This window comes from Haloactinopolyspora sp. (assembly GCF_027324685.1).
GTDB lineage: Bacteria > Actinomycetota > Actinomycetes > Jiangellales > Jiangellaceae > Haloactinopolyspora.
Genome location: NZ_DAHVSH010000054.1, coordinates 1 through 44,224 on the forward strand (window position 1 = coordinate 1; position 44,224 = coordinate 44,224).

At 70.4% G+C, this 44,224-nt stretch carries 41 protein-coding genes, 1 tRNA gene and 1 pseudogene; 29 read left to right on the forward strand and 14 right to left on the reverse strand.

What is annotated here, in order from left to right:
• The 10 genes and pseudogenes from M6444_RS06760 to M6444_RS06805 all read left to right on the forward strand — a co-directional run.
• Window positions 1–287, forward strand: a pseudogene (locus M6444_RS06760) (hypothetical protein); the annotation flags it as partial.
• 41 nt (window positions 288–328) lie between these two features.
• Window positions 329–1,045, forward strand: coding sequence for a lysophospholipid acyltransferase family protein (locus M6444_RS06765; RefSeq protein ID WP_298324614.1), 717 nt, complete (start codon window positions 329–331; stop codon window positions 1,043–1,045).
• Window positions 1,046–1,084: 39 nt separating this feature from the next.
• The gene (locus M6444_RS06770) at window positions 1,085–1,597 is read left to right on the forward strand and encodes an HNH endonuclease (protein ID WP_363326267.1); all 513 of its coding nucleotides are present in this window, start codon (window positions 1,085–1,087) and stop codon (window positions 1,595–1,597) included.
• Between the two features lie 31 nt (window positions 1,598–1,628).
• Window positions 1,629–2,111, forward strand: a complete 483-nt coding sequence (locus M6444_RS06775) for a general stress protein (protein ID WP_298324620.1) — start codon at window positions 1,629–1,631, stop codon at window positions 2,109–2,111.
• Window positions 2,108–3,169: a DUF2332 domain-containing protein gene (locus tag M6444_RS06780; RefSeq protein WP_298324623.1), complete on the forward strand. Its 1,062-nt coding sequence runs from the start codon at window positions 2,108–2,110 to the stop codon at window positions 3,167–3,169. Before M6444_RS06775 ends, M6444_RS06780 begins: the two co-directional genes overlap by 4 nt.
• Window positions 3,166–3,747 (forward strand): histidine phosphatase family protein, encoded by a 582-nt coding sequence (locus tag M6444_RS06785; protein WP_298324627.1) that lies wholly within the window; start codon window positions 3,166–3,168, stop codon window positions 3,745–3,747. The genes M6444_RS06780 and M6444_RS06785 overlap by 4 nt, the downstream gene beginning before the upstream one ends.
• Entirely contained in the window at window positions 3,748–4,590 is an 843-nt protein-coding gene (locus M6444_RS06790; RefSeq protein WP_298324630.1) for a PHP domain-containing protein, read from the forward strand. It abuts the gene before it with no gap.
• Entirely contained in the window at window positions 4,587–5,369 is a 783-nt protein-coding gene (locus M6444_RS06795) for a putative protein N(5)-glutamine methyltransferase (protein WP_298324632.1), read from the forward strand. The genes M6444_RS06790 and M6444_RS06795 overlap by 4 nt, the downstream gene beginning before the upstream one ends.
• A gap of 5 nt (window positions 5,370–5,374) precedes the next feature.
• Window positions 5,375–6,208: a PD-(D/E)XK nuclease family protein gene (locus M6444_RS06800; protein WP_298324635.1), complete on the forward strand. Its 834-nt coding sequence runs from the start codon at window positions 5,375–5,377 to the stop codon at window positions 6,206–6,208.
• Window positions 6,209–6,347: 139 nt separating this feature from the next.
• Window positions 6,348–7,022 carry a L,D-transpeptidase gene (locus M6444_RS06805; RefSeq protein WP_298324638.1) on the forward strand — a complete coding sequence of 225 codons (675 nt, stop codon included), beginning with the start codon at window positions 6,348–6,350 and terminating at the stop codon, window positions 7,020–7,022.
• Between the two features lie 210 nt (window positions 7,023–7,232).
• On the opposite strand, the gene M6444_RS06810 is transcribed toward M6444_RS06805, so the two are convergent.
• Window positions 7,233–8,726 carry a DEAD/DEAH box helicase gene (locus M6444_RS06810; protein WP_363326268.1) on the reverse strand — a complete coding sequence of 498 codons (1,494 nt, stop codon included), beginning with the start codon at window positions 8,724–8,726 and terminating at the stop codon, window positions 7,233–7,235.
• A gap of 130 nt (window positions 8,727–8,856) precedes the next feature.
• Between M6444_RS06810 and M6444_RS06815 the strand changes: the two genes are divergently transcribed.
• The gene (locus tag M6444_RS06815) at window positions 8,857–9,546 is read left to right on the forward strand and encodes a ferritin-like fold-containing protein (RefSeq protein WP_298324644.1); all 690 of its coding nucleotides are present in this window, start codon (window positions 8,857–8,859) and stop codon (window positions 9,544–9,546) included.
• An 18-nt stretch (window positions 9,547–9,564) separates the two neighbouring features.
• On the opposite strand, the gene M6444_RS06820 is transcribed toward M6444_RS06815, so the two are convergent.
• The 3 genes from M6444_RS06820 to M6444_RS06830 all read right to left on the reverse strand — a co-directional run bounded on the left by M6444_RS06820 (window position 9,565) and on the right by M6444_RS06830 (window position 10,761).
• Window positions 9,565–9,792 (reverse strand): DUF3107 domain-containing protein, encoded by a 228-nt coding sequence (locus tag M6444_RS06820; RefSeq protein ID WP_298324647.1) that lies wholly within the window; start codon window positions 9,790–9,792, stop codon window positions 9,565–9,567.
• 93 nt (window positions 9,793–9,885) lie between these two features.
• Entirely contained in the window at window positions 9,886–10,509 is a 624-nt protein-coding gene (locus M6444_RS06825) for a TetR/AcrR family transcriptional regulator (protein ID WP_298324649.1), read from the reverse strand.
• A gap of 51 nt (window positions 10,510–10,560) precedes the next feature.
• A complete protein-coding gene (locus M6444_RS06830; RefSeq protein ID WP_298324652.1) occupies window positions 10,561–10,761 on the reverse strand; it encodes a hypothetical protein in 201 nt (66 codons plus the stop codon).
• A gap of 80 nt (window positions 10,762–10,841) precedes the next feature.
• On the opposite strand from M6444_RS06830, the gene M6444_RS06835 reads away from it, so the two are divergent.
• Both M6444_RS06835 and moeZ read left to right on the forward strand, forming a co-directional pair.
• Window positions 10,842–11,810, forward strand: a complete 969-nt coding sequence (locus M6444_RS06835; RefSeq protein ID WP_298324655.1) for an alpha/beta hydrolase — start codon at window positions 10,842–10,844, stop codon at window positions 11,808–11,810.
• A gap of 63 nt (window positions 11,811–11,873) precedes the next feature.
• Window positions 11,874–13,046, forward strand: coding sequence for an adenylyltransferase/sulfurtransferase MoeZ (moeZ, locus tag M6444_RS06840; protein ID WP_298324657.1), 1,173 nt, complete (start codon window positions 11,874–11,876; stop codon window positions 13,044–13,046).
• Window positions 13,047–13,053: 7 nt separating this feature from the next.
• Here the strand turns inward: moeZ and M6444_RS06845 are convergent, their stop codons facing one another.
• Window positions 13,054–15,456 (reverse strand): lysylphosphatidylglycerol synthase transmembrane domain-containing protein, encoded by a 2,403-nt coding sequence (locus M6444_RS06845; protein ID WP_298324659.1) that lies wholly within the window; start codon window positions 15,454–15,456, stop codon window positions 13,054–13,056.
• 57 nt (window positions 15,457–15,513) lie between these two features.
• Window positions 15,514–17,901 (reverse strand): flippase-like domain-containing protein, encoded by a 2,388-nt coding sequence (locus tag M6444_RS06850; protein ID WP_298324662.1) that lies wholly within the window; start codon window positions 17,899–17,901, stop codon window positions 15,514–15,516.
• A 44-nt stretch (window positions 17,902–17,945) separates the two neighbouring features.
• Here M6444_RS06850 and M6444_RS06855 point away from each other — a divergent pair, with 44 nt between their 5' ends.
• The 4 genes from M6444_RS06855 to M6444_RS06870 all read left to right on the forward strand — a co-directional run bounded on the left by M6444_RS06855 (window position 17,946) and on the right by M6444_RS06870 (window position 25,825).
• Entirely contained in the window at window positions 17,946–18,254 is a 309-nt protein-coding gene (locus M6444_RS06855; RefSeq protein WP_298324664.1) for an MGMT family protein, read from the forward strand.
• 121 nt (window positions 18,255–18,375) lie between these two features.
• On the forward strand, window positions 18,376–21,516 hold the full coding sequence (locus M6444_RS06860) for an ATP-dependent DNA helicase (protein WP_298324666.1): 3,141 nt from the start codon (window positions 18,376–18,378) through the stop codon (window positions 21,514–21,516).
• The gene (locus tag M6444_RS06865) at window positions 21,513–24,698 is read left to right on the forward strand and encodes an ATP-dependent DNA helicase (protein WP_298324667.1); all 3,186 of its coding nucleotides are present in this window, start codon (window positions 21,513–21,515) and stop codon (window positions 24,696–24,698) included. Before M6444_RS06860 ends, M6444_RS06865 begins: the two co-directional genes overlap by 4 nt.
• Before the next feature lie 137 nt (window positions 24,699–24,835).
• Window positions 24,836–25,825, forward strand: coding sequence for an NUDIX hydrolase (locus M6444_RS06870; RefSeq protein WP_298324668.1), 990 nt, complete (start codon window positions 24,836–24,838; stop codon window positions 25,823–25,825).
• Window positions 25,826–25,988: 163 nt separating this feature from the next.
• On the opposite strand, the gene deoD is transcribed toward M6444_RS06870, so the two are convergent.
• Window positions 25,989–26,693, reverse strand: coding sequence for a purine-nucleoside phosphorylase (gene deoD / locus M6444_RS06875; protein WP_298324669.1), 705 nt, complete (start codon window positions 26,691–26,693; stop codon window positions 25,989–25,991).
• Window positions 26,694–26,764: 71 nt separating this feature from the next.
• On the opposite strand from deoD, the gene nudC reads away from it, so the two are divergent.
• Entirely contained in the window at window positions 26,765–27,634 is an 870-nt protein-coding gene (nudC, locus tag M6444_RS06880) for an NAD(+) diphosphatase (RefSeq protein WP_363326269.1), read from the forward strand.
• Between the two features lie 2 nt (window positions 27,635–27,636).
• Here the strand turns inward: nudC and M6444_RS06885 are convergent, their stop codons facing one another.
• Window positions 27,637–27,891: a mycoredoxin gene (locus tag M6444_RS06885; RefSeq protein ID WP_298324673.1), complete on the reverse strand. Its 255-nt coding sequence runs from the start codon at window positions 27,889–27,891 to the stop codon at window positions 27,637–27,639.
• A 147-nt stretch (window positions 27,892–28,038) separates the two neighbouring features.
• Here M6444_RS06885 and M6444_RS06890 point away from each other — a divergent pair, with 147 nt between their 5' ends.
• From M6444_RS06890 to M6444_RS06905, 4 genes are all read left to right on the forward strand, one after another.
• Window positions 28,039–30,129, forward strand: coding sequence for an ATP-dependent DNA helicase UvrD2 (locus M6444_RS06890; RefSeq protein WP_298324676.1), 2,091 nt, complete (start codon window positions 28,039–28,041; stop codon window positions 30,127–30,129).
• 122 nt (window positions 30,130–30,251) lie between these two features.
• Complete coding sequence (locus tag M6444_RS06895) at window positions 30,252–30,458, forward strand: hypothetical protein (protein WP_298324678.1); 207 nt, start codon at window positions 30,252–30,254, stop codon at window positions 30,456–30,458.
• 99 nt (window positions 30,459–30,557) lie between these two features.
• The gene (locus tag M6444_RS06900; protein WP_298324681.1) at window positions 30,558–30,833 is read left to right on the forward strand and encodes a WhiB family transcriptional regulator; all 276 of its coding nucleotides are present in this window, start codon (window positions 30,558–30,560) and stop codon (window positions 30,831–30,833) included.
• A gap of 127 nt (window positions 30,834–30,960) precedes the next feature.
• The gene (locus M6444_RS06905; RefSeq protein WP_298324684.1) at window positions 30,961–31,146 is read left to right on the forward strand and encodes a hypothetical protein; all 186 of its coding nucleotides are present in this window, start codon (window positions 30,961–30,963) and stop codon (window positions 31,144–31,146) included.
• Between the two features lie 99 nt (window positions 31,147–31,245).
• Here the strand turns inward: M6444_RS06905 and M6444_RS06910 are convergent, their stop codons facing one another.
• From M6444_RS06910 to M6444_RS06920, 3 genes are all read right to left on the reverse strand, one after another.
• Entirely contained in the window at window positions 31,246–32,559 is a 1,314-nt protein-coding gene (locus M6444_RS06910) for an AarF/ABC1/UbiB kinase family protein (protein ID WP_298324687.1), read from the reverse strand.
• A 28-nt stretch (window positions 32,560–32,587) separates the two neighbouring features.
• Window positions 32,588–33,607, reverse strand: coding sequence for a hypothetical protein (locus M6444_RS06915; protein WP_298324689.1), 1,020 nt, complete (start codon window positions 33,605–33,607; stop codon window positions 32,588–32,590).
• Between the two features lie 81 nt (window positions 33,608–33,688).
• A complete protein-coding gene (locus M6444_RS06920) occupies window positions 33,689–33,850 on the reverse strand; it encodes a DUF5679 domain-containing protein (RefSeq protein ID WP_298324692.1) in 162 nt (53 codons plus the stop codon).
• 573 nt (window positions 33,851–34,423) lie between these two features.
• Between M6444_RS06920 and M6444_RS06925 the strand changes: the two genes are divergently transcribed.
• The gene (locus M6444_RS06925) at window positions 34,424–34,960 is read left to right on the forward strand and encodes a M48 family metallopeptidase (protein ID WP_298324695.1); all 537 of its coding nucleotides are present in this window, start codon (window positions 34,424–34,426) and stop codon (window positions 34,958–34,960) included.
• A gap of 9 nt (window positions 34,961–34,969) precedes the next feature.
• Here M6444_RS06925 and M6444_RS06930 read toward each other — a convergent pair whose 3' ends face one another.
• Both M6444_RS06930 and M6444_RS06935 read right to left on the reverse strand, forming a co-directional pair.
• Window positions 34,970–35,527, reverse strand: coding sequence for an NUDIX domain-containing protein (locus tag M6444_RS06930; protein WP_298324698.1), 558 nt, complete (start codon window positions 35,525–35,527; stop codon window positions 34,970–34,972).
• Window positions 35,524–36,897 carry a zinc-dependent metalloprotease gene (locus M6444_RS06935; protein ID WP_298324701.1) on the reverse strand — a complete coding sequence of 458 codons (1,374 nt, stop codon included), beginning with the start codon at window positions 36,895–36,897 and terminating at the stop codon, window positions 35,524–35,526. Before M6444_RS06935 ends, M6444_RS06930 begins: the two co-directional genes overlap by 4 nt.
• Before the next feature lie 75 nt (window positions 36,898–36,972).
• On the opposite strand from M6444_RS06935, the gene M6444_RS06940 reads away from it, so the two are divergent.
• The 3 genes from M6444_RS06940 (at window position 36,973) to M6444_RS06950 (ending at window position 39,632) form a co-directional block, all read left to right on the forward strand.
• Entirely contained in the window at window positions 36,973–38,082 is a 1,110-nt protein-coding gene (locus tag M6444_RS06940) for an NAD-dependent epimerase/dehydratase family protein (protein WP_298324704.1), read from the forward strand.
• A complete protein-coding gene (locus tag M6444_RS06945; protein ID WP_298324706.1) occupies window positions 38,083–38,505 on the forward strand; it encodes a molybdenum cofactor biosynthesis protein MoaE in 423 nt (140 codons plus the stop codon).
• Window positions 38,506–38,582: 77 nt separating this feature from the next.
• The gene (locus M6444_RS06950; protein WP_298324707.1) at window positions 38,583–39,632 is read left to right on the forward strand and encodes a S16 family serine protease; all 1,050 of its coding nucleotides are present in this window, start codon (window positions 38,583–38,585) and stop codon (window positions 39,630–39,632) included.
• Window positions 39,633–39,679: 47 nt separating this feature from the next.
• On the opposite strand, the gene M6444_RS06955 is transcribed toward M6444_RS06950, so the two are convergent.
• Window positions 39,680–40,228: a PPA1309 family protein gene (locus M6444_RS06955; protein ID WP_298324708.1), complete on the reverse strand. Its 549-nt coding sequence runs from the start codon at window positions 40,226–40,228 to the stop codon at window positions 39,680–39,682.
• Between the two features lie 153 nt (window positions 40,229–40,381).
• On the opposite strand from M6444_RS06955, the gene M6444_RS06960 reads away from it, so the two are divergent.
• From M6444_RS06960 to M6444_RS06970, 3 genes are all read left to right on the forward strand, one after another.
• Window positions 40,382–43,312 (forward strand): UPF0182 family protein, encoded by a 2,931-nt coding sequence (locus M6444_RS06960; RefSeq protein WP_298324711.1) that lies wholly within the window; start codon window positions 40,382–40,384, stop codon window positions 43,310–43,312.
• Between the two features lie 263 nt (window positions 43,313–43,575).
• On the forward strand, window positions 43,576–43,713 hold the full coding sequence (locus M6444_RS06965; protein WP_298324714.1) for a hypothetical protein: 138 nt from the start codon (window positions 43,576–43,578) through the stop codon (window positions 43,711–43,713).
• A gap of 86 nt (window positions 43,714–43,799) precedes the next feature.
• A tRNA-Met gene (locus M6444_RS06970) sits at window positions 43,800–43,876 on the forward strand.
• Window positions 43,877–44,224 lie beyond the last annotated feature (348 nt).

Below are 44,224 nucleotides of genomic sequence, written 5' to 3' on the forward strand. Positions count from 1 at the left end.
CCGACGGCGCCACGTTCGCCCAGGCGGTCCTCGGCGCCGGCGCACCATCGGAGATGACCGGCGTCGCCGAAGTGGACGGACGCCTGGCCGTCGGCCTGCTGTTCCCGGAGACCGGCGCGACGCTGTGGGTGGCCGCTATCGGCGAACCCCTGCCGCTGCGCTTCGAAGAGAAGGGCGCCTCGGCCGGGAAAGGGATCCTGACCTTCACCGACTTCGGCGAGCCGGTCGAGATTCAGCCGCCGACCGACGACGAGTTGCTCGACGTCGAAGACCTTCCGGCGGAGTAGCTGCGCTGCCTGGACGCCGGTGTGCGTCATAATCATCCATTGTGGAACTAGTGGGTTCGGTTGCCGTGGGGCTCACCAGCCTGTTCGGCCGGGTTCGCGCGGACGGGTTGCACCACCTACCGGCACAAGGCCCGGCCATCGTGGCCGTCAATCACACGACCATCGCCGACGTTCCACCGGTCCTGGCCACGCTGCACCGCGCCGGACTGCGGCCCAGCATTCCCTGCGGCCGGGCGTCGTGTGACGTTGACCACGCACACATCCGGTTCATGGCGTCCTCGATGGTGTTCGAGAACCCGCTCATCGGACCGCTGGCCCGACAGGCGGGCATGATCGAGGTGGGCGGGCGCCAGGCCGGTGCCGCGGCGCTTCGCGCGGCACGCGAAGCGCTCGGCCGTGGTGAAGTCGTGGGCATCTACCCCGAAGGCGACGTGTCAGCCACCGAGGACGGCTCACCGCGCCGGTTCCACTTCGGCGTGGGGCGGTTGGCCAGCGAGACCGGTGTCCCGGTGGTGCCCGTGGCACATCACGACGCCCGTCGTATCGGCTCCGGCTCCACGGCACGCACCCTGGGCGGCGCGCTGACGTCCATCGTGCGTCGTCCGACCGTCCGGCTGCGGGTCGGGCCCCCGATTCTCGCCGGGGAGTACGCGGGGTTGCCGCTGCGTGACGTCGTCGAGTTGATCCACGATCGGGTGGTGGACGTGTGGCGCACCGTAGCCGGGAATTCGGTGTGCTGCTCCGATGAACGACACTAGAGTCGGCACAGGCCGTGCGAAGCGGGCACGAAAGGAGGCGTGCGAGTGAACACGCTGGTCCTCAATGCCTCCTACGAGCCGCTCTCCGTGGTGTCGGTCAAGCGGGCCGTGGTCCTCGTGCTCACCGAGAAGGCGGTCATGGAGCACGCCGACTCCGCGAAACTCATCCGGTCGGCCACCCGCGAGCTGCCCACGCCGCTGGTGGTGCGGTTGCTGCGCTTCGTGCGAGTCCCGTACCGGCGCAAGGTGCCATGGTCGCGCAGCGGTGTGCTCGAACGGGACGGGCGCCGGTGCGCGTACTGCGGCGAGCGCGCCGCCTCCATCGATCACCTCGTGCCGACCTCGCGCGGGGGCGCCGCGCGTAGTTGGCTGAACACCGTGGCCGCCTGCGTGTCGTGTAACCAGCGCAAGGCCGACCGGACGCCGTCCGAGGCCGGCATGCGCCTGCTCATCGAACCCTTCGAGCCGAAGACGCACCGTGCTCTGGTGCTGGCGCTCGGCGTTTCCACCGCGCAGACTCTGCCCGATTGGCTCACGGCAGCAGTCAGCTGAAGTACGCTCAAGGTGACGTGGGAGGTGTGCCATGGTCAGTCCGGTTCCCGGCCTGCCAACCGGCCTCGTTGTCGGGACGTACGACGACTACCCGGCTGCGCAACGAGCCGTGGACTATCTGGCTGACGAGAAGTTTCCCGTCGAGCACTTGGCCATCGTGGGTAGCGACCTGCGCCAGGTCGAGCGGGTGACAGGTCGGCTGACCTGGGGTAAGGCAGCACTGGGCGGGCTTGCGTCGGGGGCCTGGCTGGGGTTGTTCGTCGGATTGTTGCTGGGACTGTTCACCAACGAGGGCTGGCTGCAGATCATCGTGTTCAGCGTGGTCTGGGGCGCGATCTTCATGGCGATCTTCGCCCTCGTCGGGTACTGGCTGACCGGTGGGCAGCGCGATTTCACTTCCAAGAGCGTGACCGTCGCCAGCCGGTACGAGATCTACTGCCAGCACCAGCATGCCGAGGCCGCCCGCAACCTGTTGGCGCACTTGTCCTTGCGCTCCGACCGCACGACGCCGTGACGTCAACGCCGACGGTCGACCTGGCCGACCGGTTTCGACGCCACGCCGAGATGTCCGACCGGATGGGGGCGCCGCTGTACGCCGCGCTCACCCGCGCGATGGCTGACGATTGGGCGGCCGGTGGGGTGGTGCGCACCATCTGTGCGGGATGGGACGAAGCCACCGAATCCGACCTCGTGTCGCTGCGTTTCCTCGGCAGCCTGCACCGGCTGGTCCTCACCGGCCGGGCGCCTTCGCTCGTCGCGTACTACCGCAACCTCGGCGGCACGCGCGCCCCGGACGACGTCTGGCCGGTCGCCCGCAGCGTCATCGAGGCCTTCGCCGACGACATCCGCGCCGATCTGGCCGTGGTCCCACAGACCAACGAGGTGGGGCGCTCGGTGGCGCTGCTCGTCGCGCTGTTCCGGGCCGCGGCGCAGACCGGGCTGACCCGGATCCGGTTGTTGGAGGTCGGCGCCAGTGCGGGTCTCAACCTGCTGATCGACCGGTACCGGTTCGAGGGCCCCGGGTGGTCGTGGGGACCAGCGGAGTCACCGGTGTGTTTCGACGTCGACGCCACCGTGGAAGCCCGCCCTATCGAGATCGTCGCCCGGCGCGGATGTGACCTGGAACCCGTCGACCCGACCACCCCGGCCGGTCGGCTGCGACTGAAATCGTTCGTCTGGCCCGACAACGTCGAGCGGTACCGCCGCCTGGAGGGCGCGCTCGACGTCGCCGCCCGATGGCCGGTACGCGTGGACCGGTCCGAGGTGAGCCCGTGGTTGCGCGAGCGACTGGCCGAATCGGTCGACGACGACGTGCTGACGGTCGTGTGGCACTCGGTCGTGTGGCAGTACCTCGACCCCGTGGCGCGTCGCGAATCCGAGAGCGTCATCGCCGCGGCGGCCGAACGCATGCCGCTCGCCCACGCCAGCATGGAGCCGGCCGACCTCAGCCGCGCCGCGGACATCGTCTTGACCCTCACGACCTACGACGCCGGCCAGGCGAGCACGACCGAGCTGGGCCGGCCGCATCCGCACGGCCTGCCGTTGCGGTTGAGCTCCGGTGCGGCGTCGTGACCGGCCCCGAGCTGTGGCTCGTGCGCCATGGCGAGACCGAGTGGAGCCGCGACGGGCGGCACACCGGTCGTACCGATGTGCCGCTGACCCCGGCCGGTGAGGACGCTGCGCGATCTCTGCGCCCCCGGCTGGCGGCGGTGGCCTTCGATCTCGTGTTGTGCAGTCCGCTGCAGCGCGCGACGGCGACGGCCACCCTGGCCGAGGTGCCCACGCCGGAGCTCGACGACGACGCCCGGGAATGGGACTACGGCGACTACGAGGGCATCACGACCGCTCGAATCCACGAGACCGACCCGCAATGGTCGCTGTGGACCGACGGCACGCCAGGCGGTGAACAACCCGATGACGTGGGTGCGCGGGCCGATCGCCTCGTGGCCCGGGTGCGCTCGACTGCGTCCACGCGCGCGTTGATCGTGGGCCACGGCCACATCCTGCGGGTGGTGGCCGCACGCTGGATCGGGTTGGCCGTCGCCGGCGCCGCCCGGCTACGCCTGGACACCGCCACGGTGTCCGTCCTCGGCTGGGAGCGCGCCACCGCAGTGATCACGCGCTGGAACACGCCGGGCTACGATCGCTGAGTGCGCATCGACCTGCACACCCACAGCAACGTCTCCGACGGCACCGACACCCCGGCCGAGCTGGTGCATGCCGCCGAGCGAGCCGGCCTGGACGTCGTCGCGTTGACCGACCACGACACCACGCTCGGCTGGGCCGAGGCGCTCGAGGCCGGCGCCACCTGCGGTGTGGAGGTGGTGCCGGGGCTGGAGATCTCCACCGAGCTGCGCGGCCGGGGAGTGCACCTGCTGGCCTACCTCGTCGACGCCGCCCACCCGGGACTGCAGGCCGAGCTCGGCCGGATCCGCTCGGACCGGTGGACCCGGTTGGAACGCATCGCCGCCGCGCTCACGGCCGCCGGCTATCCGCTCGACGTCGACGACATCCTGGCCCATGCGCAGGGTGCCTCGTCGGTGGGCCGTCCGCACGTCGCGGACGCCATGATCGCCCTCGGGTACGTCGCCGACCGCGAAGAGGCCTTCGCCTCGTATCTGTCCGAGGGCCGCGCGGGCTTCGCGAGCAAGTACGCCCCGCCCACCACCACCGCCATCGATCTGGTGCACGCGGCCGGCGGGGTGTGTGTGCTGGCCCACCCCTGGGGGCGTGGTTCCCGGCGGGTGCTGCGTCCGTCCGCCATCGCCGACCTACGCGCCGCGGGGCTGGACGGTATCGAGGTCGATCACCAGAACCACGACCGGATCGCCCGGCGCGACCTGCGCGCCCTCGCCGTCGAGCTGGACCTCGTCGTGACCGGCGCGAGCGACTACCACGGCACCGGCAAGGTCGGCCACGACCTCGGCGTCAACACCACCGACCCGGAGCAGTGGGACCGGCTGCGCAGCCTGGCCGCCGGGGTGCCGCGATGACGACGGAGCTGGCTGCCCGCCTGCGGACGGCGGGCTGCGTGTTCGCCGAGCAGGAGGCGAGCTTGCTCCAGGCTGCCGCACCCACGCCGGATGCGCTGGAGTCCATGGTGCGCCGGCGCGTCGACGGCGTCCCGCTCGAGCATGTTCTCGGCTGGGCGGAGTTCGCCGGCCTGCACATCGACGTCGACCCCGGCGTCTTCGTGCCGCGCCGGCGCAGTGAGCTCCTGGTCCACGAGGCCACGAGACTGGCTCGTGCCGGTCCCGGCCGCGCCGCGGTGGTCGTCGACCTGTGCTGCGGATCCGGTGCGCTCGGCGTCGCTGTGGCCGCGGCGCTCGGTGAGATCGACCTGCACGCCGCTGACGTCGACCCGGTGGCGGTCCGGTGCGCTCGACGCAACGTGGCCGCCTACTCAGGCCAGGTCTACGAAGGTGACCTCTTCGCTGCGTTGCCGGCGACGTTGCTCGGGCGCGTCGACCTCCTGCTGGCCAATGTGCCGTACGTGCCCAGTGCCGAGATCGCGCTGATGCCGCCGGAGGCGCGCGTGCACGAAGCCCTGGTGGCCCTGGACGGCGGCGCCGACGGTCTCGACGTCCTGCGCCGGGCGGCCGCGGAGGCCGGCCGGTGGCTGGCCACCGGCGGACACCTACTGGTCGAGACCAGTCGCCAGCAGGCGTCGCACGCCGCCGACCTGATGGCTCGGGGCGGGCTGGCGACGCGGGTGACGAGCGACGACGATGGCACCACCGTGGTCGTCGGCACGAGGCGGAGGCGAGGGTGACCCCTGTGAGTGCGCCCATTCTCGACGGCATGCCGCGACGGCTCTACAGCGCCACCCCGACCCGATTGACCACCTGGCTGGACTGCCCGCGCCGGTACCGGTTCGCTTACCTCGACCGGCCCGCGCCGCCGAAGCGCCCGCCCTGGGCGCACAACACGGTGGGCGGCGCGATCCACAACGTGCTCGCGGCCTGGTGGCGCCTCGACCGGGACGCCCGCACGGTGGCGGTGGTGCCTTCTCTCGTCGACGAATACTGGGGGGACGAAGGCTTCCGCGACGAAGCGCAGTCGCAGCAATGGCGCGAGCGCGCTGCGGCGATGGTGCAGCGCTACGTCGCCGAACTCGATCCCGACGACGAACCGCGCGGGATCGAACGCACGGTCGGCACCGTGCACGGCCACACGGCGTTGACCGGCCGGGTCGACAGGATCGACGAGCGTGACGGTGAGCTGGTCATCGTCGATTACAAGACCGGCCGCCACGTACTCACCACCGACGATGCCAGATCGTCGCTGGCCCTGGCGGTCTATGCTGCCGCGGCGGCCCGCACGCTGCGGGTGTCGTGCCACCGCGTCGAGTTGCATCACCTGCCCACGGGCGAGGTGGTGACGTGGCGCCACGACGAGCGGACCCTGGCCCGCCACCTCGACCGAGCCGACGACGTGGCGGCGGAGTGCCGCAGCGCCGACGCCGCGTTCCGCGACGGCGACACCGGCGACACGACCTTCCCGCCCCGGCCGTCGCCGTTGTGCGGATGGTGCGACTACATCCAGCACTGCCCGGACGGCCGCGCGAACGCCGGTGTACGGTCGTCCTGGGCAGGCCTGGCGGATTCGTGATGCCCGCAGTAGGGTGATCATGGTCAACGGGCACGGTCGATCCGTTCAAGGAGTGCGAATGCCAGGACGCTACGGCGTCTCTTCGCGGTCGCACGTCACGCGTACCGGCAGGTCGCGCGCGGCGCGAGGCATCCGCATCATGGCTACGACCTGCATCGCCGTCACCGCGGGAGCGTTCGGACTGGCCGATACCGCCAACGCGCCCGAAGACTCCAATTTCATCGGCGCTCCGGCGCCCAAGCCCAGCCGCGACGCCGGCGACGACGTCTCCCGCTCCGCCGATCGCGAACCGCCCCCGGCGCCCAAGGCGCTGCGCAGCCCCGGCCCTGGATTCGGCCCGCCGCAGCCGCAACGCACCGCCACGCCCAAGCCCAACCCGAACGTCAAACCGGCGGCCACCGCTGAGCTGCCGGCCAAGAGCGGGTCCGGGCACCGGGTCGTGTTCGACATCACCGCTCAACAGGTGTGGCTGGTCAACAGCAAGAACGCGGTGGTGCGCACCTACCTCGTGTCCGGCAGCCGGTTCGACCAGCTACCCACCGGAACGTTCGAGGTGTTCTCGAAATCGCGCGATGCCGTCAGCTGGCACGGCACGGAGACCATGGAGTACATGGTCCGCTTCTATCGGGGCGAGAACTCCAACATCGGCTTCCACGACATCCCCGTCGCCACGGCCACCGGCGAGGAAGTGCAGACGCTGTCCCAGTTGGGCACACCGCTTTCCGACGGCTGCATCCGCCAGGACCTCGAAGACGCCGTGGCGCTGTGGGAGCACACCCCGGTCGGAACGCCGATCGTGGTCGTGCGTACCTGATTTTCTCAACCGCCGGAATCGCCGAAACGATGGTGCGATGCCGCAGCGCTGTCTACCATGGCGTGCACGGGACGCTGGCGGGCTGGTGAATTCGTCGGACTTCCCGGTTCCGGTGCCGCAGCGCGGTTGGGTGGCTGTGACCGCGTCGGCCCGGAACAACCTCCCGGTGATCGTCGGCCGTCTCCACCCCGAGGAACACCTCGCTGATGATTACCGGGAGGTCTCACTCCGCGGCTGATCCTGCTGTGCACCGTCGCCATCCACCGGTTTGCCACCGCGTGTGCGCTGCCGCGGGCGCCGTTGCCTACGCGGGCGGCGAGCCTCGCCGTCGTGGCGATCAGTACGCCGCCGGTTACCGGACGAACCGCGAGATCGCTGCCCCTTGGACTTGCCCGTTTCGCCGAGGTCCTCGAGCCGTTCGGCGTCGAGGCCGGCGCGAGTGCGCTCCGCGCGCGGCAAGGTCCCCTTCGCCCCGGCGGGGATACCGAGGTCGGTCAAGAAGTGCTCGCTGCTGGAGTAGGTCTCGACCGGATCCGGGAACGGCAGCTGGAGCGCGTCGTTGATCATCTTCCACCGGGCGAGGTCGTCCCAGTCGACGAGCGTGATCGCCACGCCGCTGGCGCCGGCCCGGCCGGTGCGCCCGATGCGGTGCAGGTACGTCTTCTCGTCATCGGGGCAGGTGAGGTTGACGACGTGCGTGACGCCCTCGACGTCGATGCCCCGGGCAGCGACGTCGGTGGCCACCAGAACGTCGATCTTGCCGCTGCGGAAGGCACGCAGCGCCTGCTCACGAGCTCCCTGCCCCAGGTCGCCATGGACGGCGGCAGCAGCGAAGCCACGGTCGCGCAGGTCGTCGGCCAGGCGCTGCGCAGCGCGCTTGGTCTGGCTGAAGATCATGGCCAGCCCGCGGCCCTCGGCTTGCAGCAGCCGGGCGAGCATCTCCTCTTTGTCGAGCTGGTGCGCCCGGTAGACGAACTGCGCCGTCGCGGGAACGGTGGCGGTCTCGTCCGGCGACTCGGCCCGGATGTTCAAGGGATGGCGCATGTACCGGCGGGCCAGGCTGACCACCGCTGCCGGCATGGTCGCCGAGAAGAGCATGGTCTGGCGCAGCTCCGGGGTCTGGCTGATGATCTTCTCGACGTCGGGGAGGAACCCGAGGTCGAGCATCTCGTCGGCCTCGTCGAGGACGAGCACCTTGATGTGCCCGAGGTCGAGATCACCGCGGTTGGCCAGGTCGAGCAGGCGGCCGGGGGTGCCGACCACGACGTCGACTCCTGACGCGAGCGCGTCGAGCTGCGGTTCGTAGGCGCGCCCGCCGTAGACGGTCAGCACGCGGACGTGGCGCACGGTGGAAGCCTTCTGCAGGTCGCCGCTGACCTGAACGGCCAGCTCACGCGTCGGCGTGACCACCAGCGCTTGAGGTTTTCCCGGTTCGGTGGCCTCGGCGTAGTCGCGGTCGTGCGGAGCGACGATGCGCTGCAGCAGCGGAATGCCGAACGCGAGCGTCTTGCCGGTGCCCGTGCGCGCCTGCCCGATGAGATCGTTGCCGGTGAGCGCGACGGGTAGGGCCATCTCCTGGATCGGGAAGGCCTCGGTGATGCCGACGCGTTCGAGTGCGTCGGCGATGGGGGGAAGAACTCCCAGGTCGGTAAAGGTCGTCAGGGCGTCTCGCCTCATTCGTTGCGGGTTGACCCGAGGCGTCATACGACGACATACCTGCGCTACGGCACTGGACGTCCGGACGTCCCCAGGGGCGCCCGTTCGCCCGGACGCCATTTCTACCAGGGGCCAGTGTACGTCACGTCTCGTGCTGTGACGGTCTATCGTGGCCGACGTGACGCCACCGGAGTCGACTTCCATCACTGACGACCCGTCCTACCGGGCCGGAGTCATCGAACTGCTCGGGGTACTCGCCGTCGGCGAGCTGATCGCCTTCGACCGGTTGGCCGCCGATTCCAGGATGGCCCCCACCCTCAGCGACAAGGCCGCCCTGGCGGGCATGGCCGTCACCGAGTTCCACCATTTCGAACGGATCCGGGATCGCCTCGACGAACTCGGCGTGTCCGCGGACGAGGCCATGGCGCCGTTCTACCCGGCCTATGAGCGGTTCCACGCCAACACCGCGCCCTCGGACTGGCTGGAGGGGTTGGTCAAGGCGTACGTGGGCGACGGCATCGCGGCCGACTTCTACCGCGCCGTCGCCGAGACCGTCGACCCGGTGACGCGCGAACTGGTGCGCGAGGTGCTCGCCGACGCCGGGCACAGCGAGTTCGTCGTGCAACGGGTGCGCGACGCAGTGGACGCCGACCCGCGAGTGGCCGGGCGGCTGGTGCTGTGGGCCCGCCGCCTGGTCGGCGAGGCCCTCGCCCAGGCCCAGCGAGTGGCCGTCGACCATGACGCGCTCGCCGGGCTCGTGGTCGGCTCCGATGGCAGCGGGTTCGACCTGGCCCAGCTCAGCGAGTTGTTCACCCAGCTGACCATGAACCACGCCGAGCGTCTGGCCCGGCTGGGGCTGTCGTCCTGACCGTCGCGGCGGCGACCCTCAGGCGGTACCGAAGCCCACGCGACGCTCGACCGGCTCGCCGATCTCGACGTACGTGAGGTGCTCGGTCCGCACGAGAATCTGGCGCCCCCGCTCGTCGGTGAGGTTCAGCACGCCCTGGCGCTCGGAGAGTGCCTGACGCACGATGGCGTCGATCTCTTCCGGCGACTTGCTGGTCTCGAGGGACAGCTCGCGCGGGGCGTTGTGCACGCCGATCTTGACCTCCACGGTCACCTCTTCCTGTCGAATCTCGTCGATGTCAGGCTAGCCGAGCAGACGCAGCAGTCGATGCTCTGTGCGCCCCGAGCGTAATCGGGACCGTCAGCCGTCGACCTTGGGGAAGCCCCGGATACCCCGCCAACCCAGTGTCGCCACCAGCTCGGCCGCCGTGCTGCGTGGGATCGACCCGCCGGAGGAGAGCCAATACCGCGCCGTGACGTGCGCGATGCCGACCAGCCCCACGGCGAGCAGCGTGGACTCCTCGGGCGGCAGCCCGGTGTCCTCGGCGATGATCTGGCTGATCTCTTGTGAACACAGCTCGTTGAGCCGATCGAGGCGCAGCTTGACCGCCGGCTCGTTGGGCAGGTCGGACTCGAACAGCAATCGGTAGGCGCCGGAGTCGTTGTCGACGAACTCGAAGTAGGCGCTGACCGTGGCCTGGACGCGCAGCTTGTTGTCGTCGGTGGAGGCCAGTGCCCGGTGGAGATGATCGAGCAGATCGTCCTTCGTCTCGTCCAGCAGCGCGAGGTAGAGCTCCAGCTTGCTCGGGAAGTGCTGATAGAGCACCGGTTTGCTGACGCCGGCCCGCACCGCGATCTCGTCCATCGCGGCGGCATGAAAGCCCTGAGCCACGAAGATCTCACGCGCGGCCCGCAGCAGTTGGGCACGGCGTTGATCACGGGGCAGGCGTACTCCGCGGGCGGGTACGTCGGGCGCGGAAGCCACAGTTCTCCTCACGGTTGCGTGACCGGATCGTATCGCTGCCGCCCGGCGGCTTCAGCGGTAGTCGTCGTCGTCGAACTCGACGATCAGCTGTTGATCCTGCGCATCCGCGGGGTCGACGTCGTCGGGCAGGTCCGCTTCGATCTCGTCGCCGCCGGCGTCGTCGGTGAGGCCCCGCTGCTGCTCGTGGCGGTCGGCCTCCGGAGCCTCGGTGTACTCGTCGTCCAATTCCGGCTTTGCGTCACGTCGGGCCACCGTGCACCTCCTGCTTGTCGACGACACGACCGTACCCGGTGCCGGGAGCGTGAATCGGTACCTGTGCCAGCATCAAGGCTGTGACATTCATCCAGGCAGGCGTCGAGTCGTTGTCCGGCGAGTACCGGCACCTCGCGACCGGGCGCACGGTGTGGGTCCGGCACAGCCGGCCGTCGCGGCCGGTCGGCGAGCGGATCGTGTACGTGCACGGGCTGGGCGGCGCGTCGTCGAACTGGACCGCGCTGATGCGTGAACTTCGCGACGACGCCGAGCAGTTCGCGCTCGACCTGCCCGGCTTCGGCGACTCGCCACCGGGGACCCGGCACACGGTCCCCGGGTACGTCGACGACGTCATCGCGCTGCTGGAGCAGTTCGACGAGCCCGTGCACGTGGTCGCCAACTCCCTGGGCGGGATGATCAGCGTCTACGTGGCCGCTCGGCGCCCGGACCTGGTGCGCACGCTGGCCCTGGTGTCACCGGCGATGCCCCAGTACCGCCTGCCGTGGGCGGCGCAGGCCACGGCGTTCATGGCGCTGCCGTGGCTGGGGGAGCGGATCATCGAGCGGGCGCACGGGGTGCCGTCGGAGCGCCAGATCGCGCAGTTGGCCGCGGTGTTGTTCGCCGATCCGGCAGCCGTGCCGCGTGACGAGCTGGACTTCGCCGTGCAGGAGCGGGCCCGGTGGACGCGGCAGCCGTACTCCGGCGACGTCCTCCTGGGGGCACTGCGCTCGCTCGTGGCGCAGTACACGATGCCGCCGCGCAGGTCCGCCTGGGGCGCGGCGACCCGGATGCTGTGCCCGACGATGGTGATGATGGGCGGTCGCGACACTCTGGTCGGCTCGTGGGCGCGGACCCGGTGGCGGCGCGCGCGGCCCCGGACCCGTCTGGTGTCCATGCCGAACTCCGGGCACGTCGCGATGATGGAGCACCCGGCCGCGGTGGCCGAGTTGATCCGGCAGTTCCACCGGGATGCTCGTCCACCCGGCTCGCGCCGTGGCCCAATTGGCGAGACGACGTGTCCAGGAAGCGAACACTCGATTCGGGAATGACCAACGGCGTGGCACGGTTGGGCCAAGTGAGAAACGACGCCACGCACTCACACGGAGCTGATCGTGTCCCTGCCGCCCTTGGTGGAGCCCGCTAGCGAACTCACCGTCGACGAAGTTCGCCGCTATTCGAGGCATCTGATCATTCCTGATGTCGGAATGGACGGTCAGAAACGTCTCAAGAACGCGAAGGTCCTGATCATCGGCGCGGGTGGTCTCGGTTCCCCGGCGCTGCTCTATCTCGCCGCGGCCGGGGTGGGAACCCTGGGGATCGTCGAGTTCGACGAGGTCGACGAGTCCAACCTGCAGCGTCAGGTCATCCACGGCCAGTCCGACATCGGCCGGTCCAAGGCGCAGTCGGCGCGTGACTCCGTCAAGGAGGTCAACCCGTACGTCGATGTCGTCCTGCACGAAGGGCAGCTCACCAACGAGAACGCGTTGGAGATCTTCGCCGACTACGACCTCATCCTCGACGGCACCGACAACTTCGCCACCCGCTACCTGGTGAACGACGCCGCCGTGCTGCTGGGCAAGCCGTACGTGTGGGGGTCGATCTACCGGTTCGAGGGCCAGGTCAGCGTTTTCTGGGAAAAGCACGGCCCGCAATACCGCGACCTGTACCCCGAGCCGCCGCCACCAGGCATGGTGCCCTCGTGCGCCGAGGGCGGCGTGCTGGGCGTGCTGTGCGCGTCCATCGGCTCGATCATGGTCAACGAGGCGATCAAGCTGATCACCGGAATCGGCGACCCGCTGGTCGGCCGGCTGCTGGTCTACGACGCCCTCGAGCCGAGCTACACGACGCTGAAGATCCGCAAGGACCCGACGGCTGAGCCCGTCACCGAGCTCATCGACTACGAGGCCTTCTGCGGCACCATCAGCGACGAAGCAGCCGAGGCCGCCGCCGACTCCACCATCTCGGTGAAGAAGCTGCGCGATTGGCTGACCGAGCGTGACCAGGGCGAGCGTGACTTCGTCCTCGTCGACGTCCGGGAGCCGAACGAGTACGAGATCAACAAGATCCCGGGCTCGGTGCTGATCCCGAAGGGCGAGTTCCTGAACGGCTCGGCGCTGGAGAAGCTGCCGCAGGACAAGCAGGTCGTGCTGCACTGCAAGTCCGGGCAGCGCTCGGCCGAGGCGCTGGCCGTGGTCAAGGGCGCCGGCATGGCCGATGCCGTGCACGTCGGAGGCGGCGTGGCCGCATGGGTCAGCCAGATCGACCCGGAGCAGCCCGCCTACTGAGCCGAGCTCACAGCAGGTCGCGCTTCTGCAGCTGGGTCCACATGACCCAGCCTGGCAGGATGGGCAGCCAGAACGACACGATCCGGAACACCAACACCGCGGTGACCGCCGTGGTCGCCCCCACCCCCAGCGTGCTCACGCCCGCGGTGAGGGCGGCCTCGACGGCACCGAGTCCGCCCGGCGTCGGAACCGCCATCCCCAACGTGTTGCCGACCAGCTGCACCACGGCCAGCGCGGCCAGGTTCGCGGTCCCGCCAACGGCCTTCAGACAGGTGTAGAAGCACAAGATCAAGCTGGCGGACTGCAGCACGATCCCGCCGAGCGCGACGGCCAGCTTGCGCGGATTGCTCAACACGTCGAGCAGGCGCGGCAGGCCGCGCTCGGCGAAGTCTCGCCACAGCGCGCGAAGCCGCGCCCGGATCGGCGGGATCACCGCCAGGATGGCGGCGACCAGCAGGATGGCGACGACGATGATCAGCGTGTCGATCGACGGGTCGATGTCCGGCGCCGCCGACGAGCCGGACACGACACCCAGCACGCCGATGACCGGGAACGTGATGGCGACGTTGCCGACCTGGTTGGCCGCCACACTGGCCGCGGCCAGTGGCCCGGCGACCCCGGCCTTGGTGAGCAGCCGGATGTTGATGGTGACGTTGCCCACCGTCGACGGCGTCACGAGCTTCAGGAAGCCCAGCGCGATCTGTGCGCCGACGGCACGCCAGAACGGCACCCGTTCGGGAACGAACCCGAGCAGGGCCAGCGCGGCGCCGATGAAGCTGGTGAACATCAACACCACCGACACGAACAGCCAGCGCCAGTCGGTCTGCGCCCACAGCTGGGTGAACGACACGTCGGAGAGCTGAGTCCCCACCAGATAGACCGCGAACACCGCACCGACGCCGGTGAGCAGGGACAGCGGGCGTAGCCGTTGCAGGCGCACGGGCTGGGGCGACTCGCGCCCGGTGCTGCTGACCAGCCCGGCGCGCAACTGACTCAGCACGTCCCGGTGACCCTTGAGGTCACGGCGGGTGGAGCGGGCCAGCGCCATCGGCTGCAGCAGCGGAATGGCCGCGCTGACGACCGAGCGGCCCAGCACCCGGATGGCGGTACGGATGGTGCGCTCCGGGCCGACGACCAGCGACGCGCCGACCAACGCCTGGGCGAGGTCGGCACGGATCGCCAGGTCGGGGGCGGCGATCTCGCCCCCGGACGGGTCGAGCAGCCACACCTTGCCGGCGTCGGAGATCAGGATCGTGCGCCCGGACAGGCGTCGGTGGGCCACCTCGTTGCGGCGCAACCGGCCGAGCTGGCGCCACAGGTCCTCCAGCATCGCGTCGGTGACCTCGTCCGCGGTCAGGTTGGCCAGGACGCGCCCGGGCACGTGCTCGTAGACGATGGCGGCGGCGTCGGAACCGATGCGCAGGACGTTGAGCAGCTTCGGGGTGCGAGCCCCGGCGCGAGAGACCGCGAGCGACTGCAGCGTGATCTGGTTGAGCGCGTTGCGCATCGTGACCATCTGGCGCGGCAGCACCTCTTCGCGTGTGCGGACCTGGTCGGCGGCGCGGGCCAGGAAGCCGGCGCCGTCCTCGTCGCGGTCGAGGACCAGGATGCCCAGGCAGCCGTGGGAGGTCTCGGCGATGTAGCGGCGGTACTTGTCGACCGGATCCGCGCGCAGCGTGGCGACGTCGTAGCCGTTCGCCTTGAGCACCGCGGCGACTTTGCGCCCGTTCGGGGCGACCGAGGGCTGGCCGCTGACCAGGCGCACCAGCAGGCCGACCGCCCGCCCGACGCCGAGTGAGACCAGCATTCCGCCGACGGTCACGTCACCTTGGAACAGCCACACCGCGAAGCTGCCCGCGATGGCCAGCGCCGCGACCTGCCGGATACGTTTGAGCGCCAGGCGCGAGACCACGGTGACGATGGCGACCAGCAGGGCGGGCATCGCCGGGATCGGGGTGCCGTCCACGCCGCCGGCCGTGGGCACGAACGTGTCGTGCAAGCGCTCCGGCGCCGGGCCCAGCAGCCACGTCGACACCAGCGCGGCGACCACCGCGGCGAGAACACCGGCGATCAGCAGTTCGACCGTCGTCCGCATCCGCCCGCGGATCATCAGCATGAACACCAGCACCGGCGGGAGGGCGAGGCTCGCCAGCTCCGAGGCGAACGAGACCGTCTGGACCGGTCCGCTGGGGAAGCGTTGATTGAATTCCGCCAGGTCGGCGGTCAGGCCGGTCAGGGTTCGCTCGGCGACGACGGCCAGAGCGGCCAGGGCGATGATGCCGGCCAGGACGAACAGCAACTGCAGGCCGTCCACGGGGCGGCGGGTACGGCGCGGTAGCGGCGGCTCCTCGACCACGATCTTGGTGGCCGAGCTGCCCCGCGCCCGCGTGTGCTCCGTCGCCTCGGTCATCGAGGTTCGATCGTCGCACGTCACTTGGCGGACCGACGGACAGGTCCGCCAAGACGTCTAGAGCATGTCGCGCTTGCGCATCTGTGTCCACAAGATCCAGCCCGGCAGGATGGGCAGCCAGAACGAGATGATCCGGAAAACCAGGACACCGGTGACCGCTACGGTCGACGGCACGCCGAGCGTGCTCACGCCCGCGGTCAGCGCCGCTTCGACGGCGCCGAGGCCGCCCGGCGTGGGCACGGCCATGCCGAGGGTGTTACCGACCAGCTGAACGACGGCCAGCCCGGCGAAGTTGACCGTCTCGCCGACGGCCAGCAAGGCGGCGTAGAAGCACGCGATGAGCCCGAGCGACTGCAGCAGGATGCCGCCGACGGCGGTGGCGAGCTTGCGGGGGTCGCCGAGGACGTCCAGCAGCCGCGGCAGACCCCGCTCGGCGAAGTCGCTCCACACCGTACGCAGCCGGGCCCGGATGGGCGGGATCAGCGCGAGCAGGGCGGCGCTGAGCAGGAGCCCGACGATCACCACCAACGTCGTCGTCGAGGGCAGCCCGGCGACCGCGGAGGTACCCGAGGCCACCGCGAGCACGACGAGCAGCGGGAATGTCACCGCGACCTGGGCGACCTGGTTCGCCGCGACGCTCGCCGAGGCCAGCGGTGCCGCGATCCCGGCCTTGGTGAGCATCCGGATGTTCATGGCCACGCTGCCCACCGTCGTCGGCGCGACCAGGCGCAAGAAGCTCAGCGCCACCTGGGTGCCGAGGACACGCTTGAAGGGGACCCGCTCCGGGACGAAGCCGATGATGCCCAGGGCCATGCCGACGTAGTTCGCGATCATGGCCGCCACCGCCAACAGCAGCCAACGCCAGTCGGTCTGCGCCAGCAGCTGCGTGAACGACACGTCGGAGAGCTGAGTTCCGACGAGGTAGACCGCGACGACCGAACCCACGCCGGTGACCAGCGACAACGGCCGGAACCGTTGCAGGCGTACCGGCTCGGCGGGGGCGCCGACGCTGTCGACCAGGCGGCGGCGCAGATCGACGAGCGTCTCGCGGTGCCCCTTCACGTGCCGGCGGGTGGCCGGCGCCAGTGCCACCGGCTGCAGCAGCGGGACCGCCGAGCGCACGACGTCGGGTCCGAGCACGCGGAGGGCGGAGTCGACCGTGCGCTGCGCGCCGACGGCGATGCCGACGGTGGTCAGTGCCTGGGCGAGATCGGCGCGCAGGGCGATGTCGTTGGCGGCGACCTCCCCGCCGGAGGGCGCGAGCAGCCACACCCCGCCGTCGCTGTCGACCCGGATGGTCCGCCCGGACAGCCCGCGGTGTGCCACGTGGTTACGCCGCAGTGCGCCGAGTTGGCGCCACAGGTCCTCGAGGGTGTGCTCGCTGATCTCGTCGGCGGACATCTCCGCCAGCGGCCGGGCCTCCACGTGGTCGAAGACGATGATCGCGGAGTCGCCGTCGACGCGCAGCACGTTGCGCAGTGGCGGCGTGCGGGCCCCGGCGCGGGCGACCGCGAGTGACTGCAGTGCGATGCGATCCAGCGTCTCGCGCATCGTGACCGTCTGCCGCGGCAGCACGTCGGCGCGCGTGCGCAGCCGGTCCATCAGCCGGCCGAGCGTGCCTGCGCCCTCGTCGTCGCGGTCCACGATCAGCACGCTCAGCCGCCCGTGCGGGGTCTCGGCGGTGAGCAGCCGGTACTCACCGGACGGATCGGCGTACAGCGCCTCGACGTGGTAGCCGTTCTCCGCCAGCGTCGCGACGATCTGCTGCCCACTCGGAGCCACCGAGGGCTGTCCGCCGAACAACCGGACCGCCAGGCCGGCCGACGCCCCGATGGCCAAGGCGATGAGCAGGCCGCCGACCGTGGCCTCACCGCGGAGCAACCCGACGGCGAAGCTGCCCGCGATGGCGAAGATCGCGACTTGCCGCGAGCGCTTCAGATCCCGCCGGGACACGATCGTGACCAGCGCGACGAGCATGGCCGGGTACGGCGGGACCGGCGTGCCGTCCACGCCGTCGATCACCGGCACGAGCGGGTCGTGCAGCCGCGCCGGGGCACTGGTGCGCAACCACGTGGACACCAGCGAGGCCGCGGCCGCCGCGATGAGCCCGGCGATCAGCAGCTCGACCGTGGTGCGAACCCGTCCGCGGATCATCAGGACCACGACCAGGATCGGCGGCATCGCGACGCCGGCCAGGTCGGCGGTGAACGACACGATTTCGAGCGGGCCCTCAGGCACGCGATTGTTCAGGTCCGCGAGGTCGGCGGTGATGGCGGTCATCGTCCGCTCGGCGATGATCGACATCGCGACCAGCGCCGTCATACCGGCGATGAAGATCAGCAGCCACAGGCCGTCGAGCGGACGGCGGATGCGCGAAGGCAGCGGCGGCTCGTCGACCACGCTCTGCACGGCCGACCTGCCTGGCGGTTCCGTGGGCTCGGTCATTGCAGGTCTGATCGTCCCATGACGCGGTGCGAGATCATGCGAGGGTGGACGATGAGTACGCAGAAGCCGTCCTCGCGCTGGTCGAGCAGATCCCGCCAGGGCGGGCGATGTCGTACGGGGCGATCGCCGACGCGGTCGGGGCCCGACTGGGCCGCGGCGGACCGCGCCAGGTCGGGGCCGTGATGTCGACCCTGGGCGGTGCGGTGCCGTGGTGGCGTGTCGTGACCGTCACGGGCCGGGTGCCGCCGGGACACGAGCGCCGGGCCTATCGTGAGCTGATCGCCGAGGGGACGCCGATGACGGCCGACGGCTCGCGCGTGGATCTGCGGCGGGCCGGGTGGTACCCCCAGTGAGCGCGGTGGTGTCGGAGTCGCAGTTGTGTCGGTGACGCGTGGTGGGATGGAGAAACTTCGCCCAAGCGACAGTCGGCAGGAGGGAGCGGCACCGTTGAGGCGACCTGTCGAGCGTGCAGCGGTGCGCCTGGTTCGCACCGCCCGGCCGGAACCGTCGCCGGTTCATCTCGACGCCGCGCAACAACGAGCCGTCGACCACCGCGGCGGGCCGGCGCTGCTGCTGGCCGGGCCGGGCACGGGCAAGACCACCACGGTGGTCGAGGCGGTGGCGCGGCGGGTGGAGCAGGACGGCCTGGATCCGGAGCAGGCCCTGGTCCTGACGTTCAGCCGGCACGCCGCGGCCGAGCTGCGCGACCGGATCGCCCGACGGCTCGGGCGTACGGTGCGCGAGCCGTTGGCCCGCACGTTCCACTCCTACGCCTTCGGTCTGCTGCGCCGCGAGGCGGTCCAGAACGGCGAGCCCACCCCGCGGCTGCTGGGCGGGGCCGAACAGGACGTCTTGATCCGTGAGTTGCTGCGTGGCGACGTGGAGCAGCTGGGCGCGGACTACTGGCCGCAGCGGTTGCACGCCGCGCTGCTGACCCGCGGGTTCGCCGGCGAGCTGCGCGATCTGCTGATGCGCGCGGCCGAGCGCGGCGTGGGCCCCGACGAGCTGGCTGAGCTCGGGCGGCGCCACGGCCGTGACGACTGGGCCGCGGTGGCCGCCTTCGCCCGGCAGTACGGCGGCGTCACCGCGTTGCGGCATCCGCCGTCCTACGACCAAGCCGAGCTCGTCCGCGCCGCGGCCGCGCTGCTGCGCGACGATCCGCAGCTGTTGGCGCGTGAGCGGCAGGCACGCCAGTTCGTGGTGGTCGACGAGTACCAGGATTCCGATCCGGCGCAGGAGGAGCTGCTCCGGCTGCTCTGCGGCGGCGGGCGCGACCTGCTCGTCGTCGGCGATCCCGATCAGTCGATCTACGGCTTCCGCGGTGCCGAGCCCGACGCCCTCCGGCATTTCCCCGAGCGTTTCCCGGCCGCCGACGGGTCGCCGGCCGAGGTGCTGGCGCTGGAGGTGTCCCGGCGGAGCGGCCCGGCTCTGCTCGAGGCATCGCGCCGGGTGGCCATGCGATTGGGCGGACCGTACCGGCATCGCCGGCTGCGCGCCGCCGATCCCGGCGCCGCCGGCGAAGCATCGGTTCACGTGCTGCCCAGCACCAGTCAAGAGGCCACGTTCGTGGCGTCCCGGCTACGCGCGGCGCACCTGCTCGACGACGTTCCCTGGCAATCCATGGCGGTGCTGGTCCGGGCAGCGTCGGCGGTCCCGGTGCTGCGTCGTGCCCTGGCCGGGGCCGGCGTACCGGTCGATGTCCGGCTCGAGGACGTGCCGCTGGTGGCCCAGCCGGCGGTGCGCTCGATGCTGACCGTCCTCGAGCTCGCGTGCTCAATGCGCGAGCTCGATGTCGACACCGCGCTGGAGCTGATCACCGGGCCGCTGTGCCGAGCCGACGCGCTGGCCGTGCGCCGGCTGCGCCAGGAGTTACGGGCCGGTGAGCTGGCCGCAGGGGGAGGACGTGCCTCCGGCGAGCTGCTGGTGGAGGCCATCACCGACCCGAGCGTGTTGCTGCCTCTCGACGACGCCGCTGTGGAGCCGGCGGCGCGGCTGGCGGGGCTGGTCGCGGCCGGGCGGGCGGCCGCCGAGGCCGACGGCGCGACGGCCGAGGACGTCCTGTGGGCGGTGTGGACCGAGTCGGGACTGGAACAGCGCTGGTCGCAGCAGGCGCTGTCGGGTGGTCGCTCCGCGGCGGCCGCCGATGCCGATCTCGACGCCGTCGTCGCCCTGTTCGACGCTGCCGCGCGTTACGTCGACCGGATGCCCGGGGCCGGTCCGGCCGGCTTCGTCGAACATCTGCGCCACCAGGAGCTGCCCGCCGACACCTATCGGCCCGGCACGCCGCGCAGCGCGTCGGTGACCATCCTCACCGCGCACGCGGCCAAGGGCCTGGAGTGGGACGTGGTGGCCGTGGCCGGCGTGCAAGAGGGCGTGTGGCCCGACCTGCGCGAGCGGGGCAGCCTCTTGGGCACCGAGGTGCTGGTCGACACTGTCGCCGACCGGCACGACTCCCCGGTCACCAGGGCCAGCGCCCGGCTGGCCGAGGAGCGCCGGTTGTTCTACGTCGCGGTCACCCGTGCCCGCCGGCGCCTGTACGTCACCGCCGTGTCGAACGAGGACGCCCAGCCGTCCCGGTTCCTCGACGACATCGATCCGCTGCCCACCGACGCCGAGCCCGAACGGAGCGTGCAGTCCGCCGGCCGGGGGCTGAATCTGCCGGCGGTCGTCGCCGAGCTGCGGGGGGTGGTGTGCGACCCGGCACAGCCGGACGAGCGGCGCAGGGGAGCAGCGCACCAACTGGCCCGCCTCGCCGCAGCCGGGGTGGGCCAAGCCGACCCCGACCACTGGTACGGCCTACGTCCGCTGTCCACGGCCGAACCACTGGGCGAGCCCGGCGCGCCGGTGCGGGTCTCGCCGTCCAAGGTCGAGGAGTTCAACCGGTGCGAGCTGCGCTGGCTGCTCAAAGCGTGCGGAGCCACCGATGCCGACCTCGGCCGGGCGGGGGTGGGCTCGCTGGTGCACGATCTGGCCGAGCGAGCGGCCACGGAGGGCTGGAACGACGACAAGCTGCTGACCGAACTCGACCATGCTTGGCCGAGCATGGACGTCGGCGAAGGATGGGTCGCCGCGCGCGAGTACGAGCGGGTGCACGAGATGGTCGAGCGGCTCGGGCGCTGGCTGCGCGCCAATCCGCGCACCCTCGTCGGCGCCGAGGTCGAGTTCGACGTCCCCGTCGGGACGGCGCGCCTGGTGGGCCGAGTCGATCGCCTCGACGTCGACGACGCAGGGCGGCTCGTCGTCGTCGACTACAAGACCGGTACGCACGCGCCGACGGCGGCGGAACTGAGCGAGCATCCGCAGCTGGCCGCCTACCAGCTGGCTATCGAACAGGGCGGATTCGACTCCGTCGCCCCCGGCGAGCGCCGCTCCGGTGGTGCGAGCCTGGTCCAGCTCGGCAAGGCCGCCGGCAGCCGGAAGGGCGAGGCGCGCGAGCAGGCCCAGCCGCCGCTGGCCGACTCCGCCGATCCGTCCTGGGCGCACGACCTGCTTCAGCGCACGGCCGAGGGGATGCGTCGGCCGGCATTCCGCGCGCGCAAGGGCAGTTGGTGCGCCGTGTGCCCGGCGCGGCCGTCCTGTCCGGTGCATCCCGAAGGCGACCAGGTGGTTCCGTGATCACCCCACAGGAGCTGGCCCGGCGCCTCGGCCGGCCCGACCCCACCGCCGAGCAGGCCGCGGCCATCGCGGCGCCGCTCGAGCCCGGGGTCGTGGTCGCCGGGGCGGGCTCGGGCAAGACGGACACGATGGCGTCGCGGGTCGTCTGGCTCGTCGCGGGCGGGCAGGTGCGCCCGGAGCAGGTGCTGGGCCTGACCTTCACCCGCAAGGCCGCCCGCGAGCTGGCTGCGCGGATCCGGCGCCGGCTGCTGCAGCTGGCCGCGCGCGGTGTCATCGACGCCGACGGCGACCTGCTCGACGGTGAGCCCACCGTGCTGACCTATGACGCCTACGCCGGGCGGATCGTCGCCGAGCACGCGCTGCGGCTGGGGCGCGAGCCCGGCGCCAAGTTGATCACCGAGGCGGTGGCCTGGCAGTACGCCCAGCGGGTGGTGTCGACGTACGACGGCGACATGGACGCGGTCGCCTACGCCCCCTCCACCGTCATCGGCAAGGTCTTGGCCCTGCACGGTGAGTTGGCCGGGCACCTGGTCACTCCGGATGCCGTGCGCGAGTTCACTGCCGAGCTGCGCCGGCAGGTCCACGCCCGGCCCAAGGCGGACAAGCAGCGCACCAAGGAGCTCCTGTACGCCGATGTCGCCAAGGCGCTGGCCGTCCAGGACTCCCGGGTGGCGCTGCTGCCGCTGGTCGAGGAGTTCCGGCGGCGCAAGCGGGCCGACGAGGTCGTCGACTTCGCCGACCGCGCCGAGCTCGCCGCCACGCTGGCCGAACGGTTCCCAGAAGTGGGCGAAGCCGAGCGGGCCGCGCACCGCGTGGTGCTGCTCGACGAGTATCAAGACACCAGCCATGCCCAGCTGGTCCTGCTGCGCTCGCTGTTCGGCGACGGGCACCCGGTGACCGCCGTCGGCGACCCGGCGCAGTCGATCTACGGCTGGCGCGGGGCCAGCGCCGGAACGTTGACGTCGTTTCGGCGGGAGTTCCGTACTTCCGACGGTTCGCCTGCCCGGTTCGACTCGCTGACCACCAGCTTCCGCAACGGCGCCGCCATTCTCCAGGTCGCCAACCGGCTGTCCGCACCGCTGCGGGCCGAGGGCATGGACGTGCCCGAGCTGTCCGCGTTCCCCGGGCTCGCCCCGGGGGAGGTGAGCGTGTCGCTGCACCGCACCGCCGACGACGAGGCCGCCGACGTGGCGCGGCGTGCGCGGGCGTTCTGGGACCGCTCGGCCGAGGGACGCACGGTCGCTGTCCTGGTGCGCACCCGCAGCCAGATTCCCCGCCTCGAGGCCGCGCTGCGGGCCCAAGACCTGCCCGTCGAGGTCGTCGGTGTCGGCGGCCTGCTCGCCACCGCCGAGGTGGGCGACATCGTCGCGACGCTGCGGGTCATCAACGACCCGTCTCGCGGTGACGCCTTGATGCGCCTACTCACTGGCGCCCGCTGGCGCATCGGCCCGCGCGACCTCGACGCCCTGGCCACGTGGGCGCGCCGGCTCGGTCACGGCGGGCGCAGCGCACCCGAGGCCGGTGTCGCGGTGGCTGACGAGGTCGACGAGCTCGGCATCGTCGACGCGCTCGACGCACTGCCCGGCCCGGAGTGGTTCTCACCCGAGGGGTACCGCCGGTTGCGGGCGCTGGCAGGCGAGCTCCGCGCATTGCGCGGCCGGGCGGGCCAGTCGTTGACCGAGCTCGTCCACGACGTCGAGAGAACGCTGGGCCTCGACGTCGAGCTCGCGGCCCGGTACGGCCCGGCCGGGCGGACGAACCTCGACCGGTTCCTCGACGTGACCGCGGAGTTCGAGGCCGACGGGGCCGGCGGGCGATTGTCGGCGTTCCTGGCCTACCTGGATGCGGCCGAGACCGCCGAACGCGGCCTGGCGCCCGGCGAGGTCGAGGTGAGCGGCGACCGGGTCCAGGTGCTGACCGTGCACGGTGCCAAGGGCCTGGAATGGGACGCGGTCTTCGTCACCGGGTTGGTCGACAAGGTGTTCCCGGCCGGCGGTGAGCGCGACCGAGCCTGGCTGGGCGACCCGGGCGAGTTGCCCTACGCCCTGCGCGGCGACGCCGCGTCGCTGCCCCGTCTGGACATCGAGTCCACGACCGACCAGCAGGACGTGCGCGACACCGTCGCGCAGTTCTACGTCGATGCCGCCGACGCCGGCCGGCTGGAGGAACGCCGCTTGGCCTACGTCGCCGTCACTCGAGCACGCATGGTCCTCGGGTGCAGCGGGTTCCGGTGGGACGACGCGACCCGCCCGCGCATGCCGTCGATGTTCCTCGACGAGATCCGCGAGGTGTGCGAACAGGGCGCCGGCGAGGTCGCGGTGTGGGCGGCCGAGCCCGATCAGGACGAGACCAATCCGCTGGCGGAGAACGAGGTCCCGGTGCAGTGGCCCTACGACCCGCTGGGCGCGCGGCGTGGCCAGCTGGAGTCCGGGGCCGCGCTGGTCCGCGCGGCCCAGGAGGAGCTCGACGGAGCGCTGTTCGTCCCGGATGCCCCAGCGACCGAGTGGGACGCCGAGATCGAGCGACTCCTGGCCGAGCGAGAGCACGCGTCGCGGCGCCGGCCGGTCGACGTCGAGCTTCCCGAACACCTGTCGGTCTCGCACCTGGTGCTGATGCGTGAGAACCCCGAGGCGCTGGCGCGGATGCTGCGCCGTCCCGTACCGCGGCCGCCGGCGCCGTCCGCGCGTCGCGGGACCTTGTTCCACGCGTGGTTGGAGTCTCGCTGGGGCGCGCCGCGGCTGGTCGACGTCGACGAACTGCCCGGCTCGGCCGATGCGGGCGCCGCTGCGGACCGCGAGCTCGCCGCGCTGCAAGAGGCCTTCCTGGCCTCGGCCTGGGCCCAGCGCACCCCGCTCGAAGTCGAGGCGCCGTTCGAGCTGCTGGTGGCCGGGGTACTGCTGCGCGGGCGCGTCGACGCCGTGTTCGGCACCGACGACGGTGGGATCGACGTCGTCGACTGGAAGACCGGCAGCCCGCCGCGCGACGACGCCGAGGAATCCGTGCGCATCGTCCAGCTCGCCGCGTACCGGCTCGCGTTCGCCAAGCTGCGCAACCTGCCGCTCGAGCGGGTGGGCGCCGCCTTCCACTACGTGCCGGCCGATTACACCTTGCGGCGGGCTGACCTGCTCGGGGAAGACGAGCTGCGCGAATTGATCACCTCGCTACCGGCGCCCGAAAATTGACGACGACCGGGGCGGCAGCACAGGAAAACGCGAATTTTACCCGCTTGCCGGGCGCGTTGTCTCGGAGTCTGGTCCGTTGTCTCGGCCTCAAAGACGCCTCTTGATCGAAATCCGGCCGGACGAGAGACTCATGTCTCGTGACCGCCGAGCTGAAGCCGCTGCGCCGTATCGCCGCGTACGCCGTCTGCGCTGACGATGCAGGACACGTCCTGCTCATCCGCGAGTCGGTGCGCTCGGGCACGCCGGGGGTGTGGACCTTGCCCGGCGGCAGCGTGCTGCACGGCGAGCACCCGCGCGACGCTGTGGTCCGCGAAGCCGCCGCGGAGTCCGGTTTGCTGTTGCGAGCCGGCACGCCGATCGACGTCCTCGCCGACACCCGCGCTCGTCCGCACCGCGAGGTGACGCTGCACACCGACCGGATCATCTTCCGCGCCGAGGTCGTCAGCGGCGAGCCCGAGCCGCTGTCGCCGATGGTCGACGAGGTGCGCTGGGTCACCACCGACGAAGCCGCCACGCTGCAGCTGCGCCCGTTTGCCTCGCAGATCCTCAAGCTCCCGCTGTCCACGGTCGACCTGCCGCCGGAAGAGATGCCGGAACTGCCCGGCTTCCACATCCAACAGGCACCGGACGGCCGGCACACCGTCCAGCGCTTCGCCGCGTACGGACTGGTGCGCGATCCGCGTGGGCGCGTGCTGCTCACCCAGGTGGCCGAGGGCTATCCCGACGCCGGCTGCTGGCACCTGCCGGGCGGGGGCACCGACTTCGGCGAACAGCCCGCCCAGGCGTTGCTCCGCGAGCTCGTCGAAGAGACCGGACAGCACGGGCGGATCCGGTCTTTGCTCGGTGTGGCCAGCCATCGTGAGCCCGAGCAAGTCGGTCCCGAGGGCTTCGCCATCGACTGGCACGGTGTACGCCCGTACTACGACGTCATCGTCGACGAGCCGGGCGAGATCGTCCTGGCCGACGTCGGTGGGTCCACGGTCGGCGCGCGCTGGTTCGACTCCGCCGAGGTCACCGAGTTGGCCGTCACCGCGGTCACCCGCGAGGCGTTGCATGCGGTGTCCGGTGCTCCAACACCGCCAGGACCGGACGATGGTCGCTGGTCCCCACGGCTTCGAGCACACTGAAATCCACTACGCTCCACGCGCGGCCGTCCACCAGCACGTGATCGATCGGGCGCCCGCCCACGCCGGGCGGACGTCCCGGCCAGGCCCAGCAGCTGCGGCCACACGACGGGGGCCGCCAGGACCGCGGTGCCTGCGGCGATGCCGGCCAGCTTGACCGTCCGGCTCACCCGGTGACGGCGTCGAGTGCCAGTTCGACCATGTCGCCGAAGGTCCGTTCCCGCTCATCCGACGACGTCTCGTCGCCGGTGATGAGGTGATCGCTCACCGTGCACACCGCCAGCGCCCGGGCGCCGAACTTCGCCGCGAGCGTGTACAGCGCGGCGGCCTCCATCTCCACGGCGAGCACGCCGAAGTCACGCAGCCGGTCTCGCAGCTCGGGCCGATCATGGTAGAAGGAGTCGGTACTGAACAGCTGGCCGACATGGTGGCGGGTCCCGGCCGCCTCGGCCCGCTCGACCACCGCCCGGACGAGCTGGAAGTCCGCCGTGGGAGCGTAGTGGAACCCCTCGAATCGCAGGACGTTCTCCGCGGAGTCCGTCGCCGCGCTCAACCCGATGACGACGTCGCGGATGCCGACGTGCGGCTGCATCGATCCGCACGACCCCACGCGCACCAGGGTTCGAGCGCCGTATTCGGCGAGCAGCTCGTGCACGTAGATCGACAACGACGGCTGTCCCATCCCGGTGCCTTGCACCGAGACGGGGACGCCGCGGTAGCGGCCGGTGAAGCCGAGCATGTTGCGTACGCGCGAGTAGCACGTGGCGTCGTCGAGGTAGGTACGGGCGATCCACTCCGCCCGTAGTGGGTCGCCGGGCAGCAGGACGGTCTCGGCGATCTCGCCGGATGCGGCGGCTATGTGGGTGCTCACGGAGGTCGACCGTATCGAAGCCCGGGCGGGCGCAACGGCTAGTGTCAGGCATCGTGTACGACGCGTACGTGATGCCCGGGCCGTTGGCCCTGTCTCGCTCGACCGTGGACCACGCGACGCACCGGCGGACCGACGCTGCGTGGCTCGAGGCGACCTGGCGGGACGAGACCACCCGTGTCCTGGTAGTAGGCGCTGGGACGGTGCCCGTCGACGGTCATGAGCTGCGGTTCGTCTCGCCGTCCGAGGCGCCGGACGGTCACCGCTACCTGCTCGGGGTCGAAGACGGCATCGCCTACTTCGCCGTGGGCGTCGATTCCGCACCGGCCGGCGGCGCGACGTTACGTGAGGTCGGAGCCGTGCTGGGAGACCGGGACGCGGGCCTGGCCGTGCACGCCGTCGCCCTGGCGAACTGGCACGCGGCGCACCGGCATTGCGCGCGCTGCGGGCAGCCGACTGAAGTGTCCGCGGCCGGGCACGTCCGGCGCTGCCCGGCCGACGGTTCCGAGCACTACCCGCGCACCGATCCGGCCGTGATCGTCCTCGTGACCGACGAGCACGACCGTTGCCTGCTCGGCCGCGCGACGGCGTGGCCGGAGAAGAGGTTCTCCACGCTGGCCGGTTTCGTCGAGCCGGGGGAGACGCCTGAGCACGCGGTGGCCCGGGAGGTGTACGAAGAGGCCGGGGTCGTCGTGACGTCGGCCCGGTACGCCGGCGCCCAGCCGTGGCCGTTCCCGTCGAGCCTCATGCTCGGCTACTACGGCACGGCGACCGGTACCGAACCGCGCCCCGACGGCGCCGAGATCGCCGAGGCTCGCTGGTTCAAGCGCGACGAGCTGCGTTCGGCCGCGCTGGCGGGGGACATCCTCCTGCCGGGCGGCATCTCCATCGCGCGGCGCCTGGTGGAAGGCTGGTACGGCGGAGCGCTGCCCACGCAAGGATGAGCTCAGCTCACGGCACCCAGATCGGCGAGCTTCTCTTTCACCTCGGCCACGCTGGGATTCGTCAACGCGCTGCCGTCGCTGAAGATCAGGGTGGGTACGACTGCGTTGCCGCCGTTCACGCTCATCACGAGGTCGGCCGAGGCGGGGTCGGCCTCGATGTCGACCACGTCGAAGTCGATTCCCTCCCGGTTCAACGCACTTTTCAGCCGGTGGCAGTAGCCGCACCACGCCGTGCTGTACATCGCGAACGAAGACATCGACTCTCCTGACAGCGCCTCGCGCCACGTCTGATCACGAACCTTACGATGATGGAACACCGGTTGATCGACTGGTTGTTCCTGCGGCCCCATCCTGACCCGAAGCCGCTTGCGGCCATGTCGGACCGGGCTGTCAGGATGGTGCGCATGAGCGCCCCCGATGTCCTCGCCGGCCTCGATCCGGAGCAGCGGGACGTCGCGACCGCGCTGAGCGGGCCGGTTTGTGTCATCGCGGGTGCCGGCACGGGCAAGACGCGCGCCATCACCCACCGCATCGCGCACGGCGTGCTGGTGGGGGCGTTCGAGCCGCGTCGCACCATGGCGGTGACCTTCACCACTCGAGCCGCCGGCGAGATGCGCGGACGCCTGCGTGCCCTCGGCGTCGACGGCGTGCAGGCGCGCACGTTCCACTCCGCCGCGTTGCGACAGGCCCGTTACTTCTGGCCCCAGGTGGCCGGCGCCGAGTTGCCGGAGATCACCCAGAGCAAGCTGCCGCTGGTCGGCTCGGCGGCCTCGCGCTGCCGCGTCCCGACCGAGCGCACCGTGCTGCGCGATCTGGCCTCGGAGATCGAATGGGCGAAGGTCAGCAACGTGGCCGCTGAAGATTACGCGGCCGCGGCGGCTCAGCTACACCGGGAGGTCCCGGGGGTCGACCCGGAGTCCGTCGCGCGGGTGTACGCGGCCTACGAAGATCTCAAGACCGACCGCAACGTCATGGACATGGAGGACATCCTGCTCGCCGCGGTCGGGCTGATGGCCGGGCATCCTGGAGTCGCCGACGCCGTGCGGTCCCAGTACCACCATTTCGTCGTCGACGAATACCAGGACGTCTCACCGCTCCAGCAACGTCTGCTCGAGCTGTGGCTGGGCGATCGCGACGACATCTGCGTCGTGGGCGACCCGGCCCAGACCATCTACTCCTTCGCCGGGGCGCGGCCGAACTACCTCACCGGCTTCTCCGAACGGTACCCATCCGCCACGGTCGTCCGGCTCTTTCGCGACTACCGCTCCACGCCGCAGGTCGTCGAGGTCGCCAATGCCGTCCTGCGCGCCGGACCGGATTCCGCGCAAGGTGTCGTGCTCGAGGCCCAGCGACCCGCGGGCGTCCCGGCGACGTTCGAGGAACACCCGGACGAGCTGGCCGAGGCTAGTTGGGTGGCGCGCAAGATCAACGACCTCCTCGCCCGCGGTACACCGCTGCGCGAGATCGCGGTGTTGTTCCGCGTCAACGCCCAGTCCGAGGTGTACGAGCAAGCCCTGGCCGAAGCCGGCCTGGCCTACGTGGTCCGGGGAGCTGAACGGTTCTTCGACCGCGCCGAGGTCCGCCAGGCTGCCATGATGCTGCGCGCCGCTGCCCGATCCACCGATTCCGCGCCGGACGCGCCTGATGCCGCGGCCGCGACGGCCGCCGTGCTCGCCTCGGCTGGCTGGTCCGCGTCGCCGCCGAGCGGTGGCGGTGCCGCGCGGGAGCGGTGGGAATCCCTGGCCGCCGTGGTCGCGCTGGCCGAAGAGGTGGTGGCGGCCAACCCCGCGGCCGGGCTCGACGACGTGGTGACCGAACTCACGCATCGCGCGAGCGTTCAACACGCCCCGACCGCCGACGGCGTCACTCTCGCGTCGTTGCACTCGGCCAAGGGTCTGGAGTGGGACGCGGTCTTCGTGGTCGGTTGTCACGAGGGGACGTTGCCGCTGTCGTACGCCGAGACGCCGGCGCAGATCGAGGAGGAGCGACGGCTGCTCTACGTCGGCGTCACCCGGGCGCGCGAGTACCTCAGCGTGTCGTGGTCGTTGTCGCGCCAGCCCGGCGGCCGGGGCAACCGCCGCCCGAGTCGCTTCCTCGACGCCGTGCGGCCCGAAACCGCGAGCCGTGCCGGCCGGCGGTCCAGTTCGGCCGGGACCGCCGGGCGCGGCCGCAAGAGTCGGTCGCCGGCTCGATGCCGGGTGTGTGGCACGGCGCTGTCCGAGGCGGCTGAGCGGAAGCTGGGACGCTGCACCGACTGTCCGTCGTCGGTCGACGAGGCGTTGTTCGAGAAGCTGCGTACGTGGCGGCTCGAACGAGCGCAGGAACAGAAGGTGCCGGCCTACGTCGTTTTCACCGACGCCACGTTGACGGTGATCGCCGAGACACGTCCTGCTGATGAAGCCGAGCTCGCGGCGCTACCCGGCGTCGGCCGGACCAAACTCGACCGATATGGTGACGACGTGCTGAAACTGTGCCGTGCATCGGCGGGGAAATAACCAAAAAAATATGTTGCCCCTTACACAGCGCCAGGTTTAGCATGACTGGGCACGTCGGATTTCCGCGTGCCGCAGAGCTGGAAAGTCCGGTTCGAGTACGAGACCGAGAGGAGGGTCGTCAGATGATCAAGCAGCTGATCGAGCGTAGCGGGATCGACTATGTCGGCGCCCTCCGTGGCGTCTCCTCGGACATGGTGATGCTGGTCGCGCCCGTTAACACTCCGTCGACGGGAGAAGTGCGTCCGAAGGCAGCCGATGCACCGACGACCCACTTCGTCGACGACCTCACTGGCGGCGTGTGCGTCCGCTCCTGGAGTCCACCGGTCTAGGCATGATGAGACCGGCGCCTTCCAGGCCGCGGACCCCCACCCCGGGATCCGCGGCCTTTTTGTTTGCCCATCGACAAGGAAGGGAGGTGACGGAAACTCATGATGCTGACCAGCGTTCTCGATCGCGCCGGAGCCGCTGAGGAATCCATTCCCTGCCGGAAGGACCCAGAGCTCTGGTTCGCCGAGTCGCCGGCCGACGTGGAACTCGCCAAACAACTGTGCCGAGTCTGCCCGGTGCGCGAGCAGTGCCTGGCTGGGGCCACGGAACGAGCAGAGCCCTGGGGTGTGTGGGGCGGCGAACTGTTCGTCTCCGGCGTCATCGTGGCGCGCAAGCGGCCACGCGGCAGGCCCCGGAAGAACGAGATCGCAGCATAAGGACCTCCCCGAGCCGTGCGCTCGACGACCGTGACCTCTGGAGAAAGGAACCGACGTGTATCACGCCGATCCGGCTACCACCAAAGCCTTGCGAACCACCACGGCACCGATCATCAGGAGCATCGACATGCATCTCATCAATGAAGCGCTCGCTCGTGCGCATTGTATGGAGCAGCGCTACGTAGCCGAGCGAGACCGCCACGCGTATCGCCTCGTGGCCAGGCGCCGGATGGAGCGCAAGGCCGCGCGGGCCGCGCGCCGCGCGCGCCGGCTGGCGACAGCGGTCGTCGCCATGAACGACCGCCCGCTGTAGATCGACGTTCGACCTACGACGTCGGTTCCTCAGGTCGCGGACGTGCCGCGGGCCGTCACCACGACGGCTCGCGGCACGTCCGCGTTGGTCGTGACGACGTCAGGGATGGGCGAACCCGGGCAACCACCGCTCGAGTTCGGCGCGGAACGGTGCCTGACAATCCAACTGCGACAACACGCCGATCCCGCCGATCCACACCCGGTGGATCAACATGTAAGCAGGCGGCAGGTTGAGTTTGAGCCCGATGGAGTAGCCCGGGCGACGCGGGTCGTTGATCCGGGCGAACTGCTCGCGCATCCATGGCCGGGAAAAGTGGAACTGCTCGGCTCGAGCCGGTTCGAGGAACGGGGCGAGGTACTCGTAGAGCGCCTCGGGATCGATCTCGATGTGCGGCTGGATGAATCCTTCCGCCCGCAGGCCGTCGACCATCGCGTCCACGTCACCGTCGAGCGCCCGGCGCATGAGCTGCCCGATCGAGGCCGGCAGCCCTTCGGGTAGCCGCGCCACCGCGCCGTAGTCGAGGACGCCGAGCCGGCCGTCGTCGGTGATGCGGTAGTTGCCGGGATGCGGGTCGGCGTGCAGTAGCCCGGCACGTTCCGGCCCGGAGAACAGGAACCGGACGTAGAGCCGCCCGGCATGATTGCGTTCGGCCTGGGTGCCGTCGGCGATGACCTGCGACAGCGGGCGTCCGTCCAGCCATTCGGAGATCAGCACGTGCTCATGGCCGTCGATGAGGTCGGGCACGGCGAACTCGGGGTCGTCCCGGTAAGCCAGGGCGAAGCCGCTTTGCGCGTCAGCCTCCATGCGGTAGTCGAGCTCTTCGACCATCCGGTCGTGCAGCTCCTCGACCAGAGCGCGAGCATCCATGCCAGGCGCCAGGGCGCCGATCGAGCGGCCCAGCCGCGCCACCTGCCGGAGGTCGGAGCGCAGCGCGTCACCGGCCCCGGGGTACTGGATCTTGACCGCCACCTGGCGGCCGTCGTGCCAGACCGCCTTGTGCACCTGGCCGATCGAGGCGGCGGCAGCGGGTTGGTCGTCGAATTCACGGAAGCCGTCTCGCCAGTCCGGCCCGAGATCGTCGGCGAGAACCCGGTGTACGGTGCCCGGCGCCATCGGCGGGGCGGCTTCCTGCAGTTTGGTCAAGGTGGCGCGGTATGGCGCGACGATCTCTTCGGGCATCCCGGCTTCGATCACCGACAGCGTCTGGCCGAACTTCATCGCCCCGCCTTTGAGCTCACCCAGCACCCGGAACACGTGCTCGGCCGTGCGCTGCTGGACGTCGAGACCGACGGACTCAGCCGACTGACCGCTGAGACGCCGGCCGAGTCCGAGCGTGGCTCGCCCGGCCGCACTCAACGGCAGGGTGGCGAGCTTGAAAGCTCGGTTGACGGAGTTACGGGGCGGATCGCTCACACCCCCATTGTGACGCGTGAGGCAAGTCCTATGCCCAGGCGCAACCACAGCCCGGGTGGCGGGCCCAACTTCGCCGCCGAGGCAGGCCCAACGGCAGGCTCACCTCGATGGTGCCGTCGACGGTAGCGGGGGTGAACCCGTCGAGGTGCGCGAGGACCTGGGCCGTGGCCAGTCCGGCGACGACGGCGGCCAAGGCGGTGTCGCAAGCCGGCTCGACCGGCGGCCGCCGCACGGTCTGGTCGAGCACCAGCGGCCAATGTCCGTCCATGTCGGTGCGGTGCAGGTCATGGCAGCGCAGACACGACGAGCGGCCCGGAACGACGAGCGGGCCCACCACCCCGGTGACTTCGACGACCTCGGCCAGCAGGTGCGCGGTCCCGTGCCGCATCAACTCCGCAGCATCCTCGCGCCCCGCGCCTGGTGCCGGCGCGAGGACGGCGAAGTCCGTGCCGCCGGTGGGCCCGGACACGCCGTGTCTAGGGTCGGCCGGCGAGTCGGTGCGGAGAACATCGCCGAGGGCGCGCCCACGCGCCCGGCCGACCGCACGCTCAGCATGTCCGCCCGGCGTCACGTCGGCCTCGATCGTGGCCGCCGGATCATGGACCACGACGTCACCGATGCCGGCGGCGGCCAGCAGACGCGCGATCGACGCGCCGACCCGCCCGGCACCGTGAACGTCGACCCGGTAGCGCCGACGGGCGGCGAGCGCAGCATCCCCGCCATCGGGCTCAGCGTTCTGCAACCCGAGACTCGACCGATCGGGCACGACACGCGGGTGTACCTGGATGCGCGCTGCAGCATCGACGGCTGCGCCGGCCGAGAACAGGAGGTCCAGCAGCTGGTCGGCCGCGCCCCTGTCGCCGCCGAGTTCGGCGGCGAGCTCGCGCAACGCCGCGAGATCGTAGCGACCGTCCATGGCGTTGAGGATCGCGATCTCGACCGGGCCCAGGTCGCCGATCAGAAGGGCCGAGCCGGGCGTGACACCGATCTGGAGCGTGGACTCGTCGCGCCAGGTACGGCTGAGCGCGGGATGCAGGATGGGACGCACGTGGGCATCGTGCCGCGAATCTCGTTCGGACGCGGCAGCTCGTCCACAGGTTGTCCACAAGCACCCGCCGTGGACGTGAGCTCAGGTGGCCTTTCCGAGGATCCGGTTGAGGTTCGTGGAGCACGTCGGACAGGTGGCTTTGGCCATCCGCGTGCCCTTGTCGTTGACGACGACCTGGCCGGTGGCCTGCCGCTTGGCTTTGCATTTCACGCAGTAGAACTCGCCGGAATAACTCTCAGTCATCGAGACCCCTTCCCCCTCCAGCGGAGTGATCTGCGCACACAGTACGCCCATGACTGATTTCTGCGTGGGTGATCGCCGCAGAACGGCGGAAAGTCAGCTGGCCTGAACGACGTTCGGCGGGGCCTCAGTTCCGCGGACTCGCGCGCATTTCCCCCGTAAGCGCGCCGACATCCTCGTTTTCCGAAGCCCCGCCGGACGGGTGGAGCGAGCTGCACTCTGATGAGTCGGCTCCCTCTACATGCCAGTCAACGTACGGCAAACACCGGGCGGCGGCAAGCAAAACAGGAGTATTTTGTTCCACGGCTGTGGATAACGCTGTGGACGACCTGTGCAGCGCCCGCCGCTGGTTGTGGACCGGCGGTGCATGCGATGTTGACGACGCTCCGTTGTTCCCGACGATACCCGCCGTGAACTGCGGTGATGCGCCTTGCTGCGGAAGGGTCCCCGAAGCAGGAACAGTTGAGTCGATGATGGGCGGTTTCGTCTTCGGCCGGTGTGCCGGCGCCGGACGAACCCGCGTTATCCACAGCGCTTCCACGCATATTCGGTGCAAGGGGAGTTACGGTGCTTCTCATGGAGGCACCCGACGTGGAGGTCCGGCGTTCCATGCGCCGCCGCCGTACAGTCACGGCCTTCCGCGAGAACGGTCGTGTCGTGGTGTGCGTGCCGTCCAAGCTCAGCAAGGCCGAGGAACGGCGTTGGGTGTCCGTGATGCTCGAACGCCTCGCTGCGCAAGAGAAGCGGCGTCGGCCCAGTGACGAAGCGCTGTTGGCCCGAGCGCAGGAACTCGCCCGGAAGTACCTCGACGGGCGGGTGAGCCCGACCAGTGTGCGGTGGAGTTCGGCGCAACGGGCCCGGTGGGGGTCGTGTACCCCGAGCGACGCGTCCATCCGGTTGTCCGACCGGCTGCAGGGCCTGCCGACGTGGGTGATCGATTACGTGCTGGTGCACGAGCTCGCGCATCTGCTGATCAGCGACCACAGCAGCGAGTTCTGGGCACTGGTTGGCCGGTTTCCGCGCGCCGAGCGCGCCCGGGGTTTCCTCGACGGGCTCAGCTACGCGGCCGGCAACGGTGCCACGGATGACGAGCCGGAGCACCGGGAGGCTTGACGGCGCCGATCAGGGCGCTGCTGCCAACCGAGCCCTGGCCGCGGCGACGAAGTCGGCAATGTCGGCGCCGATCGGCTCGGGCAGGTCGTCGTGGTCGAACCAGCGTCCGTCGAGCGACTCGTGATCGATGACGGGTATGGCGCCGCTGGGTGCCACGGCGACGAACTGTACGTCCAAGTGGTGGTCGACGACGCCGGGCCGGCAGGGCGCGGCGTGGCGATCGAGGCGCACCGGCAGACCGTGCGCGGCGAGCGTCAGCTCGGCGATCCCGGTCTCTTCGCGCGCCTCACGCAGCGCAGCCTCCGCGGCGGAGGCATCCACGGCTTCGAGATGTCCGCCCGGCTGCAGCCAGCGGCGAACCTTACCGTGCAGGACCAGCAGGACGCGGCGAGCCCCGGGATCCACCACGAGCGCGCTGGCGGTCAGATGCGCCGGGGCGCACTCGCGCGTCACGCCGTCCGGGTACTCGTCCAGGAAAGCGACGAAGTCCGCGCGTAGCCGCTCCTGTTCCGGATTCGGCGCGGTCCACGACGCCAACAGGTCACGAGCGCGTCGATGCAGAGTCACCCGGTCGAGCCGGGGGAGTCGTCGTCGGACGGGGCGTCTTCGGATGCCGGAGCATCACCGAGGTCGTCGAGTGCCGACACGTCGAGCTGCTCGTCGCGGGTGAGGTACGCGTCGGGATCGGCGAGGTCGTCGGCCGACGGCATGAGGTCGGGATGGGCCCAGACGGCGTCGCGTCCCTCGGGGCCGCGCGCCTCGCGCACGGCCGCCCAGAACGCGGCTGCTTCGCGCAAGCGCCGGGGCCGCAGGTCGAGCCCCACCAAGGTGGCGAAGGTCTGTTCGGCCGGCCCGCCGGTGGCGCGGCGGCGGCGAACCGATTCGCGTAGGGCCACCGCGGACGGCATCCGGTCCTTGGTGGCCTCGGTGACTGCGTCGTCGACCCACCCCTCGACCAGTGCGAGCGCCAGCTCGAGGCGCTCGAGTGCGGCCTGCTGTGCCGGGGTGGTGGGCACGTCGAACAGTCCGCCTTCCAGCGCCTCCTGCAAGGATTCCGGCCGTTGCGGGTCGATGTCGCGCATCGTGGACTCGATGGCTTCGGTGTCGACGCTGACGTGGCGCGCGTACTCCTCGATGAGCGAGATGATGTGCGCGCGCAGCCACGGCGCGTGCCCGTACAAGCGCAGGTAGGCGGCCTCGCGCAGCGCGAGGTAGAGCATGACGTCCCGTTCGTCGATGCCGAGCCCCTCGCCGAAGGCGCGGACGTTGGCGGGCAGCAGCGCCGGATGGCCGTCGGCGAGCGGGACGCCGATGTCGGTGGAACCGCAGACCTCACCGGCCAGCGTCCCGATGCTCTGCCCGACCTGAGCCCCCCACATGGACACGCCTACCTGCTGCAGCATCCCCACCAACGGGCCGGCCGCTTGCGCCATCTCCGGCGGCAGCGACGAGCTCATGGCCTCCGACACCCGTGCGGCGACCGGCTCGACGAGGTCGCGCCAGGCCGCCTGGGTGCCGTCGACCCACTCGGCGCGGCTCCAGGTGCGTGGTGCGCCGCCGGTGGCGGGGAAGCTGGTGGCGTCGTCGAGCCAGGTGTCGGCCAGCCGGAAAGCGGCTTCGACGTCGCGCCGCTCTGCACCGCTGACCGAGCGGTCGCCCTGAGCCGCGACCACCTGGCGGGCGGACTGATTCGCCAGGTCCCAGTTGACCGGGCCACCGGACCACGACAGCATCTGGCCGAGCTGCTGGAACAGCGCGCCCAGATCAGGCCCGCCGGGCCCACCAGGCCCGCCTTGGCCGCCGAGCATGCCGAACAGTCCGCTCAGCGGGTCTTGCGGTCCGGACGATCCGGCACCGCCCGGTGCCGGATCGGGACGGTTCTCGTCCGGCTCGTCGGGATCGTCGGCGGATCGGAAACCGAAGGGCACGTCACTCATCGATTGGCCTCAGGCAGGATGGGAAGCGTGTTGGGGCGCCTCATGCGTCCCACGGTAACCGCAGGAGGAGACTTCGTGGGCAAGCAGCCGCGACGGGTTCGCGCTCGGCGCAACGACGGTGCCGGCCTCGTGGTCGCCGTCACGGGTGCTGCGAACGGCGTCGGGCGCCTGCTGACCTCTGCACTTGCGACCGACGACCACGTGTCGCAGGTGGTGGCCGTCGACGATGCCCGGGGCGACGTCGACGGCGTCACCTGGCGCGTGATCGATCTCACCGACCCCGCTCTCGTCAGCCGGCTGACCGGGGTCGACGTCGTCGTGCACACCGCCGTGAGCATCGACATCTCCGCCGACCCCGCGGCCCGGGCACATCGCAACGTCCGGGGCGTACAGACTGTGCTGACGGCGTCGGCCGCCGCGGGCGTGCGGCGGGTGATCGTGGTCACCAGCGCGATGGTGTACGGCGCGCTACCGGACCATCCGATTCCCCTCGACGAGGACGCGCCGCTGCGAGCCGAACCAGACGGATCGGTGCTCAGCGACCTGCTCGAGATCGAGAGCCTGTGTGCTCGCGCACCGCGATCGCATCCCGGGACCTCCGTCACTGTGGTGCGACCGGCCGCGGTCGTCGGCGCGGGCGTCGACACCGTCCTGACTCGGCACTTCGAAGCGCCGCGACTGCTGGTGGTGAAGGGCACCGAACCCGCCTGGCAGTTCTGCCACGTCGACGATCTCGCCGCGGCACTCCAGTTCGTGGTGACCCACGACGACGTCGGCGGGCCACTGACCGTCGGCTCCGACGGCTACCTCGGTCAGGGCGAGGTCGAGCAGCTCAGCGGCAAGGGCCGGATCGACCTGCCGGCCTCGTTCGTGTTCGGCACCGCCCAGCGGCTGCACCGGCTGGGGGTCACCCCCGCCGCGGCCAGCGAGCTGCAGTACGTCACGCACCCCTGGGTGGTCAGTGCGAAACGGCTACGTGCCGCCGGATGGCGGCCGGCCTACGACAACGCTGCGGTGCTGCGGGCCTTGATGGACGAGATCAGCGGACGGCATGCGCTGGCGTCGCGTCGTATCGGGCGCCGCGAGACAGCGACGGCAGCGACCATCGGCGCCGCGGGCGCCACGGTGGCGATCCTCGGGACCGCCGTCGTGGTGCGCAAGGCCAGGCGAAGGAAGCGGGGATAGATGGACGTCATCAGACTCCTGGACATACGTGACGAGGCGTTGTCGGTGGACGAGGTGCTCGCCGCCGTCGCCGACCCGGCTGCCGGCGGCACCTGCCTGTTCCTGGGCTCGGTCCGCGACAGCGATGCCGGCAAGACCGTGCGCACGCTGGACTACGAGGCCCATCCGAGCGTGCGCGAGGCGCTGCGTACGGTGGCCGAGAAGGTCGCCGCTGAGGTGCCGGTGCGGGCGCTGGCGGCGGTGCATCGCGTCGGGCATCTCGAGATCGGGGACCTGGCCGTCGTCGTCGCGGCCGCGGCCGAGCACCGCCAGGAAGCGTTCGAGGCATGCCGCCGGCTCATCGACGACCTCAAGCGCGAGGTCCCCATCTGGAAGCATCAAGCCTTCACCGACGGCACCACCGAGTGGGTCGGGTCACCGTGACCCCAGAGGGCCGTCGAGCCCGGAAGTACGCTGTACGTTGTTCCGTGCCCAGCTCGACGTGAGGATCGCCGACACCGATGACCCGCCGCTCCGCGACCCTGGCCGTCGCCGGCGTCCTGATCGTCGCGTTGGTGGCGGTCGCCTCGCTGGTGAACCTGCCCTATGTGATCTACTCTCCCGGCCCGGTCGAAGACACGCTGGGTGAGTGGGACGGCCATCCCGTCGTTCAGGTCGAAGGAGCCGAGACCTACGAGACCGAAGGCCGACTCGACCTGACGACGGTCGGGGTGACCTCGGCCGATGCCGAGCTCGACCTGCTCACGGCGTTGCGGGCGTGGGTCGACCCGGACCGTGCCGTCGTCCCGCGTGAACTCGTGTACCCCGAGGGAACGACCGCGGAGCAATCACAACAACAGAACGCGGCCATGCTGGCAGACTCTCAGCAGAACGCCAAGGTCGCCGCGTTGCGCAAGTTGGGCTACGAGATCGAGGGCACGGTGGTCGTCGACGCTGTGCTCGCCGATACGCCGGCCGATGGAACCCTGGAGCCGGGCGACGTCGTGGTGTCGGTGGACGGGACTGACGTGCACACGCCTCAGGACGTCGTCGACGCCGTCACCGCTCACGAAGCCGGCGAGACCGTCGACTTCGTCCTCCAGCGCGACGGGCAGGAACTGAAGGAGTCCGTCCAGACCATGGCCGCCGAGGACGACGGGCGCGCTCTCGTCGGCTTCACCCCGGTGATGGGCTACGACCTGCCGATCGAGATCGAGATCGGCATCGACGACCGTATCGGCGGGCCCAGCGCGGGCATGATCTTCGCCGTCGCGATCTACGACACCTTGACGCCGGGCGCGCTGCTCGAAGGCAACCACGTCGCCGGCACCGGCGAGATCACCGTCGACGGCGAGGTGAACCCCATCGGCGGCATCCAGCAGAAGATCGCTGCCGCCTCCGCCGATGGCGCCCGGTTGTTCCTGGCACCACGCGACAACTGCGACGAGGTGGCCGGTGCGAACAACGGCGACATGCAGGTGGTCCCGATCGAGACGCTCGACCAAGCCATCACGACGATCGAGGCCTTCAGCGCCGGCGACACCGACGATCTGGCCAGCTGCCCGTCCTAGCCGGTGCCCGTCACGGCCCTGGTCTGAGCCGGTGCGCCCGGTTCGGCTCAGGTGAGCGTGTCGGCCAGGGCGTCACCGAGCTCCGGTGACAGCTCCGCGCCGTGCACCAGGTCGGCGTCCTCCTCGTGGCCGCGCACGCGCAGCACGGTGGCTCTACTGCCGTCGCGCAGCACCCCGACGACCACCCGGACGTCCGAGCGCGCCGGATGTTGCTGGGCCCAGGCAGCGGCGGCAGTGTCCTCGGCCGGCATGTCGTCCTCAGCGCCCGGCGGCAGCACGATGCGCTCGAGGACGAGCGCGCATCCGGTGACGGTGTCGGGCCACTCGATGGTCGGGAGGAGTTCCTCGATGGCCCGGCCGCCGATGTCCTGCTCGATCGGTGTCAGCGACTCGTCGGTGGCTTCCTCCGCGCTGAGGCCCAGTTTCGTGGCGAGTTCCGGCTCGCGGCTGACCAGCTCGGCGGTCGGCGCGAGCGCATAGAGACGGGCCTGCTGGTCCCAGCCGTCGGCGCGCACGTGACGTTCGATTTCCGCCACCGCTCGCGTCAGGGCCGAAGGGACGTCGTCAGGCCTCGCGCCGGGGTCGTCGACACTCATGTAGTCATGGTCGCACGACGCCGACCCGACGACGCCCGGCACGGTGCTGGCTACAGGGGGTGGCCGGTTCGGAACCACGAGCCCGAGTGAGATAGTTTCTCAGGGGTGAGCCAGGACATGCCGCGCCCCGCTGGGCCATTCCGCGGACCGAACGTGCCCCGACGCTCCCGTGCGCTGTTGCCGACAGTCGCTGTGCTGAGCGTTCTGCTCGTGGCTTACATCCTCACCGTCACGTTCTGGACCGACTGGCTGTGGTTCGACTCGGTGGACTTCACCGGCGTGTTCACCACGCAGTTGTTCACCAGAGTGGCGCTGTTCGTCGTGTTCGGCCTGGTCATGGCCATCTCGGTGGTCGTCAACGGCATCGTGGCGTACCGGCTGCGCCCGCAGTACCGCCCGATGAGCGTCGAACAACAAAGCCTCGACCGCTACCGTGACGCGATCGACCCGGTACGCAAGTGGGTGTTGGCCGCGGCGGCGGGACTGCTGGCCGTCATGGCCGGCGCCAGTGCGGCCGGGCGGTGGCGCGACTACCTGCTATGGCGCAACGGCGGCGAGTTCGGCCAGGACGACCCCGAGTTCGGCATCGACATCGGGTTCTTCACGTTCGACTTCCCGTGGTGGCGCTTCCTCGTCAGCTACGGCTTCGCCGTCGTCGTGCTCGGCATGGCGGTCGCGGCCATCACCCACTACGTCTACGGCGGCATCCGGCTGCAGACCGCCGGGCAGAAGGTCAGTCCGGCCACGCAAGCACACCTGTCCGTGCTGATCGGCGTGTTCATCCTGCTGAAGGCCGTGGCGTACTGGCTCGACCGGTACGAGCTGGTCATCCAGGGAACCAACGACGACCGGTTCACCGGGGCCGGCTACGCCGACGTCAATGCGCTCATGCCGGCGAAGATGATCCTGGTGTTCGTGGCGCTGATCTGCGCCATCCTGTTCTTCGTCAACGTCTGGCAGCGCAACTGGACCCTGCCGGGCATCGGCCTCGGCCTCCTGGTGCTCTCCGCCGTCCTGCTGGGTTGGCTGTGGCCGCTGCTCGTCCAGCAGTTCCAGGTCAACCCGAGCGAAGCCAGCCGCGAGTCGGAGTACATCTCGCGCAACATCGAAGCGACCCGCAACGCCTACGACGTCGACGACATCGAGATCCCCGACTATGACGCCACCACCCAGGTCAGTGAAGGGCAGTTGGCGGAGGACTCGGCGACCATCCCCGGTATCCGGCTGATGGACCCAGGCGTCATCCAGCCGGCGTTCCAGCAGTTGCAGCAGGTCCGTGGTTTCTACAGCTTCAACGATCCGCTCGATGTCGACCGGTACGAGGTCGACGGCGAGCAGCGTGACATCGTCATCGCCGCGCGTGAGCTCAACTCCGCCGGTATCCCGGACGAGCAGCAGAACTGGATCAACGAGCACACGGTGTACACGCACGGGTACGGTGTGGTCGCCGCGTACGGCAACACGCGCGAGAGCGACGGGTCGCCGGCGTGGGCGGAGGAAGACATCCCGTCCGAAGGCATCCTGGGCGAGTACGAGCCGCGGATCTACTTCGGCGAGAACTCCCCGGAGTACTCCATCGTCGGCGCGCCTGAGGGCACCGATCCCGTCGAGTTCGACGTTCCCGAAGACCCGGAGACCGGCCGAGAGCGGTTGAACACCTACCAGGGAGACGGCGGGGTGCCGGTCGGCTCGTTCTTCAACCGGCTGCTGTACGCCACCCGCTTCCAGGAAGCGAACTTCCTGCTGTCCGACCGGCTCAACTCCGAGTCGCAGCTGCTGTACGACCGTGATCCCCGCGAGCGCGTCTCGAAGGTGGCGCCGTGGCTGACCGTCGACTCCAACCCGTTCCCTGCGGTGATCGACGGGCGGGTCAAGTGGATCGTGGACGGCTACACGACCTCCAACTCGGTGCCGTACGCCGAGCGGGTGTCGCTGAGTGAGGCGACCAGTGACTCGCGGACGGTGCGCCCGGCGCTGGCCGCTCAGCCTGACGACTTCGTCAACTACGTCCGCAACTCCGTGAAGGCCACCGTCGACGCCTACTCCGGTGAGGTGACGCTCTACGCGTGGGACGAGGAGGACCCGGTGCTGCGCGCGTGGATGGGTGCCTTCCCGGACTCCGTCGTGGCGCGCTCGGAGATCCCCGAGCCCCTCATGGATCACCTGCGCTACCCCGAAGACCTGTTCAAGATGCAGCGCAAGTTGCTGGCTGAGTACCACGTGACCGACCCGTTCACGTTCTACGGCGGTCAGGACCAGTGGATCGTGCCCAGCGATCCGACCAGCGAGGTCGAGACCGACCAGCCGCCGTACTACCTCAGCATCCAAATGCCCGGTCAGGAGCAGCCGTACTTCTCGCTGACCACCACGTACACGCCGAAGAACCGGCAGAACCTGATCTCGTTCATGGCGGTCAACGCCGACGTGCGAAGTGACGACTATGGGCAGATACGGGCGCTGCGGGTGTCCAGCAACACGCAGATCGACGGTCCCGGTCAGGTCGCGAACGCGTTCGAGACCGATCCTCAAGTCGCCACCGAGCTGTCGCTGTTGCGGCAGGGCGATGCCGAGACCCGGCCCGGCAACCTGCTGACCCTCCCGGTCGGTAACGGATTGCTCTATGTCCAGCCGGTCTACGTCGTGCGAGCCAGCGGTGACGCGGCGTACCCGTTGCTGCGCCGTGTTCTGGTTCAGTTCGGCGGCAAGATCGGGTACGACGACACGCTGCAAGGCGCGCTGGACCAGATCTTCCAGGGCGAATCCGGTGCTGAGACCGAAGAAGAGGGCGGCATCGACGACGACGCCGCGCCCGACGAAGACGGCGCTCCGGGCGAGGAGGAACAGACTCCGCCCGACGACGAGACGCCGCCACCGGACGACGAGACCACCCCGCCCGACGACAACCAGCCGCCGCCCGAGGGCGACCTCGCCCAGGCCATTGCCGACGCGCAGCAGGCATGGGCCGATGCCCAGGCCGCCCAGGCCGACGGCCGCTGGGCCGACTACGGCGAGGCGCTCCAACGGCTCGAGGACGCCCTCGCGCGGGCCGAGCAGCTGTCCGGCGAATCCGCGCCGGCACCGTGACGGTATAGCCGGGCCGGCGTGGCGGCTGGCGCTGGCCCGGCAGCACGACGGTCACTGCTGCGTCATCAGGCATGTGCCTGGTGGCGCAGCAGTCTTTGTCGTGGGTGCGCGGCGCTTGGGGCTCCGAAGCCGCCGCGGGCGGTCGTGCGGGCGGTGCGTGCGGAGCGGTTCGGGCGATGCGCGCGGGGCGGCTCGAGCGGTCGTGAAGGGGCTCGAGCGGTCGTGAAGATCGTTGTGTGAACCGTTGCCGGTCCTGAGGAGTCGTGAAGATCGTCGTGCGCCGAAGTGCGCGATATAGCGGCAATTTCAACCACGACGATCTTCACGACTGGCCGGCGACGGCCCTTGATGCGGGAACCGCGCGAGGTGTCAGGATCGCTCGCCAGCCCGCCGGCTCGTGATCGACACGGCAGATTTCGCCGGTCCGGATTCGACCCCTGCGCCGATTTGGTGTGCGGCCGACTGTCCCGTATCCTTGTCAGTGCGACGCGGGGTGGAGCAGCTCGGTAGCTCGCTGGGCTCATAACCCAGAGGTCGCAGGTTCAAATCCTGCCCCCGCTACCACCACGAAGGCCCGGACCGAAACGGTCCGGGCCTTCGTCGTTTGGCGGAGCTCGTCGTGTCGAGCGTCCAGTGGGTGCTCCGGAATCGCCTGTCCTGACGCCTAAAGTCGGCAGGTGTAGCCAGATCTGTAGCAGAGGGTCCGGTCCACTCGGGTATACCGATCCGTTGTTCGTCAGCGGGGTGTGCGGCTGCGGTGGCTACCGTGAGCGACGCCGACCTCGCCACCGGCCACCGCCCCGGGGTGACCATGGCCGCCTGAACCACGACCCTGCCGGACCGAACCAGCACCAGACCACACCCCCGATCGGGCCAAGCTCCACCCTCAGCCAGGTGCTGGTCATCGAGCCC

Excerpts from the sequence above, each read along its gene's own strand:
- M6444_RS06925 (WP_298324695.1), top strand. The coding sequence starts at position 34,424 with ATGGAGGCACCCGACGTGGAGGTCCGGCGTTCCATGCGCCGCCGCCGT.
- M6444_RS06775 (WP_298324620.1), top strand. The coding sequence starts at position 1,629 with ATGGTCAGTCCGGTTCCCGGCCTGCCAACCGGCCTCGTTGTCGGGACG.
- M6444_RS06795 (WP_298324632.1), top strand. The coding sequence starts at position 4,587 with ATGACGACGGAGCTGGCTGCCCGCCTGCGGACGGCGGGCTGCGTGTTC.
- M6444_RS06935 (WP_298324701.1), bottom strand. The coding sequence starts at position 36,897 with ATGAGTGACGTGCCCTTCGGTTTCCGATCCGCCGACGATCCCGACGAG.
- M6444_RS06900 (WP_298324681.1), top strand. The coding sequence starts at position 30,558 with ATGATGCTGACCAGCGTTCTCGATCGCGCCGGAGCCGCTGAGGAATCC.
- M6444_RS06955 (WP_298324708.1), bottom strand. The coding sequence starts at position 40,228 with ATGAGTGTCGACGACCCCGGCGCGAGGCCTGACGACGTCCCTTCGGCC.
- M6444_RS06920 (WP_298324692.1), bottom strand. The coding sequence starts at position 33,850 with ATGACTGAGAGTTATTCCGGCGAGTTCTACTGCGTGAAATGCAAAGCC.
- M6444_RS06905 (WP_298324684.1), top strand. The coding sequence starts at position 30,961 with ATGCATCTCATCAATGAAGCGCTCGCTCGTGCGCATTGTATGGAGCAG.
- M6444_RS06845 (WP_298324659.1), bottom strand. The coding sequence starts at position 15,456 with ATGACCGAGGCGACGGAGCACACGCGGGCGCGGGGCAGCTCGGCCACC.
- M6444_RS06885 (WP_298324673.1), bottom strand. The coding sequence starts at position 27,891 with ATGTCTTCGTTCGCGATGTACAGCACGGCGTGGTGCGGCTACTGCCAC.
- M6444_RS06890 (WP_298324676.1), top strand. The coding sequence starts at position 28,039 with ATGAGCGCCCCCGATGTCCTCGCCGGCCTCGATCCGGAGCAGCGGGAC.
- nudC (WP_363326269.1), top strand. The coding sequence starts at position 26,765 with ATGCCCGGGCCGTTGGCCCTGTCTCGCTCGACCGTGGACCACGCGACG.
- M6444_RS06895 (WP_298324678.1), top strand. The coding sequence starts at position 30,252 with ATGATCAAGCAGCTGATCGAGCGTAGCGGGATCGACTATGTCGGCGCC.
- M6444_RS06945 (WP_298324706.1), top strand. The coding sequence starts at position 38,083 with ATGGACGTCATCAGACTCCTGGACATACGTGACGAGGCGTTGTCGGTG.
- M6444_RS06805 (WP_298324638.1), top strand. The coding sequence starts at position 6,348 with ATGGCTACGACCTGCATCGCCGTCACCGCGGGAGCGTTCGGACTGGCC.
- M6444_RS06850 (WP_298324662.1), bottom strand. The coding sequence starts at position 17,901 with ATGACCGAGCCCACGGAACCGCCAGGCAGGTCGGCCGTGCAGAGCGTG.
- M6444_RS06810 (WP_363326268.1), bottom strand. The coding sequence starts at position 8,726 with ATGACGCCTCGGGTCAACCCGCAACGAATGAGGCGAGACGCCCTGACG.
- M6444_RS06950 (WP_298324707.1), top strand. The coding sequence starts at position 38,583 with ATGACCCGCCGCTCCGCGACCCTGGCCGTCGCCGGCGTCCTGATCGTC.